This is a genomic window from Bradyrhizobium sp. SBR1B, from assembly GCF_014198205.1.
GTDB lineage: Bacteria > Pseudomonadota > Alphaproteobacteria > Rhizobiales > Xanthobacteraceae > Bradyrhizobium.
Map to the genome: position 1 here is coordinate 1 of NZ_JACIHC010000023.1, position 55,861 is coordinate 55,861.

Below are 55,861 nucleotides of genomic sequence, written 5' to 3' on the forward strand. Positions count from 1 at the left end.
GCCCATTGGGCATCAGTCAAAACGAATCGGTTCATTCCAAGCTTGAATCACAATCAAGCGGGAATGAGAATCCTGAATCCAAACAGACCCTAGGCAATTCACGCGCGTCAGCGATGCTGATATCCGTCTTTATCAAGCTGATCTCATTCGGCTCCGCTACCGATCGTCGAACCGTCACACATGTGCCCTCGTGTGTGAGGACTTCGAAGTAGAACACAAAATCGTTGAAACGATCCTTGTGTTTGGCAAGAAAGTGATCCGCTCCTGAGATGTCTTTGAGTAGGACGAAGTCGATCAGTGCGATCAAAGTCGTCTTGCCGAGGTTGTGCGAATCTCCGTCTCGGGCACGCTTTCTCGTTACCTCAGCAAACACGACGTTCAGAAACGAAGATGCTGGGCCAGCATTGAAGTGGATCGGGGTAAAGAGATGATCCAGATTCGAATATAGTCGGTTTAGTTGCATGGCCGTAACTTCATCACGCTCGATATTCGAATGTATCGTTTTTCGAGTGATATTCGAGTCGGCCTATGAGGAATAGAAAGCTTATCGCTGGAGCAATTACTGCTTCGCCATCGTCTCCTATGCGTCGCTTAATCAATCGCATTGCTGAATCGTAGTCCATGATTCGTCTTCGACGTAGTTCGGCTAGAAGCTCGCTAGCGACCCGAACGACAGCTCTGTCCAAATCAAGATGCTTCGAGGGGATTAGCATGTTGGCCGATATCGCAAGTGTAATACATGTAATGCAGAAAGAGTGAGGCGTATCGACGCCGTTTGTTTAAGCTGGGATTGTTGGTTGTGACCAAGTCTATGATGGACGTTAGGGCATCGTCGAAGCTTTCAAACGGAGGCGACTTGGTGATTAGTTTGCGTCTGATCTCGTCGGCCGTGTCTTCATACATCTCTCTAAAGTCAATGTTGCGCGGATTCTTGAGGAAGTCTTCTATCGTCCTGAAGTACGGCAGTGACCGAGTTCGAATTTCTTCCCAATAGGAATCGCTCAGTTTGTTGATCTTATTCTTTTTGGGTTTGGAGACGTACGTGAGATCTGTGCCGTCCCCAATTGGAGGCGTTCCGCTGACGGTCTGATGGAATGCAGTTATTACTGAGGTGAGATCATCGACCTGAATTCGCAGTGGTGCATCAAATCGATCAAATCCTAACTTTGACCAGATTTCTGGATGGAGAGTGAGCCAGAGCCGCAATTGTTCGGCCCCGAGAAGGTGTGCCGATGTGAGGCCCAGCGCCAGTAACGCCTGCTCCTTGGTGATGGCATCGTTCGCCGGCTTTTTGCGGTTTGTAAATACGAGATAGTGCTCCAGCTCTCCAGTTGCGATGAGTTTCGCAATCTTTGAGTGCTCGCCTACTAGTATCCTTCCGAAAATGGCATCGGCGCAGGAGCCGGCGGGATTCTGTGTGTGTTTCGCTTGAACGATGAACTTGCCCGCAAGTGGCGCCGCCGGACTAGGAAACTTGCTGGCTGTTCCAGTAAAGAGTCCGTCCCTTCCACCGTCCGGACCGGTGGCAAAAACGATGATGCCTGTGCCAAGGACATGGTAGCAAATTGCTGCGACGAGCGTCTCGAACTCGTCGTCTGAAAGATCGTGCGTTGGAAACGTTCGGTGCAATACGACTTTTCCCAAAGAGAAAGAAAGTGGCGGCGATTCTTCGGCTAAACTCTAGGCTGTAGCGCAGTGCACCATCAAGTCGGGTATCCACCGTTTCGTGACCTTTGGTGCTTTGGGGGCTCAAAACTCCACACAAACAAAAACGGCCGGATCATCCGATCCGGCCGCAACGCAAACTCTACTGGCTAAGCCTACGCCACGCGACGCAACCTAGCCCCCGCCCAATTCTGAAAAACTTAGCTGGCCTTCTTGGCCGGTGCCGCCGACGGGCCGACCTTCTTCTGGATGGCGCGCTTCAGCTCGAGGGCGCGCGGCGACAGCAGGTCGGCCTTGGCCTTGAGCAGGAAGGCATCGAGGCCGCCATTGTGGTCGACGCTCTTGACCGCGTTGGTGGAGACGCGCAGGCGCACGTTGCGCTCCAGGGCTTCGCTGATGAAGGTCACGTTGACTAGGTTCGGCAGGAAGCGGCGCTTGGTCTTGATGTTGGAGTGGCTGACCTTGTGGCCGACGAGGGGGCCCTTGGCCGTCAGTTCGCAGCGGCGAGACATGGCATAAATCCTTGAGTTCGATCCCCCAACGATTGCGGCCGCCATTCTGGGCGCCACGGGGGCTAATTCTTTTGTCCTTGCAGGGAGCGGGCGGACGTATAGGGGGGAAGGGGCGGGCAGTCAAGGTTTTGGGCGGGGATTTGCGCGCCACAACAGGTGTCATCGCCCGGCCTTGCGCGCAATTGCGCGCTGGGACCGGGCGATCCAGTACTCCGCGGCGGCGCGGCTGACCAGGGGGGGCCGCGGCGTACTGGATGCCCCGGTCAAGCCGGGGCATGACGGCGGAGTGGGTGGAGGTAGGTGAGCGCTCCCGGCTACCGTCGATCACCAAAACGGCAATGTTTGTCGCGCCTTACCATCACATAAAGGGCGTATTCGCGCCTGAAGACTCCGGTGGAGTTCCCGGCTCGATACGCCCGGACACATTGTTTGCCGCGGTTTTTGGCTTAAGTAACAACCGTCGCGCCCCGATTGGATTGTTTCGTGCTCACAACGTCCCCTTTTGCGCCAGAACAGCGCTCAGTCCGCCCGCGCTTTGCCGGCTGGCTGGCGGCGCTTTGCGGCCTGGTGGTGGCGTGGGGCGCGGTGCCCGCGGCGGCGCAGGGCAAGCTCGAGGCGCAATATGAGGCCTCGCTGGCCGGCATTCCCGTCGGCAAGGGCGCATGGAACATCGACATCCAGGACGACGTGTTCTCGGCGGCGGCCGCGGGCGGCACCTCGGGGCTGCTGAAGTCGTTCACCGGCGGGTCCGGCACCGGCGCTAGCCAAGGGCGCATCGTCAACGGCGCGCTGGTTGCGACCGGCTACCAGGCCTCCACCACCACCTCGAAGAAGACCGAAGAGATCCGCATCACGCTCGACAAGGGCAATGTGAAGGATTTTGCCATTCTGCCGGAGCCGCCGGTCGATCCGGACCGTATCGTCGTCACCGACGCGCACCGCCGCGGCGTCTGGGACCCCATGACGGCCTCGCTGCTGCGCGTGCCCGGCAATGGCGACCCGGTCTCGCCGGACGCCTGCCACAACTCGGCGCCCGTGTTCGACGGCCGCATGCGCTACGATCTGAAGCTCGATTTCAAGCGAATGGAGAGCGTGAAGGCGGAGAAGGGCTATCACGGCCCGGTGGTGGTCTGTTCGCTCTATTTCGTGCCCGTCGCCGGCTACATCCCGGACCGCCCCGTGATCAAATACCTCGCCGCCCAGCGCAACATCGAGATCGCCTTTGCCCCCGTCGCCGGCACGCGCGTCCTGGTCCCGTTCTGGCTGAAAGTGCCGACGCCGCTCGGCCCGGCCATGCTGGAAGCCACCAGCTTCATCACCACGGCCCAGCCGCCAAGGGTGGCGAAGACGCAGTAGGCGGCTGTTTCCGCGCCTGTCCTTTGTTAACTCGTCACCCTGAGGTGGCCGCCTCTTTGGCGGCCCTCGAAGGGCGACAGCCCGGCTCTCACCGCGAGGAAACCAGCGCCAGCCGCCGCAACCGGGCCGTCCATCCTTCGAGGCTCCCGGCGCGGTGCTGGGCACCGCGCCACTCGCACCTCAGGATGACGGAAGAAGTGTCGTGATTTTAATTACTTACCTACTGTGCATGGGGTTGTTTTCGCGAAAATGGGTTTGGGCGGCCTCGATCCGGGGAATCCATTTGACTCCTCCCCGATTCTGATTCGACTCCGCGTCGTCCCCAACTTAAGGCTTTGCGCCATCGAAACGTCACTTGTACGGCGGCCCAAAACTCCATCTAGTTGCAGCCAACAAGACTCCCGCGACATGTTGCGTGAACGGAACATGACTCCAGGGGGAGTCAGCGATTCGGCCGCGATTCGTTCTAGAGTCGTTCCGAAGCTTAAAGCCAACGGGAAAAGCGTCGCAAAGTGAGACAGTTGCGCGAGGTTTGGGGAGGCGCCGGATTCTCCGCCGCCACATCCCGTCACCCTGAGGTGGCCGCTTCTTCAGCGGCCCTCGAAGGGCGACGGGCCCGGCTGGCGCCGCGGACATTCGCTGGATTGGCACCCGGGCCGTTCATCCTTCGAGGCTCCCCATGCGGCGCGATGCGCCGCATGGCTCGCGCCTCAGGATGACGGGCTGATGGTGGGCGGATCAGCCCCCAAGCCCCGCCCCCGCCCCAGACAGCACTGACATTCGCCCAAATCGCCACTACCTAATCCCCCAGATGCCCTTTTCCTCCTCCCCCTTCGCTTCCGAGCGCGCGCCGTCCGATCGGGTGCCTGGCGCCGGCGTCACTGCGGTGCTCGGGCCGACCAACACCGGCAAGACCCATCTCGCCATCGAGCGGATGCTGGCGCATCCGTCGGGGATGATCGGCCTGCCGCTGCGCCTGCTCGCGCGCGAGGTCTACAACAAGATCGCTGGCCGGGTCGGCGCCGAGGCGGTCGCGCTCGTCACCGGCGAGGAGAAGATCAAGCCCAGGAATCCCCGCTATTGGGTCTCGACCGTCGAGGCGATGCCGCGCGACCTCGACCTTTCCTTCCTCGCCGTCGACGAGGTCCAGATCGCCAGCGATCTCGAACGCGGCCACGTCTTCACCGATCGCATCCTCAACCGCCGCGGCCGCGACGAGACGCTGCTGCTGGGCGCCGCCACGATGCGCCCGATCATCGAGCGGCTGCTGCCTGGCGTCTCCATGATCACGCGGCCGCGCCTGTCGCAGCTCGAATTCGCCGGCGACCGCAAGATCACGCGCCAGCCGCGCCGCACTGCCATCGTCGCGTTCTCGGCCGACGAGGTCTACGCCATCGCCGAGCTGATCCGCCGCCAGCATGGCGGCGCCGCCGTGGTGCTGGGCTCGCTCTCGCCCCGCACGCGGAACGCGCAGGTGGCGATGTTCCAGAACGGCGATGTCGATTATCTCGTCGCCACCGATGCCGTCGGCATGGGCCTCAATCTCGACGTCGACCACGTTGCGTTTGCCTCCGACCGCAAGTTCGACGGCTACCAGTTCCGTAGGCTGACGCCGTCCGAATTCGCGCAGATTGCGGGGCGCGCCGGCCGCGCCACGCGCAACGGCACTTTCGGCACCACCGGCCGCTGCGCGCCGTTCGAGCCCGAGCTCGTCAACGCGCTGCAGAACCACACTTTCGATCCCGTGAAGATGCTGCAATGGCGCAACGCCAGGCTGGATTTCTCCTCGCTCGGCGCGCTCCAGGTGTCCCTGAACCTCGCCCCCGGCCACGAGGCGCTGACGCGCGCCCCCGTCGCCGAGGACATGCGCGTGCTCGACCATGCCGCCCGCGACGTCGAGGTGCGCGATATCGCGCATGGCAAGGCGGCGGTGGAGCGGCTGTGGGAGGCCTGCCAGGTCCCCGATTACCGAAAATTGTCGCCGGCCGCCCATGCCGAGCTGGTGACCACGCTATACGGCTTCCTGATGCGGAAGGGCTGCATCCCCGACGCCTGGTTCGAGTCTCAGATCACCCAGGCCGACCGCGTCGACGGCGACATCGACACGCTGTCGGCCCGGATCGCGCAGATTCGCACCTGGACCTTCGTCGCCAACCGCCCGGACTGGCTGAAAGACCCCGAACGCTGGCAGGGGATCGCGCGGGAGGTCGAAAATAAATTATCGGATGCGCTCCATGAACGCTTGACTGAGCGTTTCGTTGATCGCCGGACCAGTGTATTGATGCGCCGCCTGCGGGAGAACACGAGCTTGAATACTGAAATCGGCAAGACCGGCGAAGTCATCGTCGAAGGCCATGTCATCGGCCGCCTCGACGGCTTCACCTTTGCACCGGATGCGGCGGAAGCCGGCTCGGATGCGAAAGCCTTGCAGGCTGCAGCGCAAGCGGTGCTCGCCGGCGAGATCAACACGCGCGCCGAAAAGCTCGGCAACGCGCCGGACGATCAGTTCGTGCTGACCTCCGAAGGCATCATCCGCTGGACCGGCGATGCCGTGGCGCGGCTGTCCGCCGCAGAGGACGCGCTGCATCCGCGCATCCGCATCATCTCCGACGAGCGCCTGACCGGCGGCCCCCGCGAGAAGGTGCAGGCCCGGCTCGAGCTCTGGCTCAAGACCCATGTCGAGAAGCTGCTCGGGCCGATGTTCGAGCTCTCCAAGGCCGAGGACGTCACCGGCATCGCCCGCGGCATCGCCTATCAGCTCGTCGAGGCGCTCGGCGTGCTCGAGCGTCCGAAGATCGCCAACGAGCTGAAGGATCTCGACCAGCCGTCGCGCGCGGTGTTGCGCAAATACGGCGTCCGTTTCGGCGCCTATCACATCTATTTCCCCGGCCTTTTGAAGCCGGCCGCGCGTGCGCTCGCGGCGCTGCTCTGGGCGCTGAAGCAGGACAATGTCGATCTGTCCTCGCTGTCGGGCGCGCAGCATCTGGCATCCTCGGGGCGCACCTCGTTCCCGGTCGACAAGGCCTTGCCGCGCGATGCCTATCGCGTGCTCGGCTACAAGCAGGCCGGCGAGCGCGCCGTGCGCGTCGACATTCTGGAGCGTCTTGCCGATCTGATCCGTCCGGCGCTGGCCTGGCGCGAGAACGCGTCCGGCGAAAAGCCGGCCGGCGCCTTCGACGGCCGCGGCTTCGTGGTGACGCAGGCGATGACGTCGCTCACGGGATCTGCCGGCGAAGATTTTGCGTCGGTCTTGCGCGCGCTCGGCTATCGCATGGAGAAGCGTCCGCCGCTGCCGCAAAAGCCGGCCGTGGTGGAAACGGTCGCGGCCGAGACGCCGCCGGCTGAAGGCAGCGCCGAATCCGCGACAGCGACCTCGACCGAGACCGCCGCAGAGGCCGTTGCCGGCCTGCCGGCGGAGGCTTCCACCGAAGCGGTCGCCGAGCCGGTCACGGTCGAAGATGCGCCCGGCATGGAGCTGCAGGACGAGCCGGCTCAGGAGGCCGAGCCCGCGCTCGAAGCCTCTCCCGAGGCCCCTGTCACGCCCGAAGACGCCCCCGGCATTGCGCCGCCGGCGGAAGAGCCTGCTGCGCCCACCGAGACTGCCGGCCTCGAAGCCGCTCCGGCCGAGACGGCTGCAACCGAAGCCGCCGCGTCACCCGACGCCGCCGCGCCTGTCGAAGCTGCGGCGACGCCCGCCGAGCCCGAGCTGATCGAGGTCTGGCGTCCCGGCGGCCGTCACGAGGACCGCAAGCCGCGCCACGAGCGCCATCGCCACCAGCGTCACCACCATCAGCGTCCGCAAGGAGGCGCAGAGGCAGGTGCCGCGCCCGCGGAAGGCGGGGCCGCACAAGCAGCCGACGGCGCCAAGCCGGGCCAGCGTCATGGCGGCCATCGCAGGGACGGCGGCAGAGACTTCCGCAAGCCGCGCGAAGGTGGCGAGGGCGCGCCGCGTCCCGAGGGGCGCGACGACAGGAACCGCCGCTTCGAGGGCAAGGATCGCGACAACAAGGGGCGCGATCGCGACAAGGGCAAATTCGGCGGAGACCGCGACAAGGGCCGTGACAACCGCGGCCGCGACCGCGACAAGGGCCGCGACCGCCAGGGCGGACCCTCGCTGCGTCCCTACGCCTCGAGCGCAAATCCGCGCGAGCGCGATCGCCCGGCCGATCCGAATTCGCCCTTCGCCAAGCTCGCGGCGCTGAAAGAGCAGCTGTCCGGGCGCAAGGAGTAGCATAGCGTTTTCAAGCGAAGTGCGGAGCGGTTCGCGTGAAGAAAACGCGTCAGAAGGAATAGAGCCACGACGACCGAGCGGCAGCGCCTCGACAAATGGCTGTGGCACGCGCGGGTGGTGAAGGCGCGCACCTCCGCGGCCGAGCTCGTCGGGTCGGGCCACGTTCGCGTCAACGGCGAGCGTGAAAAGTCGCCGGGGCATGCGATCAAGATCGGCGACGTCATCACCGTCGCGCTCGATCGCACCGTGCGGGTGTTGAAGGTCACCGGCTTCAGCGAACGCCGTGGCGATGCTGCCGCGGCGCGGGTGCTCTTTGAGGAGCTAAGCGAAGCGAAACGCAATTAATTGCGTTTCGAATTCAGTTCTTGGTCGATCAAACACACAAAGCCGTCATGATCGGGCCTTCCCGACCTTGCAGCGCAGGGCCATACGCGCTACGCAAGCCGCGACTTTTAAAAGAGCTTTTCGGAGCGTTGGATGACTTACGTCGTCACTGAAAACTGCATCAAGTGCAAGTACACCGACTGCGTCGAGGTCTGCCCGGTCGACTGCTTCTACGAGGGTGACAACATGCTCGTCATCCACCCGGACGAGTGCATCGATTGCGGCGTGTGCGAGCCGGAATGCCCCGCCGACGCCATCAAGCCGGACACGGAACCGGGCCTGGAAAAGTGGCTTTCGGTCAACGCCGACTACGCCAAGAGCTGGCCGAACATCACCCAGAAGAAAGAATCACCTGCCGACGCCAAGGAATTCGACGGCATGGAAGGCAAGTTCGAGAAATATTTTTCTCCGAACCCCGGCTCCGGCGACTGAATCGGGCTCAAACTTAACCCTAATAGCGGCGCTTCCGCCGAAAACCAGCCCTCAAGACCCCTAAATCATTGATTTTTGCGGGAAATGTGCTATATTGGGCACATTAAGCCGAACCCTGTCAGCCCCGTTGGCCCCGCTGGGTTCCCGTGAAACCAAATGTCGAACAGGGGCGTGGCAGTTTCCGCGCGCAGGCTGTGTCACAGAAAACGCGTAAAAAGAGTACTTCAGCGAGGGCTTCCCATAAGGAGGCCAAAAAAGTCGCCGCGGCCAGCCGTAGCGCATCCAAAGGTCGGACCGCGACGAAGGCGCCGGCTGCAAAGTCCTCGAAGAACAAAAGAAGCGCAATGCCTAACAAGACTGCCAAACCGGCCGCGAAAGCGACCGTTGCCAAGCCTGCTGTCAAGCCCGTTGCCGCCAAGGCTCCCGCTGCCAAGCCCGCCGCGTCGAAGGCTCCCGTTGCTGCTCCTGCCAAGGCTCCCGTTGCTGCCGCCAAGCCCGCTGTGAAGCCGGCGGCTGCTGCGCCGAAGGTCGAGGAAAAGAAGGTCGTGACCCAGCGTCAGGGCTTCAAGGCCAATGAATTCGTCGTCTATCCCGCTCACGGCGTCGGCCAGATCCTGGCCATCGAGGAGCAGGAGATCGCCGGCGCGAAGCTCGAGCTGTTCGTCATCAACTTCATCAAGGACAAGATGACGCTGCGCGTGCCGACCGCCAAGGTCGCCAATGTCGGCATGCGCAAGCTGTCCGAGCCGGCGCTGGTGAAGAAGGCGCTGGAGACGCTCAAGGGCCGCGCCCGCGTCAAGCGCACCATGTGGTCGCGCCGCGCCCAGGAATACGAAGCGAAGATCAATTCGGGCGACATCGTCGCGATCGCGGAAGTCGTGCGCGACCTCTACCGCTCGGAGTCGCAGCCGGAGCAGTCCTACAGCGAACGCCAGCTCTATGAAGCGGCGCTCGATCGTCTCTCCCGCGAGATCGCGGTGGTGCAGCACTCGACCGAGACCGAAGCGGTCAAGGAGATCGAAGCCCAGCTCGCCAAGAGCCCGCGCCGCACCAACGCCAAGGCGGAAGCCGCCGACGGCGAGGGCGATACGGATGCCGAGGGCGATACCGACGACACCGATGGCGACGACACCACCGTCGCCGACGAGGCCGCGTAAGCAGCTTCGCTCTGCGCAAGCAATCAAAAGCCCGGCCGAATGGCCGGGCTTTTTGTTTGGGGAATGTTTTCCAAGACGATGACTGAAGCTTCGTGCAAGAGCTCTCTCGACAAACTCGGTGTCGTCCCGGCGAACGCCGGGACCCATACCCCCAGGGGAGAAGTTTGACGAAGACTAGTCGTTCGGTACGCCTACCGATCGCAACGATAGATTCCGCGGTAGGGGTCCCGGCGTTCGCCGGGACGACGAGAGGAGAGAGTCTTCGTCAAACGACGCGTGGCGGGTCACTTCACCGGCCGCTTCTCGAGCTTCCTTGCCAGCGTGCGCCGGTGCATGCCGAGCCTTCTTGCCGCCTCCGAGATATTGAAATCGGTCTCGATCAGGGTCTGGTGGATGCGCTCCCATTCCAGCGTCTTGATCGAGGTCGGCCGTGCATCGAGCGCGACCTCGGCGTTGCCTTCGGCCTTGTTGAAGGCGGCTTCGATGTCGTCGGTGTTCGAGGGCTTTGCGAGATAGTGGCAGGCGCCCAGCTTGATCGCCTCGACGGCGGTCGAGATGCTGGCAAAGCCGGTGAGCACCACGATCAGCATGTCAGGGTCGTGCGTGTGCAGCAGCTCGACGCAGGCAAGGCCCGAGGCGCCGCCGAGCTTGAGGTCGACGACGGCGTGGCCGAAGGAGCGTTCCTCCAGCACGTTCCGCACGTCCTCGATCGAGGCGGCGAGCACGACATCATAGCCGCGGCGCTCGAACGAGCGCTTCAGCGTGCGCGCAAAGCCGGCATCGTCCTCGACGACGATGAGCGAACGGTCAGGCGTCAAAATTCCCTCCGATCGCCAGCGTTGCGAGCGGTAGCGTGAGGCGGACGGTGGCGCCGCGCTTCCTGTGGTTCTCGGCGGTCACGGTGCCTCCGAGCTTGCGCACCACGTTCACCACCAGGAACAGCCCGAGCCCGCCGCCGGCGCGGCCCTTGCTCGAGTGATAGGGTTTTCCGAGCTGCGCCAGCATCTCCGGCGCAAAGCCCGGGCCGCGATCGCTGATCGACAGCACGAGATTGTCGCCCTCGCGCTCGGCGACGAGCTCGACCCATTCCCGCGAGACTTCATAGGCGTTGTCGAGCACGTTGAAGATGACCTGCTTCAGCGCGATGTCGGAGACGATGGCGACGTCCGCTCCGAACGTATTGACGAAGTAGAGCGTCCGCGCCGAGCGCGCGTCGCGCCATTCGTCGACCAGGGCGGTCACGAAGGCCGTCACCGTCGTCGGCGATGAGCCTTCGCCGCGCGCTTCGCCGGCCGAGACCAGGATGCCCGTCACGATCGACTTGCAGCGCTGCAGCGAGGTTTCCATCTCCGCGAGGTCCTCGGCGAGCTCCTGATCGGCGGCAAGATCCGGCATGCGGCGCCAATCGCTGAGGATCACCGAGAGCGAGGCGAGCGGTGTGCCGAGCTCATGGGCCGCGCCGGAGGCGAGCAGGCCCATGCGGACGATGTGATCCTGCTCGGCGGCATGCTGGCGCAGCGCGGCCAGATTCGCGTCGCGCTCGCGCAAATTCCTGTTGATGCGGGTGACGAACACGACCAGCAGCACGGCGTTGAGAACGAAGCCCAGCAGCATGCCGGCGACCGTGAGCGTATAGGTCTCGCTCAGCGGGTTCGGCGGCAGGTCCAGCGGGCGGTATGCCAGCGTCAGCCAGACAAAACTCGCGCAGGTCAGCGCGACCAGCGACCAGGTCGAGCGGGCATCGAGCAGCACCGCGCCGAGCGTCACCTGGAGCAGGAACAGCGAGGTGAAGGGATTGGTGGCGCCGCCAGAGAGGTAGAGCTGCGCGGTTAGCGCGGCGACGTCCAGCATCAAGGCGACCAGCAGCTCGTTGTTGGTGATCGCGGCGCGATGGCGCACCCAGACCAGGCTGGAGACGTTGAGCAGCACCAGCGCGCCGATCACCGCGCCCATCCGCTCCAGCGGCAGGGGAATGCCGAGCCCAAGATGCACGCCGCCGATCGTCACGATCTGGCCGACCACCGCGGTCCAGCGCAGCTGGATCAGCAGCGCCATGTTCTTGCGGTTGGTCTCGTCGTCGGTCGGAGTCGTGCCGATCAGCTCGCTGCGCGCGTCCGCCTGCGATTGCAGCGTGACGGCCAGCCCGCCATGCGCAAGTGTGTGGGAAAGCGTCTTCCCGTCGTCAGGTCGGCTCGACGATCGTTCCAGCATCTGATCCCGTCCTGCGGGCGACGGCATCGGAGCCGCCTGCCTTTTCGTGGACGAAGCGTTTGCGGCGGAACAGCCCGCCGCCGAATGTGACGAAGAGTTTACCCGCCAGCATGAAAGCCAGGGCGAACCACGTCAGCGCGTAGATCAGGTGGTTATTGGGAAAGCTGACCACGGTCAATCCGCCGATTGGACCGCTGCCGGATTGTGATCCGGCATCGGCATCGACGAAGAACGGCGCGACATCGTGCAGACCGCGGGCGGTCGCAATCGCGGCGACATCCCGCGAATACCAGCGGTTGTGCTGGGGCACGTTGTTCCGGAGGAATCCGCCTTTCGGCTCTGTCATGCGGAGCAGGCCGGTGATCTCGACCTGGCCGTCCGGATTGCCGTCCCGGCGCGTCGATGCGTCGCGCCGCTCGGACGGCACGAAGCCGCGGTTGACCAGGACCTGTGTGCCGTCATCGCGCTGGAGCGGTGTCAGCACCCAATAGCCCGGGCCTTCCTCGGTGACCGCCTGGACCAGCGTCTCGCGGTCATGCAGGAAGCGGCCGGTGACGCTGACATGCCTGTATTCGTCATTTGCCCTGGAAACCGCAGGCCATGAATCGGGCGAGGGGATCGGCTGGGCCGGGGCATGGACACGCTGCTCGACGCGGTCGATCAGCGCCAGCTTCCAGGCGCGGCGCTCGATCTGCCAGATGCCGAGTGCGATCAGAACAACAAAGGCCGTCAGCGAGAGGACCGTGAGCCACAGGGACGGGGACCGCGCAGCCTCGCTGCGCGCCCCGCTCGTCTTGCTGGTCACGGTCCTGACTTCGCTCACTTCATTCCGCTCATCTGGTGGATCGGCATCATGTTGCTGTTGAGGTGGCTCATCACCCACAGCGAACCCGACAGCGCGATCACCACCATGACGATGGTGAAGATCAGCGCCATCATGCTCCAGCCGTTCTCGGACGTCGTGTTCATGTGCAGGAAGTAGATCATGTGCACGACGATCTGCACGACCGCGAAGGCCATGATCACGAGCGCGGTGATCTGCTTGCTCGGCAGTGCGCCGCTCATCACCAGCCAGAACGGGATCGCGGTCAGCACGACCGAGAGCACGAAGCCGAGCATGTAGCCCGAGAACGTGCTGTGGGCGTGGCCGTCGGCGTGGTGATGGTCGTGCGCGCCGGCTGCGTGGGTATCGGTGCTCATCGCAGAACTCCCAGGAGATAGACGAAGGTGAAGACGCCGATCCAGACCACGTCGAGGAAGTGCCAGAACATCGACAGGCACATCAGGCGGCGGCGGTTGGCTTCGATCAGGCCGAACTTCTGGACCTGCACCATCAGCGTCACCAGCCAGATCAGGCCGCAGGAAACGTGCAGGCCGTGGGTGCCGACCAGGGTGAAGAACGCCGACAGGAAGGCGCTGCGCTGGGGCGTGGCGCCTTCATGGATCATGTGAGCGAACTCGGTGAGCTCGATGCCGATGAAGGCGAGACCGAACAGGCCGGTGATCGCCAGCCAGATTTGCGTCTGTGCGACCTTGTTCTGCTGCATCGTCAGCATGGCAAAGCCATACGTGATCGACGACAGCAGCAGCATCGAAGTGTTCACCGCGACCAGGTTCAGGTCGAACAGGTCCTTCGGTGCGGGGCCTGCGGCGTAGTTGCCACCGAGCACGCCAAAGGTGGCGAACAGGATCGCGAAGATGAGACAGTCGCTCATCAGGTAGATCCAGAAGCCGAGCGAGGTGCTCCAGCCTTCCGGATGCGGGTGTTCGTCGGCGAGATAGAAGACCGGCTCGCCGGTCTGGGCGGGATTGACAGCGACAGTCATTTACTTGGCTCCGGCGAGCAGTTTGGTGCGCGCGTCCTCGGTCCGGATGACGTCTTCAGCCGGAATGTCGAAGTCGCGGTGATAGTTGAAGGTGTGGCCGATGCCGACGACGAGCAGCGCGGCGAAGCACACTGCGGCGAGCCACCAGATGTACCAGATCAGGCCGAATCCCATCGCGGTGGCGAGGCCGGCGAGGATGATGCCGGTGCCGGTGCTGCTGGGCATGTGGATCGGCCTGAACCCGGTGAGCGGACGCTGGTAGCCGTGCTTCTTCATGTCCCACCACGCGTCATTGTCGTGAACGACGGGGGTGAAGGCGAAGTTGTAGTCCGGCGGGGGCGAGGAGGTCGCCCATTCCAGCGTGCGCGCGTCCCAGGGATCGCCGGTGACGTCCTTGAGCTGCTCGCGCCTGAGGAAGCTGACCGCGAACTGCATCAGCATGCTGAGGATACCGAGCAGGACGAGGAAGGCCCCGATCGCGGCGATGACGAACCAGATCTGCAAGGACGGATCGTCGAACACGCGCAGGCGGCGGGTCACGCCCATCAGGCCGAGCACGTAGAGCGGCATGAAGGCGAGGTAGAAGCCGGTGACCCAGAACCAGAACGACATCTTGCCCCAGAATGGATCGAGCTTGAAGCCGAACGCTTTCGGGAACCAGTAGGAGATGCCGGCGAAGGCGCCGAACACCACGCCGCCGATGATCACGTTGTGGAAGTGCGCGATCAGGAACAGGCTGTTGTGCAGCACGAAGTCGGCCGGCGGCACCGCCAGCAGCACGCCGGTCATGCCGCCGATCACGAAGGTCAGCATGAAGGCGATCGTCCACATCATCGGCAGCTCGTAGCGGATGCGGCCGCGATACATCGTGAACAGCCAGTTGAACATCTTCGCGCCCGTCGGGATCGAGATGATCATCGTGGTGATGCCGAAGAACGAGTTGACGCTGGCGCCCGAGCCCATCGTGAAGAAGTGATGCAGCCAGACCAGGTACGACAGGATGGTGATGACGACCGTGGCGTAGACCATCGAGGTGTAGCCGAACAGCCGCTTGCCGGAGAAGGTCGAGGTCACTTCCGAGAAGATGCCGAACGCCGGGAGAACCAGGATGTAGACTTCGGGATGACCCCAGATCCAGATCAGGTTCACGTACATCATCGGGCTGCCGCCGAAATCGTTCGTGAAGAAGTTGGTGCCGACGTAGCGGTCGAGCGAGAGCAGCGCGAGCACCACTGTCAGAACCGGGAAGGAGGCGACGATCAGGACGTTGGTGCAGAGCGACGTCCAGGTGAAGACCGGCATCTTCATCATGGTCATGCCGGGACACCGCAGCTTGACGATGGTGCAGATCAGGTTGATGCCTGACAATGTCGTGCCGACGCCCGCGACCTGCAGCGCCCAGATGTAATAGTCGACGCCGACATCGGGGCTGTAGCCGATGTTCGACAGCGGCGGATAAGCCAGCCAGCCGGTGCGGGCGAATTCGCCGATGAACAGCGAAGCCATCACCAGCACTGCGCCGCCGACCGTCATCCAGAAGCTGAAATTGTTCAGGAACGGGAACGACACGTCGCGCGCGCCGATCTGGAGCGGCACGACATAGTTCATCAGGCCGGTCACCAGCGGCATCGCCACGAAGAAGATCATGATCACGCCGTGGGCGGTGAAGACCTGGTCGTAGTGATGGGCGTTGAGATAGCCTTCGGAGCCGCCAAAGGCCAGCATCTGCTGGCCGCGCATCATCAGCGCATCGGCAAAGCCGCGCAGCAGCATCACGATGCCGAGGATCATGTACATGATGCCGATGCGCTTGTGGTTCACGGTGGTGAACCATTCGCGCCAGAGATAACCCCAGAGGCGGAAATAGGTGAGGCCGCCGAGCAGTGCGGCGCCGCCGAGCGCGACCACCGCGAAGGTGCCGACGACGATCGGCTCGTGCAGCGGCAACGATTCGAAGCCGAGCCGGCCGAAGATGAGCTTGAGAAGATCAGGAGACATGCGGGGATCTCTTTAGGAGTCTGACTTCGGACGCAGTCCGAGGAAGAAGGACGAGGACTTGAGCGGCGCGAAGCTCGGCCGCTTCAGGCCGGCGCCGAGCAGCGGCGCGGTGTCGACAGGAGCCGTGATCGACGCCGTGGTCTTGCCCTGCGGCGCATCGGGCGTGCAGGTGCCGGCGACGAAAGTCGGCTCCGGCCCGAGCGGGGTGCCGCGGCGGGCGTACTTGTCGTAAGTGAGCGGCAGGGTGTTGTTCAGGCCCTGATGACCGTTGCCGCCCTTGGCGTCGATCGCCATCATCTCGCTTTGGCACATCTTGCCGGTCTCGACGCACATGTTGAGGATCAGGCGGTAGAGATCGGAGTCGATCGTGCCGTAGCGGCGTTCCGGCTCGTTCTGGCTGGGCTTTTCGAGCTGAAGATATTCGGCGCGGCCGAGCGAGCCGCCGGCGGATTTGGCGCTGGCGATCCAGGCGTCAAAGCCCTTGTCGTCGAGTCCTCTAAAGTTGAAGTGCATGCCTGAGAAGCCGGCGCCGCTGTAGTTCGCCGAGAAGCCCTTGTAGGTGCCGGCGTGGTTGACGACGGCGTGGAGCTTCGTCTCCATGCCCGGCATCGCGTAGATCTGGCCGGCAAGCGCGGGGATGTAGAACGAGTTCATCACCGAGGATGCGGTGATGCGGAAGTTGATCGGACGGTCGACCGGTGCTGCGAGCTCGTTGACGGTGGCGATGCCGTAATCCGGATAGATAAAGAGCCACTTCCAGTCGAGCGCGACGACGTCGACCTCGAGCGGGGCCTTGGACTGGTCCACGGCGCGGTCGGCATGGATGCGGCCGAGAGTGCGATAGGGGTCGAGCAGATGCGTGCCCATCCAGGTCAGTGCGCCCAGGCAGACGATGATCAGCAGCGGCGCCGACCAGATCACCAGCTCGAGCTTGGTCGAGTGGTCCCATTCCGGCTCATAGCGAGCGGCCGTGTTGGACTGGCGATAGCGCCAGGCGAACAGCACCGTCAGCGCCATCACGGGGACGACGATCAGGAGCATCAGGACGGTGGAGATGATGACGAGGTCGCGCTGCTGGGCAGCGATATCGCCGGCTGGCGCCAGCACGACGTAGTCGCAGCCGCTGAGCGCAGCAGCCAGAGGTAGTAGCGCCAGGATCTTGAGACGAGACACGGGCCGAGCCTTTGAGAATGAGTTTCTTTTGCGGGGCCAACGGGTAGCTGCGGCGCAACAATCCGGACATTGGACAATTTGTCCAATGTTGCAGTGCGGAATGTTGGGTCAGAGAGGGCCAGATTGCCCGGCGCCCGCCGGGCGGTCGGCTTTGGTTTTCAGGACGTTAAGGGCGCACGAATGGCGACGGCACAGACCCCCGCAATGGCAGACCTCCACACGGGCGAGCACGGCCACGACCAGGCCAGTCCCGGCGAGATCGCCATCGGCGTCATCATCGGCCGCACCTCGGAATTCTTCGACTTCTTCGTCTTCGCGATCGCCTCGGTGATCGTGTTCCCGCGCCTGGTGTTCCCGTTCGCGAGCGAGCTGACCGGCACGCTCTATTCCTTCATGATCTTCGCGCTGGCCTTCATGGCGCGGCCGATCGGCACCGTCATTTTCATGACGGTGGACCGTGCCTACGGCAAGACCGCCAAGCTGATCTCGGCGCTGTTCCTGCTCGGCACCGCCACGGTCGCGCTGGCGTTCCTGCCCGGCTATCACGACATCGGCGTTGCCGCGATCTGGCTGCTGGCGCTGGCGCGCATCGCGCAGGGTCTGGCCTGGGGCGGTGCCTGGGACGGCATGGCTTCGCTGCTGGCGCTGAACGCGCCGCCCTCCAAGCGCGGCTGGTACGCGATGGTGCCGCAGCTCGGCGCTCCGCTCGGGCTGATCGTGGCGAGCGCGCTGTTCGCCTATTTCGCCGGCAACCTCTCGGCCGACGATTTCTTCGACTGGGGCTGGCGCTATCCGTTCTTCGTCGCCTTTGCCATCAACGTCGTGGCGCTGTTCGCGCGCCTGCGCATGGTGACGACGGAGGAATATGCCTCGCTGTTCGAGACCCGCGAGTTGCAGCCCGCGCGCATCTCCGACACCGTCGCGAGCGAAGGCCAGAACATCATGCTGGGAGCGTTCGCACCGCTGGCGAGCTTCGCGCTGTTTCACATGGTTACGGTGTTTCCGCTGTCCTGGGTGTTCCTGTTCACCCGCGAAAGCCCGGTACGCTTCCTGATCATCGAGATCGTCGCCGCCGTGTTCGGCGTTGGCGCGATCGTGATGTCCGGCATCATCGCCGACCGCGTCGGCCGCAAGTCGCTGCTGATGGGATCGGCGATCGCGATCGCGATCTATAGCGGCTTTGCCCCGCAGCTGCTCGATGCCGGCGCGTTCGGCGAGACCATCTATATGGTGATCGGCTTCATCCTGCTCGGCCTGTCGTTCGGCCAGTCCTCGGGCGCGATCGCCTCGAACTTCAAGCAGGCGTACCGATACACGGCGTCCGCGCTGACCTCGGACATGGCCTGGCTGTTCGGTGCCGGCTTCGCGCCGCTGGTCGCCTTGCTGCTCGCGACCAATCTCGGCGTCATCGCCTCGGGCGCGTATCTGTTGTCCGGCGCGTTCTGGACCCTGCTGGCGCTCTGGCTCAGCGGCCAGCGCGAGAAGGGCGATATGGATACGGGGCGTTAAGCTCGAGCTGTAGCCACATCACAGGTGCGGTAGGGTGGGCAAAGGCGCCCTTGCGCCGTGCCCACCATCTCTCTCGATCGCAAAAGATGCGTGGGCACGCTTGCGCTTTGCCCACCCTACGGCACCACCCGTTTCGCTAATCCGCCACGATCTTCACGCGATCACGCACCTTCACCTGCGCGGTGCGATCGAGGCCGTTCAGCACGCGGAAGCGTTCGGCGGGATGGTCGACGCCGGCCATGCGGTGGGAGAGCGATTCCACGGTGTCGCCGGGCTGCACGGTGATGACTTTGATGCGGAGCGGGCGCGCGGCCTGGATCTCGTCGAGCGTCAGGCGGCGGAATGAATTGACGGTCTCGCGCGCGTTGCGCTCACTCTCGGTCGACTTCTGCCGTGCCGCGAAGATGAAGCGATAGACGTCGCTGCCGAAGCGCAGCGCGTAGACCTTGAACTGCCACTGGTCGCCTTTGGCGGTGGCCGACGCAGCCGGGAAACCGTTGATGGTGATGTCTTCGGTGGACGCCTTCTCGACGCCCTCCATCCAGCCGGAATTGAGGTAGTCGCCGAGCGACTGCTCGGCCGGCACGCGCACCACGTCGAAACGCATCGCCTGTGCGCCGCCCTCGCGCACGCCGATCACCGCCTGCGCGGTGTTGTCGAGCGTGAAATTGTCCGGCGCCTGGAAGGTGAAGCCCAGCTTCGGATGCAGGAAGCGGCGGCCGCGGACGAAACCTTCGCTGGGGTCTTCGCCGTAGACGAGGTTGTCGATCGCAGCGAGATAGCTCTCGCGGTCGCGCTCGGCGCCTTCAGGCGCCGTGTATTGCCGCGCGATGGTCTGCGCGTTCTGCACGCGCTCCGGGGTTGCCGGATGCGAGGAGGTGAAATCCTGCGCGCGCGGATCGAGCGAGCTCTTGCCGGCCTTCAGCTCGGCATTGCGCTCCATCGCGGAGAGGAAGCGCGCAGCACCGTAGGGATCGAAATGCGCCTTGGCGGAAATGCCGACGCCGATGCCGTCGGCCTCGAACTCCTGCTTGCGCGAAAAACTCGCCATGGTGAGCTTGGTCTTGGCCAGCGCGAGCGCGGTGAGATCGGGGTCGTTGCTCATGTCGGTGACGACGCGGGTGACGATCGCGGCCTGGCGCGCCTGGTCCTCGCGCATCGCGGCATGCTTGGACAGCACGTGCGCCATCTCGTGGCTGAGCACGGAGGACAATTCCGAGGTGTCGCTGGCGAGCGCGAGAAGTCCGCGGGTGACATAGAGCTGGCCGTTCGGCAGCGCGAAGGCGTTCACCGCGCCGGAATTGAGGATGGTGACCTTGTAGCCCTGGTCGGGACGGTCGGACGCTGCGACCAGCCGGTCGACGGTCTTGCTGACGAGCGATTCGAGCCTGGGATCGTCGTAAGTGCCGCCATAGCTCGCCAGGATGCGCTCGTGCTCCTTCTCGGTGGCGGGGGTCTGCGCGACGGCCGGCTTCGGCTTGGGCATCGCAACGGTCGGTGGGGTCGCGGCAGCCTGGAACCGGCCCATGTCGCCGCAGCCGGCGAGAAGCCCGCCCAGCGCAAGGCAAAGCGCGGCCGGCGCCGCCCGCAGGCGGCGGCAATCGCCCAGTCCGTGCCGTTCTAGCACCCCATTCACTTCAATTAACCCGTGCCCGGCCGTTAAGGCCTTACCCCAGTAGGCTCGTTTGCGCCCAGCAATTCAACCTGTCCCAAGAGACGCACATCGATGCGCGGCCCCGTACTTCCCTCGACCCAGCCTCGGACTCGAATACGCTTACTTTCCAATGACTTAAGGGTGATCCCGGCATTTTCGAACGCCGGTAGCGTGCGCTTTGAAATAGTCACGGCAAAGCCACGTGTCCAGTTCCGTTCGAAGTTGAGGTAGGTCATTGCCCCAGCTTGCCGGACCGACAGGACTTTGCCCTCGACCACCATAAAGCGCCCGATCCCCGCCAAAATATCGTCCGGACTTTCCGCGTTTTTTATGGCCGACGGGTCAGCCCAACTGCCCTTTTTTTGGCGCCGCGCCTCGGCCTCCGACGCCATCAGGGCCGCCGCGCAGTCCTTGTCCGTGATTTCGGCCGACACCAGGGCGTCGCCCTGGGCGAGCAGCATGGCCTGCACCGAGGTGTCGCTCTCGCCGATGAAGACCAGCGCGCCCTGGCGGCCGTAGCGGTCGGGCGTGTCGTCGTTGCCGCGGAGTGTCACGTCGCGGCTCGCGAGCAGTGAGGCCAGCGCCTGCTTCGTCGTCGCCGTCGTCTCGATGCCTGCGAGGCGGATCTCGCGGCCATCGTCGAGACGAACGCTGCGCGCATCGACGATCGCAGCGACACGGCCTTCGCTTTGCGACTCGAACTGGCACGGCATCGCGAGCGCGGTGTGACTCGCGAGGAGAAGGAATGCGACGATGAGGTGAAGCCGTTGCGCCACGTGACCCGTAGAGGTTGCGTTGTGCGTCGATCCTAACTCAAACGATGCCAATGACGAAGGGACTCTCGTAGGGTGGGCAAAGCGAAGCGTGCCCACGTCTTTGCCGATCGCGCCGACTCGTGGGCACGGCGCGAAGAGCGCGCCTTTGCCCACCCTACGGCAGCGAGTGCGGGGCTTCGATGTCATCTCACACGCTCGCAATGACGTGGAAACATGTTTCCGCATCTCACCATTCCGTTTTGCGGAAAACATGCCGCCACCGCAAGACTCGCATGGCGCCCTCGCGCTTGCTGCGCTCTTGCGCATGCGGCATGATTGCGGCAACAGCGATTGCCAAGAGCAATAACCAAGCCGCCATCAGAGTACGGCGCGATAAGGGAGATCGTTTTCCATGAAGACAATTTTGTCGGGCATTTTTGCCGCCGCGTTTGCCCTCAGTGCGAGCGCCGCCGCGCAGGCCCAGGACAAGCCACCTCTCAAGATCGGCGGCATCCTCGACATGTCGAGCCTCTATGCCGACATCACCGGACCCGGCAGCGAGACCGCGGCCAAGATGGCCGTTGAGGATTTCGGCGGCGAGGTGCTGGGGCGCAAGATCCAGGTGCTGGCGGCCGATCATCAAAACAAGGCCGATCTCTCCGCCAACATCGCCCGCGACATGCTCGACAACCAGGGCGTCGAGATGATTTACGACGTCGCGGCCTCCGCGACCGCGCTTGCGGCAGGCGAGATCGCCAAGGCGCGCAACAAGATCATCATCTTCAACGGTCCGGGCTCGATCCGTCTCACCAACGAGGCCTGCGGTCCCTATACCATCCACTACGTGTTCGACACCTACGGCCAGGCCAATGTGACCGGCCTTGCGGCCGTGAAGTCCGGCCTCGACAGCTGGTACTTCCTCACCGCCGATTACGCCTTCGGCCAGGATCTGGAGAAGGACACCAGTGCCGTCGTCACCAAGACCGGCGGCAAGGTGCTAGGCAGCGTGCGCCATCCGCTCAACACGTCGGATTTCTCGTCGTTCCTGCTTCAGGCGCAGGCTTCGAAGGCCAAGGTGATCGGGCTTGCGAACGCCGGCGGCGACACCGTCAACGCCATCAAGCAGGCGGCGGAGTTCGGGATCATGAAGGGCGGTCAGAAAGTCTCGCCGCTGCTCGTCTTCGTCACCGATATCGACTCGATCGGCCTGGAGACCGCGCAGGGGTTGCTACTGGCGGAAGCCTTCTATTGGGACATGAACGACGAGACGCGCGCCTTCTCCAAGCGCTTTCAGGAGCGCGTGAAGCGGCCGCCGACCTCGGCGCAGGCCGGCGTCTACTCCTCCGTCACGCACTACCTGAAGGCGGTGAAGGCGGCCGGCACGACCGATGCAGCGACTGTCATGAAGGTGATGAAGGAGACGCCGATCAACGACTTCTTCGCCAAGGGTGGCAAGATCCGCGAGGACGGCCGCATGATCCACGACATGTACCTGTTCGAGGTGAAGAAGCCGTCGGAGTCGAAGGGCCGCTGGGACGACTACAAGCTGCTCGCCACCGTGCCCGGCAGCGAAGCGTTCCAGTCGCTGGAGCAGTCGCGCTGCCCGCTGGTGAAGAAGTGACGCGAAGCGTCATCCCGGGGCGCGCGTAAGCGCGAACCTGGGATCCATCGGGCCGCAGTGATTATCGACAAATGGATTCCGGGTTCGGGCTTCGCGCGCCCCGGAATGACGGAGCAAAACAACAAGGGAGACGCCCTATGAGCAACGACATGGTCCTGCAAAAGCTCGAAGGCGGGCTGCTCACCATCACCATGAACCGTCCGGAGCGGAAGAACGCGCTCAACCCTGAGATGGTGGCCGGGCTGGTCGAAGCGGCACGCCGCGCCGCTGACGATCCGGAGGTGCGCGCGGTGCTGTTCAAGGGGGCCGGCGGATCGTTCTGCGTCGGCGGCGACGTCAAGTCGATGGCCGCGGGCCGCGCGCCGCTGCCGTTCGAGCAGAAGCTTGCGAATCTGCGCCGCGGCATGGAGGTCTCGCGCATCCTGCACCAGATGCCGAAGCCCGTGGTGGCGCAGCTCGACGGCGCCGCGGCTGGCGCCGGCCTGTCGATGGCGCTGTCCTGTGACCTGCGCATCGCCTCGGAATCCTGCAAGATCACGACAGCCTTCGCCAAGGTCGGCTTCTCCGGCGATTACGGCGGGACCTATTTCCTGACGCAGCTGCTCGGCAGCGCGCGGGCGCGCGAGCTCTATCTGATGTCGCCGGTGCTCACGGCCAAGGAAGCGCATGCGATCGGCATGGTGACCAAGGTCGTGCCCGACGCCGAGATCGATGCCGCCGCGCACGAGGTCGCGCTGTCGCTGGCGCAAGGGCCGTCGATCGCGCTCGGCTTCATCAAGCGCAACATCAACAATGCCGAGCATCTGGCGCTGGAAGACTGTTTTGACGGCGAGGCGATCCATCACACCCGCTGCGGCGACACCGAGGATCACAAGGAGGCCGCAAAGGCCTTCGTCGAGAAGCGCAAGCCGACCTTCAGGGGCGTATGACCATGGCGCCCTATATGCGGTTGCGGCAGATCTGCCTGGTCGCGCCGCAGCTCGCGCCCGTGATCTCCGACATCGCGGAGATCATGGGCCTCGCCGTGTGCTACCGCGACGGTAATGTCGCGAAATACGGCCTGGAGAATGCGCTGCTACCGGTCGACACGATTTTGCTGGAGGTGGTCGCACCCTTCAAGGGCGGTACCACGGCCGGCCGCTTCATCGAGAAGACCGGCGGCCGCGGCGGCTATATGGCGATCTTCTGCTGCAATGATCCCGACGAGCGCGGTCGCAACGCCAATGCGCTTGGCGTGCGCACCGCCAACGTGATCGACCATGCGCCCTATCACGGCGTCCAGCTTCACCCCCGCGACTGCCGTGCTGCCTTCATCGAGTTCAATCACACCGAAGGCAGCGATGATATTTTGGGGCCATATCCGCCGGCCGGACCGGACTGGCAGAAATTCATCCGCAAGGACGTGACGCAGACGCTGACCGGCGTGGAGATGCAGAGCCCGGATCCGAAGGGGCTGGCGGAGCATTGGGGGAAGATCATCGGCATTGTGCCTGAAGGTGCCGAGCTGAAACTGCCCAATGCGGCCTTCCGTTTCGTAAAAGGCGCCAGCGAGATCATGAGCGCGCTGGAGTTTCGGGTGGCCGACGTTGCGCAGGTGCTGCACGCCGCGAAGGCGAGGGGGCTTGCGGTGGCGGGGAACGAGTTTCTGCTGGGCGGCGTGACGTTCCGCGTCAGTTGATCCCTCCACCGTTATCCGTCACCCTGAGGTGCTCGCCCCTTCGGCGAGCCTCGAAGGGCGACGGCCACGGTGGGGCCGTTCATCCTTCGAGGCCTCCGCTGCGTTCCGGCGCCTCAGGATGACGGTGAGAGATGCGGTGCAGCCAACAATAAGAAGGACTCGTCCTATGCCGCATCCGCTCGACAGCTTCTTCGCGCCCGCCAGCATCGCGCTGATCGGCGCCTCGCGCGACCACGAGAAGATCCCGGGGCGGCTGTTGTCGATGCTGCGCAAGAACGAATATCCCGGGACGATCTACCCGGTGAACCCGAACTACGCCGATATCGACGGGCTCGCCTGTTACAAATCGATCGGCGAGATCGGCGCGCCGATCGACCTTGCCGTCATCATCATCCCCGCCCGCGCCGTGCTTCCCGCGCTCGAGCAATGCGCTGCCGCCGGCGTCAGGAACGCCGTGATCATCTCCTCCGGCTTTGCCGAGGAGGGCGGCGACAGCGCGGCGATGCAGGACGCGATCGCGGCGCTGGCGAAGCGCACCGGCATGCGGATATCCGGGCCGAACGCCGAGGGCTTCTTCAGTCAGGTGCAGCGCGTGGCGGCGACATTCAGTCCGGCCGTCGATGTCAAGCCAGGCGTGGTGCCGCTTGTTGCCAGCAAAAAACGGATCGGCATCGTCGCGCAGAGCGGCGGCATTGGCTTCGCCTATTATCATCGCGCGCGGGCCCTCGGAATCGCCGTCAGCTATGTCGTCAGCACCGGCAATGAATCCGATCTCGGCGCCGGCGAGTTCCTGGATTACATGGTGCAGGATTCCTCGACCGACGTGATCCTGCTGTTCATCGAGGGCATCCGCGACGTCGACAAATTTCTCGTCGCCGCCCGGCGCGCTGCGGAGATGAAAAAGCCGGTGATCGTGACAAAAGTCGGCCGCTCCGGCGCAGGCCAGCGCGCGGCTGCCTCGCATACCGCGAGCATGGCCGGCTGGTCGGCGGCCTATGACGCGGTGTTCGCAAAATACGGCTTCATCGTCTCCAACGATCTGGATGAAGCGCTGACGATCGCGGCGGTGCTTGCCAGCAATCCGCTGCCGAACGGCGATCGCGTTGCCGTCGTCACCGTCTCCGGCGGCGCCGGCATCTGGGGCGCCGATGCGGTGGCGCTGCAAGGCTTGCAGGTGCCGGAGCTGTCAGAAAAGGTCCAGGCGGGGATCAAGCAGTTGATGCCGTCCTATGGCACGGCGCGCAACCCGATCGACGTCACCGCGCAAGGCGTCACCTCTGGCGGCTTGCAGAAGAGCGTCGATGTGCTCACTGCCTCCGACGAGGTCGATGCGATCCTGGTCGTGCTGTCGCTGTCGAGCGAGGTGCGCAAGCCCTTCAAGGAGGAGGAGCTGACGCCGGTGCTGTCGGCGCAACGCAAGCCGGTGGTGTTCTATTCCTATACGGTGCCGTCCGACTTCGCCCGCCGCGAGCTCGCCAAATCCGGCGTCGTCGTGCTCTCGGGCCTCACCCATGTCGGCGTCGCGATGCGTCGGCTCGTCGACTACGCCAGTTTCAAGCTGCCGCTACCTGCGGACACAGCGCGGCTGCCGGCGCGCGATCTTTCTACGCATCTGAAATCGCCCGTTCTGTCCGAGGCCGACAGCAAGGCGTTGCTCCGCACCGCCGGCATCGCACTGCCGGATGAGGTGCTGGTGAGAGACAAGAACGAGCTCGACGGAGCCGTCACCCGCGTCGGCTTTCCCCTGGCGATGAAGATTCAGTCGCCTGATATCGCCCATAAGAGCGAAGTCGGTGGCGTGCGCGTCAACATCACCACCAAGGGCGAGGTGTTTCTGGCATTCGAGGCGCTGCTGGACAATGCGCGCCGGCACCGGCCGGAGGCGGATATCCAAGGCGTGCTGGTCGGCCCGATGGCGAAGAAGGGCGTCGAGATCATCGTCGGCACGATGACCGACGAGACGTTCGGTCCCATGGTGATGGTGGGTCTCGGCGGCATCACCACCGAGCTGTCCCGCGACGTCGTCTACCGCCCGGCGCCGGTGAGTGCGGAGGAGGCGGGTGCGATGCTGGCGGGCTTGAAGGCTGCGCCGCTCCTCAATGGGTTTCGTGGAGCGGTGAAGGCGGACGTTGCGGCTTTGTCGCGGTTGATCGCCGACGTTTCAGTGCTCGCCGCGCGGCATGCAAAGGAGATCGCCGAGATCGAGCTCAATCCGGTCCTGGTGCACACCGAGGGGCAGGGCGTGACGATCGTCGATGCGCTGGTGGTGGGGAGGAAGTAGCGAGGCCACAAACACCATTGTCGTCCCGGGGCGCGAAGCGAACCCGGGACCCATAACTACAGGGAGGAGTTTGGCGAAGATTCGTGGTGACGGTCTGCGCCCTATAGCTTCTTCCTGTGGTTATGGGGCCCCGCTTTCGCGGGGACGACAGGAGAAATTGCCGAAGCGCCGGCGCGATACGTCGACTATCGCCCCTTGAAATTCGCCGCGCGCCGTTCTTCCGTGGCCTTCACGCCTTCCTTGAAATCCTCCGTCGCGCGCAGCCGGGTCTGCTCGGCGAGTTCGTGGTTGGTCGCGGCCATGACGCGGTCGGCGAGGCCATTGCGCATCGTGGCGCGGGTTGAGAGCAGGCCGAGCGGGGAGCATTCGGCGATCTCGCCGGCGAGCTTCATCGCGGCCGCCTTGACCTGGTCCTGTGGCACCAGCTCGTTGGCGAGGCCCCACTTCACGGCTTCTTCGCCGGTGACGCGGCGGCTGGTGTAGAACATCAGCTCGGCGTTGTTCTTGCCGATCAGCTCAGGAAGAGTCGTCGTCAGGCCGAAGCCGGGATGGAAGCCAAGCTTGGTGAAGTTGGCTGAGAAGCGCGCTTCGGGGCAGGTGACGCGGAAGTCCGCCGAAACCGCGAGACCCAATCCGCCGCCGATGGCGGCGCCCTGCACGGCGGCGACGATCGGCTTCTTGGCGCGGAAGATGCGCACGGCCTGGATGTAGAGATGGTTGATCGGCCCGAGATTGTCGGCGGGGTCGCCCTTCTTCTCGGCCTCGCGCGCCTCCTGCGCCTGCCGCGCCGGGTCGCCAAAGTTCGCGCCGGCGCAGAACGCCTTGCCCTGCGCCGAGAGAACGGAGGCGCGGATCTCGATGTCGCGGTCGAATTCGTCGAGCGCATCGGCGATCTGGTTGATCAGCGAGATGTCGAAGAAGTTCAGCGGCGGGCGGCGGATCTCGATGGTGCCGACGTGTCCGACTTTTTCGACGCCGATGTCTTTGTAGGTGGTCATGATGATCCTCGAATGATTAGCGCAGGCCCAATCCGCGGGCGATGATGCCGCGCAGCACCTCGGTGGTGCCGCCCTGGATGGTGAGTTTCGGTGCGGTCTTGATGGCGAAGTCGAGCTGCCGCTCCAAGGTCTCGCGGTTGGTCGCGGTCTCCTCGACGAAAGCAGCAAGGTCGCGGACACGGTGCGGGAGCTGCTGCTCCCACACCGTGCCGATGTCCTTGACGATGGACGCCTCGACCACAGGCTCCTTGCCGGCCTGCAGCATGCCGGCGACCGAGACCGACATGCGCCGCATGGTATGGAGCTGCGCCACCAGGCGCCCGATGCCTTCGGCGCTGCGCGTATCCGGGTTGGGGCCGACCGCACGGACCAGCTCGGTCAGCACGTAATAGGTTTCGAGGAAACGCTCGGGGCCCGAACGCTCATAGGCGAGTTCGCTCGTCGCCTGCTTCCAGGCGCCGTCGACCTCGCCGAGCACGTGATCGTCGGGGACGAAGAAATCGGTGAAGACGACCTCGTTGAACTCGTACTGGCCGGTGATCTGGCCGATCGGGTTCACCTTGATGCCCGGCTGCTTCATCTTGACCAGGAATTGCGTCAGGCCGTGACGGCGGTTTTCCTTGGTCGGCTGTGAGGTCCGGAAGATCGCGATCATGTAGTCGGCGATGTGGGCCGACGAGGTCCAGATCTTGGTGCCGTTGATCAGATAGCCGCCGTCGGTCTTGGTCGCGCGCGTCTTTGCCGCGAACAGGTCGGAGCCGGAATTCGGCTCGCTCATGCCGATCGCAAAGCAGATCTCGCCGCGACAGATCCGCGGCAGGATGTCCATCTTGATATGTTCAGGCGCGTATTTCAGCAGCACCGGTCCGCTCTGGCGGTCGGCCACGAAGAAGCGCCGCGTGGGCGCATTCGCGACGCGCATCTCCTCGGTCACCACGTAACGTTCGAGGAAGGAGCGCTCCTGGCCGCCGTATTTCTTCGGCCAGGTCATCCCGAGCCAGCCCTTGGCGCCGACCCGACGGGAAAATTCCGGCGCGTCGGTGTCTTCGCGATTGGGCGTGTGCGGATCGAAGGTGCCGGCGGCGATTTCTTCGGCGAGGAAGGCGCGCACTTCCTTACGCAATTGCTCGCACTTCTCGGGCAGGCGGATCGGATCGAAACGGAGGGCAGCGGTCATGTGTTTCTCTCCCTGATCAGCGCGACGCCACGAGCGGCCACAATTCGTCGGCGCCGCGGTTTGCGACCAGCTTGCCGAGCTCGACGGCCCAGTGGCTCTCCGAGCCGAAATCGTCGCGCCAGGCCAACGCCCGCAGCGAATAGCGGTGCAGGATGTGCTCGAGGGTGAAGCCGATCGCGCCGTGCACCTGATGTGCGATGGCGCCGCCCTTTTCCGCGGCTTCCGCGCAGCGGATCTTTGCCGAGGCGGCTTCGAGATAAACTTCGTCGTCGAAACGCGACGCATTCGCGATGGCGTCGGCGGCCGAGGTCGCAGCCGCAAGAGCGGCGGCGGATTCGCCGGCGAGGCGGGCGAGATTGTGCTGCACGGCCTGGAATTTCGAGATCTTCTTCTCGAAGGCGACGCGCTCGTTGGAATAGCGCACGGAGATGTCGAGCATCGATTCCAGCGCGCCGGCGATCTGCAGGCTGCGCGCAACGCCGCCCATCAGCATCATCGTGGTCTGGTCAAAGCCCTTCGGCGCGGCCTTGCGCGTGACGGGCTGGACCTTGTCGAGCGTCACGGTGTCGCTGTGGTCGTAGCCGACATTGAGGCCGGACTCGATCCGGACCTTGCCGGCATCGACCAGCGCGATCGAGACGCCATCCTTGCCGTGCGCCAGCACCGCAAAATGCTTTGCCGCTTTCGCAAAGGGCACGCCGCGGGCGCGGCCGGAAAGCGAGCCATCGGCATCGAGGGTGATGCGGTCCTTCGGCGATGCCGGCAGCACCGTCATCTCGCCCTCGGGCGATGCGATCTTCGCTTGCGCCAGCAGCCAGCCCGCCAGCATGGTCTCGGCCAGCGGAACCGCGACGGCGAAACGGCCGGCGGCGTTCAGAAGCGCAAAGCCGTCGGCAAGGCTCGCGCCGGAGCCGCCGAGATCGTCGGGCACCCAGGACAATGGCAGGCCGGCTTCGCTCAGCGCCCGCCACAGCGGCGCCTGCCAGGCATCCTTCTTGTCATTGTTGATGGTTTGCGGATCGGCGAGATCGGCGAAGATCTTCTCCGCAGTCTCGACGACGATGTTGTCACTCTCCGCCACAGCGTTCCCCGTTTTTTGCCGTTGGCGCGGCCCGCCTGGTGGAGCGAACCGCGCAAGTCTTCTTGCGCCCGATGATCCGAAAAAGCCATGGCCCTGACAAGCGTTGATCGCAGGTCAACCTGCGGCGCGGGCATGGGGCCAGGATCATAGGAGGCTAATTCCGCTTAGCGGAGTTTGCTTGATTTGCAGGGCGCCGCAAACTCGCTAAACAAGGCCAGCGACCTAAGGCTTGCATTAGAACCAGGGGAAGGAAATCCGGATGGCCAAAGACAGTCTGTGCGCAATCGTGACGGGGTCCGCCTCCGGGCTTGGCGCAGCAACCGCGGAAATCCTCGCGCGAAGCGGGGCGCGGCTCGTCATCAACTATTCCTCTAGCCAGAAAGAAGCCGAGGCCACGGCGGAGCTTTGCCGCAAAGCAGGCTCTCCGGAAGTCCTGGTTGCGCAGGGCGACGTTTCAAAGGACGACGATTGCCGCAAGATCGTTGCGGCGGCCAGCGCCTGGGGCCGGCTCGACATCCTCGTCAACAATGCCGGCACCACCAAGCATGTCGCCCATGCCGATCTCGACGGATTGTCGGCTGAAGATTTCCAGCGCGTGTATGGCGTCAACACCATCGGCCCGTTCCAGATGGTGCGTGCCGCGCGCAGCCTGCTCGAAGCCGGCGCTAAGGCCTCGGAGCGGCCCTCCGCCGTGGTCAACGTGTCCTCGGTCGCCGGCATCAGCGGCGTCGGCTCGTCGATCGCCTACGCCGCGAGCAAGGGCGCGCTCAACACCATGACGCTGTCGCTGTCGCGCGCGCTGGCGCCGCTGATCCGCGTCAACACGGTCTGCCCCGGCTATATCGACACGCCCTGGTTCACCAAGGGCCGCGGCGAAGCCGGCGCCAAGCAGGTGCGCGATAGCGTGGTCGCGAAGGTGCCGCTCAGGGTCGCATCATCAGCCGAGGACATCGCGCAACTCGTCTGCTTCCTGGCGATGCCGGCCTCCAGCAACATGACCGGCGAGGTCGTGCGCATGGATGCGGGGATGCATCTGATTACGTGAGATCGCGTTCCAATCTCCGCTGTCATCCCCGCCTAGTGCGCAATTGCGCACGGGGCGCGAGGATCCATAACCACAGGGAGAAGTTTGGCGCGACTCCGATCACTCCGAGACTTCGCCAAACTCCTCCCTGTGGTTGGGTCCCGGATCGGCGCGCGCTTAGGGCGCGCTTGTCCGGGACGACACCGAGTTGGATGATAGGTCGCGCCACAACGCGACAGTGACTACCCCTTGATCACACCGCTCGCGACCAGCCGGTGCCAGATGAACAGCACCACCACCGCGCCGAGTGTGGCCATGATAAAGCCGGCGCCCTGGTCTGGGCTGTAATGGCCGATCGCCTGGCCGACGAAGGTCGCGAGAAACGCGCCGGCGATGCCGAGGATGGTGGTGAGGATGAAGCCGCTCGGGTTGTTCGGTCCCGGCGCCAGCCAGCGCGCGATGAGGCCGGCGACGAAGCCGACGACGATGATCCACAACAGGCCGCCCATGCTCATGAGTGTGCTCCCCTTCCCGAAAGCGCGTCGATCAACGTCCGATTAAAGTCTGCCCGAGATCTCGTTCTCGGTCGGCAGCCGTCCGTCCGGGGTCAAATGGTCGACCACCTGCGGCAGATACTGGCTGAGGCCGTTGAGCAGCTCCTCGCGCGACAGGCCGCTCTGGGCGGACAGGCTGTCGATCTGGTCGGCGCCGAGTGCGCTCGCAAGATCGCCCGGCGCGATCGGCTTGTTCTGACCCTTGCCGACCCAGGAATTCGCAGCGTCGCCGTGGCCGCCCTGCTGAAGCTGGTTGAGGAGATCGCCGAGGCCGCCGCTGAGCACGGTGCCGGCCGCGCCGCCCGCAAGCAGGCCGCCGAGGCCGCCTTTGAGCAGGCCTCCGAGACCGCCAAGACCGCCGCTGTCGGCGGTGTTCGCGTTCACCGGCGGAGGGGCCGGCGTCGGCGACGGCTGCGGCGCCGTACCGGACTGGTTTGCCGTCATGTGCTTGAACGCCTTCCAGGCAAGCAGGCCGAGCAGCGCCATGGTCATCGGCGACATGCCGCCGGAGGATTTCTCGGAGCTGGGTGTAGAGGGGCCGCGCGGGCCGTTCTGCATGCCGTTGAGGACGTCGAGTAGACCCATGGTGCTCTCCCTTGGCGTGTCGTTCGGCGAGCGCTCGCCGCTGACTGCCCCGGGCCGAAAACATATGGGGCTCTCATGACGGTTACAAGGCGGCTGCGCAGCGATGGGCAGCCGGCCTCGCCTCTGCTATCGAGGGGCGATCGTTCAGGGAGCAAGGCGAGGTGATGACGGATCGACCGATCGTGGTGGCCGGCGCGGGCGCCATCGGCTGTTTCGTCGGCGGCATGCTGGCCGCCAGTGGCCGCCGTGTCGCGCTGCTGGTGCGGCCGCGGGTGAAGACCGAGATCGAGCGGTTCGGCCTGCGATTGACGGATTTCGACGGCTCGGAGACGAAGCTCGGCGCAGGGCAGCTCGCGCTGTCGGAGGACCCCGCGATCTTCCACAGCGCCGGCATCGTGCTGGTCACGGTGAAGAGCGCCGACACCGCCGATGTCGCGGATCAGATCGCGCAGCATGCGCCTGAGGATGCCGTCATCGTTTCGCTGCAGAACGGCATCGGCAATATCGCGGTGCTGCGCGAGCGTCTCGGTGGCCGCCGCGTGCTCGCGGGCATGGTGCCGTTCAACGTGATCGCGATGGGCGAGGGCCGTTTCCACCGCTCGACCTCCGGCGACATCCATGTCGGAGAGGACGCTGGGAACACGGCCGCGGCATTGTCGGTATCCGGCCTCGCCATGCGCGCGAGCCGCGACATCACCGGCGTGCAATGGGGCAAGCTGATCATCAATCTGAACAACGCGCTCAGCGCATTGTCCGACATGCCGCTCGCCGCGCAACTGGCAAACCGCGACTGGCGCAGGCTGTTCGCCGACCAGATGGCCGAAGGGCTGGCCGCGCTGAAGGCCGCCGGCATCGCGCCGGTCTCGGCGACGCCGATCCCGATGAACTGGACGCCGGCCTTGCTGCGGCTGCCCGACATGATCTTCAATGCGATCCTGGGACCGACCATGAAGATCGATCCCGAGGCGCGCTCTTCGATGTGGCAGGATTTGAAACAGGGACGCAAGACCGAGATCGACTATCTCCAGGGTGCCGTCATCGCGCTCGCCGAGCAAAACCATGTCGGGGTGCCGCTGATGCGCCGCATTGTTGCGCTGATCAAGGAGGCCGAAGCCGCCGGCAACGGTCCGCCGCGGCTGACGCCGCAGCAGATTCGCGCGGTGGTTTGAGTGCAAGGAGGGACCGATGAAACGTAGCTTGATGATCGGGCTCGCGCTTGCCGCGCTTTGCGGCGCGTCGACGCTCGCTCTTGCGAGACCGCCGACGGTCGTGAACTCGCCCGGCTATGATAGGCGGTTGCAGGAGAGCAGGTCGCAGTTGGGCAGCTCGCCGACGACTGCGCCGGTGGATGTGCCAACGGTCAAATCGAAGCGCGGCAAGAAGAAGCAACCGAACTGACGTTCCACACCCCGCTGTCGTAGGGTGGGCAAAGCGGAGCGTGCCCACCAACCTCTTTGTCTTGCTTCTTTGTCTTGCCAGGGTGGTGGGCACGGCGCTTGCGCGCCTTTGCCCATCCTACAAGTCAGTGCGAGGAGCTTAACCCTTCTTCGCCGGCTTGCTCGGGGTCGGATTGAACAGCTTTTTCAAATCGTTCAAGCTCTCCGACAGCCGCGGCCATTCGCAGGAGAATGAGCCTTTGGTGCACGCGCCCTTCGGGCGCTGACCGACGGTCTGCTGCACCTTTGGCCGCTCGACCGGGACGGGCACGCGCGCGACGTCGGTTCGCAGCGCGACCTGCTGGAGTTGCCGCGCCTGCAGTTCCTGCTGCTCGCGCTGTTGACGGGCGGCGGCCTCGGCCGCTTCGTTGCTGCGGCGCTCTTTGGCGAGATAGGCGGTGTAAGCTGCGTCGATTTTCTTTTGCTCCTCCGGCGTCGGATTGGGGCCGGCGATGTCGAAGGTGCGATCCTGCAGGAAGTCGTAATAGGAATAACCCCCGCCTGCCTTGCGGCGGCCGGCGAACTTGGCGTTGCAATCGGCAAGCGCGGATGTCTTCTCGGACTTGGTCGCAGCCTTCTCGGCCGCGTCGGCGCATTCCTCGAAATCGACCGGCGCGCGTTTCCACCATTGCGCCTGGGCATGCGCGAGCGTCAGCAGGAAAAATCCTGCCGCGGCAACAAGAACCAGCGCCGCACGACGCAATGCTATCACGGACGACATTCTACGAGAGCATTCCTTGCAAAACTCAACCCGAACTGAGTCGAGCCAGATTTTTGCCTCTTTATCGCCGGCTTGTCACCCATGGAACCCGGGAATTTCATGGCCGGGATGCTGACATTTTGTGCTTGACGTGGCGCGTGAGTCACAGCACCGCCCCGGCGGGCTGCTACACTTCGCCTTGCGAGCGCCTCACCTGAGGCGGCGCCAAGAAAGACCCCAAGAAACGAAATGGAAACGCCCGATGCTGCTGCCCCTGTCTGACGTGCCGCGCTGGTACGCTGAACGCAAACCACATGGCACGATTGCAATCCGTCACGGGCAGGACACGCTGACATGGGACGAGCTCGAGCGCGGCGCCAACCGGCGCGCGCGGGCGTTCATGGCCAAAGGCGTCAAGCCCGGCGACTTCGTCGCGATCGGATTGCCCAACGGCAACGCGTTTTTCGAGACCTCCTTTGCGGTCTGGAAGTGCGGTGCGACACCGACCTCGCTGTCATGGCGACTGCCGCGCGGCGAGGCCGCCGCCGTGCTCGACATTCTCAAGCCGGCGCTGGTGGTCGGCGGCGAGGCCGACTGGAACGCGCCGAACCGCCTCCCGGCGGATTTCGTGCCGGAAGGATTCTCCGATGAGCCGCTCAATCCGCCGGTGGCGCGCTACTGGAAGGCCATGACCTCTGGCGGCTCGACCGGCCGGCCGAAGGTGATCCTCGATCATCAGCCGGCCGTGACCGACACGGTCGCCGCGCCGCCGCTCAATATCCCCTTCGGAGTCTCGCTGCTCAATCCCGGTCCGCTCTACCACAACGCGCCGTTCATCGTGTCGCACTACGCCCTGTTCACCGGCGGCCAGCTCACCGGTCTCGTCAAGTTCGACGCCGAGGAGACATTGCGGCAGATCGAACGCGAGCGCGTGCAATGGGTCAATTTCGTGCCGACCATGATGCACCGGATCTGGGCGCTGCCGGAGCAGGTGCGCAACGCCTACGATCTGTCGAGCCTTCAGACCGTCTTCCACATGGCGGCGCCGATGCCGCCCTGGCTGAAGGAGAACTGGATCGCCTGGCTCGGCCCCGAGCGGATCTGGGAGCTCTATGGCGGCACCGAGCGGCAAGGCTCCTGCATCATATCAGGCACGGAATGGCTGACGCACAAGGGCTCGGTCGGCAAGATCGGCGAGATGGCGCGCTTACGCATTATCGGCGAGGACGGCAACGACGTCGCGCCCGGCGAGACCGGCGAGATCTATTTCCTCAACAATGACGGCAGGGACGCCACCTATCATTATCTCGGCGCCGAGCCGAAGCGCCGCAGCGATGGTTGGGAATCACTCGGTGATATCGGCAGGCTGGATGCGGAAGGCTATCTCTATCTCGGCGACCGCCTCGCCGACATGGTGCTGCGCGGCGGCGCCAACATCTATCCGGCCGAGGTCGAGGCTGCCGTCTCCGAGTCTCCCGGTGTGCGATCCTGCGTCGTGGTGGGATTGCCCGATCCGGAATTGGGCCAGCGCGTGCACGCCATCATCGAGCCGGAGGGCGATGCCGACGGCCAGGCGATCGCCGACGGCATGGCGGAGTTCTTGAAGGACAGGCTCAGCCGCTACAAGCATCCGGAAAGCTTCGAGATCGTCGGCGCCCCGCCGCGCGATGATTCAGGCAAGGTTCGCAGAACACTGTTGCGCGACGAGCGCGCGGCGTGGATGAAGGAAGGGCGCGCCTTCCGGATCATGCCGGCGAAGGCGCGGGCGCACGCCGATTAAGAAGGAAGGATTTTTGGACATGACCATCACGATCGCAGCCAACAGCGTGCCGAAACCGCCGGCCGAGATCATCGAGGGTTTTCGCGGTGCGCCGACCTCGGTCATCTCAGACAATCTCGCCCGGCTGCCCGGCGCGGTCGGGCTAAAGCCCTATCATCGCGGGGCTAAGCTGGTGGGCACTGCCTTCACGGTGCGCACGCGCCCCGGCGACAATCTCGCCATCCACCGCGCGCTCGAGCTGGTCGGCCCCGGGGACGTCATCGTGGTCGATGGCGGTGGTGACGAGACGCGCGCGCTGGTGGGCGAGATCATGAAGAACATCGCGCAATGGCGCAAAGCGGAAGGCTATGTGATCGACGGTGCGATCCGCGATGTCGCGGCCTTCGCGGCCGACGACTTCCCCTGCTACGCCCGTGCGGTGATCCACCGCGGTCCCTACAAGAACGGCCCCGGCGAGATCAACGTGCCGGTCACGATCGGCGGCAGCGTGATTGCGCCCGGCGACATCGTGGTTGGTGACGAGGATGGTGTCGTGTCGTTTCCCGCCGCCGGCGCCGCGGCGCTGCTCGAAGCGGTCCGCGCCCAGGTCGCGCGCGAGGAGGAGACCCTGAAGGCGATCCGCGAGGGCCGCTATCAGGGCTCCTATGGCAAGACTTGATCGAACGAGAATGAAGGAGAGGGCGACGTGAGTCAGAAGGAAGAATTCCACAATATCGATGATCCCAGCGACGGGCTGTTCCGCGAGCTCGCTTCAGGGGTGACCACGCGCATCTTCTCCGGCGAGCAGGCGATGCTGTCGGTGGTGACGCTGGCGCCGCATGCGCAAGGCACGCTGCACCATCATCCCGAGGAGCAATGGGGCGTGCTGCTCGATGGCTCCGCCATCCGCGTCCAGGGCGATGAGGAAATTGCCGTGACGAAGGGCGATTTCTGGCGCACCCCGGGCAATGTGCCGCACACCATGCGCGCCGGCCCCAATGGGGCCCGGGTGCTGGACATCTTCAGTCCGCCTCGGCCAGAATACAAGAAAGCTGGGTCGGGCTTCGGGACGACTTAAGCGCTTCGCGCTTAGGGTATTTTCTTGAGCATGGTCTTATCGGGACACCGCTGCACACTTTTCCGGATCATGCTGTAGCGCCAAAGAGCAAAAGCCGGGCGCCGAAACCAAAAAGGGAGGGGACCATGACGATCACACGACGCACGCTGCTGGCTGCACCGGCCATTCTCGCATTGACGCCGGCGATGGCGCAGGCCGGCAAGATCACGCTGGTGGTGCCGTTTCCGCCGGGCGGCTCGACCGATGCGATGGCGCGGCTGCTGCAGGCCAGCCTGCAAACCAAGCTCGGTCGCATCGTCGTGGTCGAGAACAAGTCGGGCGCCGCGGGCGCGCTCGGCGCGGCGCAAGTCGCCAAGAGCCCGGCGGACGGCACCTCGTTCCTGGTGACGTTCGATTCCCATGCTGTGATTCCGTCGATCCTCGACAAGCCGCCGGTCGACGTCGAGCGCGAGCTGATGCCGGTGCTGCTGATCGGCACTGCGCCCTATGTGATCGCCGCCGGCGCCGGCCGCCCCTACAAGAGCTTTGCCGATGTGGTAGCCGCCTGCAAGGCGACTCCGGGCGCGGTGAAATATGCGTCCGTCGGCATCGGCACGCTCGGCCATCTCGCCATGACCGTGCTCGGCAGCAAGGCTGGGGTCGAGATCATGCACGTGCCTTATCGCGGCGGCGGGCCGGCCATGAACGACGTGCTCGGCGGCCATGTCGATCTCATCGCGGGATCGGCCGCGCTGGTCGCCGCCCAGCTTGGCACCAACATGCTGCGTCCGATCCTGCAGCTCGGCCGCGAGCGGCTGCCGGCCTTGGGGGATACGCAGACCGCGATCGAGGCGGGCTTTCCCGATTTCGAGACGCTGGCCTGGTGGGGCATCTTCGCGCCCGCAGGCACGCCGCCCGATATCGTCGCAGCCTTCGCGGCGGCGTCCAAGGAGATACTGAGCGAGCCCGCGACCGCCGCCCAGCTCAAGGACACCCAGCACATGACGCTGCTGCTCCAGGACGGCGCCGCCTTCAAGACCTTCTTCGACAAGCAGGTCGCCACTTGGGGCAAGGTGGTCAAGGACAACAATATCAGGGCGTGAGAGGCCTCTGCCCGGGATTGCCATCCCGGGTCCGGTGCGCTCGCGCGGGCCTGAGCGTCAGAGCATCTTGCCGACGATCTTTGTCATATCCGCTGCCGAAAACGCGCGCAGCGTTTCGGTGCGGACGTTGCCGAGTGCGCTGAGACTCAGGCTGAGCGACATCGCGGCAGCCTCATCTGGAGCCTCGATAACGGTCACAACGTCATATCGTCCCTGCGTCCAGACGATCTCTTTCACAGTCACGCCGAACGTTTTGGCCATCTCCTTGAAGGCGTCTGCCCGCTTCGGCGAGTCCTTGACGTTGCGGACTCCCTGATCCGTGAAGTTCGACAGCACAACATAGGTTACCATGGTCGTCCTCCCTGGTTAGAACTTGAGGAAACCGCGCTGAGCTTGCCACGGCGGCTGAGACAGCGCTACTTGCGCGTTGGAACGTCAGCAGATGCGACTTATTCGGTCAGGACAACGGCCGTGCGAAACTGAGCTCATGGCCGTCGGGGTCGGTGAGATGGAAGTAGCGCTCACCCCATTCCGCATCGCGCGGCGTCGTCGACGGCTGCCACCCGGCAGCGCGCGCCTGTGCGTAGGTCTCGTCGACATCGGCCACGTAGAAGATGACGCGGCCCCACCAGAACCAGCGCTTGTCTTCCGGTTGCGCAGTCAGATTGAGATAGCCGCTGCCGGCGGGGAAGCTCGTGAATGCGGCGGCTTCGCCACCATACAGGAGCTCGAACCCCAGCGATCGGTAGAAGTGCACGGCGAGCTCCATGTCATGCGTGCCGAGCGTGATGGCGCTGATGCTTTCGATCATGTGAGCTGCTCCGCTGAGGGGGGCCTGGCAGCGATTGTATAGCCACCCCGTTCAGGTTGACGATGGTCTGGCCCGCCTGACGGCTGGCGAACCGCATTTTGCTCTGCTATGACGGGATCGAACCCGTACCCACGGGTTCCGCGGTCCCGTAGCTCAGCCGGATAGAGCGACGGTTTCCTAAACCGTAGGTCGGAAGTTCGAGTCTTCCCGGGATCGCCAATATCTCAGACACTTGACGTGATTGCGGGCCGCCCCCCGGGGGCTTGCGTGCGCCTTCCCCAATCCTTCGGCTTCGCCCTCGTGTTCGCCCGTCATCCCGCCGCTGACGATGGCGAGGTCATGTCGTCCCGGCTAGCGGAAGGGTAGCGGCGGGGGTATCCTGCTCGCTTTGTAATTGAAGATCTGGATGCCCCGCGCAGCAGCTCGCTGCAATCATTTCCACAGGGCTCGCTCATCATCACTCGCTTCAGGAAGCTCTGGCCGTGATCAAGCAAACGTCAAACAGAAGCGGCGGGATCGAGCCGCGTTCATTTCTGGACGACAACAAGGCGTTCGAGCGCTGGCTGCGTTCCCAATGCACGGTCGTCGAGCCCGACCTCGACGAAAAGCACAAGAAGATGAAAGATGACCCGTTCGTCTTCCTTCGTGCAACTTTCTTCCGCTGGGCCAGGTGTATCGAAGCGCTCTGCCCGGAGTTGAAGGACGCGCCGCGGGTGCCGTCCGTGGGCGACACTCATATCGAGAATTTCGGCACCTGGCGCGACGCGGAGGGACGTCTCGTCTGGGGCGTCAACGATTTCGACGAGGCCGCGAGCATCGCCTATCCCTTCGATCTCGTGCGCCTGGCGACGAGCGCGCGGCTGGCGCCAAAGGCCAGGAAAAAGAAGGCGAGAGCCATGACCCATGTCGGCAATGGCGACGCCGCCATGGCGATTCTCGATGGTTACAAGAAGGGTCTCAAGAAGCCGCTGCCCTCGCTACTGGATGAGCAGGCGAGCTGGATGCGCGCTTATGTGGCATGCACCGACGACGAACGTCAGGAGTTCTGGGACGATGTGAAGAACTACCCGCGGGCGAAGCCACCGTCCCTCGTTGCCGCAGCCCTCCGCAAGAAACTACCGCCCGGCGCCTCATCCGGTCGCTTCGCGACGCGCGTGGCAGGAGTCGGCAGCCTGGGCCGGCCCCGTTTTCTCGTCATCGCCGACTGGTGCGGCGGCCAGATCGTCAGGGAAGCCAAGGCGCTGGTGCCGTCGGCCTGGGATTGGGCGCACGACCAGCAGGGCAAGCTGCGCTTCCTTGACCTCGCCAAAGCTCCGTATCGAGCTCCCGATCCACACCTCGCGCTCGAACGTCGGAGCGGCTTCGTGATCCGGCGCCTTGCGCCCGACTCCCGCAAGATCAATCTCGGGGATCACGCGAACATGAGCCTGGAGCTCGATCTGCTCAACGTCATGGGCTTCGACATCGGCGCCATTCATGCCGCCAAGGGTGCATCGGAGAGGATCGCTGCAGATCTGAGCAAGCGCGACAATGATTGGCTCCATGCCGCTGCAAAGGCCGCCGCCGCATTCGTCGAGGACGATTTCAGGGCGTGGCGCAGGCACGGTTGACCGGCGAGCGCCGGCCCCGTTCTCGATTGTCCCTGTGCTTTGCTCGATTGGTGCAAGATTTGCTATAGGCCATTGAAAGAGGCAGGAAGCGGCTTGGCCCGCGCCCGCCATGCCACGTCCGGAGACAAAAATGACTTTCGACTTGATCCTGCGCGGGGGCCGAGTGATCGACCCCTCCCAGAAGCTCGATGCCGTGATGGACGTCGCCTTTGCCGGCGGCAAGGTGGCGGCAGTCGGCACCGGGCTCAAGGCGGATCCGGGCACCGAGGTGCGCGACGTCTCGCGCTATATCGTGACGCCCGGACTGATCGATCTGCACACCCATGTCTATTGGGGCGGCACCTCGCTCGGCATCGATGCCGAGGAATTCTGCCGCCTCTCCGGTGTCACCACGGCGGTCGACACCGGCAGCGCCGGGCCCGGCAATTTCGCCGGCTTCCGCAAGCATGTGATCGAGCCGAGCCAGGTCCGCATCCTCGCTTATTTGCACGTGTCCCATGCCGGCATCTTCGGCTTCTCGCACCGGATCATGGTCGGTGAAAGCGAAGAGTTGCGGCTGATGAACCCGATCGAGGCGGCCAAGGTGGCCGATGCCAACCGCGATCTCATCGTCGGCATCAAGGTCCGCGTGGGCCTGCATTCCTCGGGTACCTCGGGCGCGGTACCGCTCGACATCGCGCTCGAGGTTGCCAACGAGGTCGGCATGCCCTTGATGGCGCATATCGACCATCCGCCGCCGAGCTATGAGGAGGTGCTGGCACGCCTCCGTCCCGGGGACGTGCTGACCCATGCGTTCCGCCCGTTCCCGAATACGCCGGCAACGGCGCAGGGCACGGTGAAGAAGGCGGTGCTGGACGCGCGCGAGCGCGGCGTGCTGTTCGACATCGGCCACGGCAAGGGCTCGTTCGCGTTCAAGACCGCGCGCGCGATGCTCGCCAACGGCTTCTACCCCGACACCATCTCCTCCGACATCCATCAGCTTTGCATCGATGGCCCGGCCTATGACCAGGTCACGACCATGTCGAAATTCCTGTGCATGGGCATGGAGCTATCCGACGTGATCGCGGCCTCGACGGTGAATGCGGCGATGGCCTTGCGCCGCCCCGAGCTCGGCGGCCTCAAGCCCGGCTGCGTCGGCGACGCCACGCTTGTTACGGTCAGGCAGGGCCAGTTCGACTACGAGGACGTCGTCGGCGAGCATTTGATCGGCGACCGCAAGATCGTCTCCGAAGGCGTCGTCATCGGCGGCCGCTGGTGGCATCCGAACTGAGCGCTAAACGTGGGGAATCGGGAGCGTACCTCGCTGCTGCCGTCGCGCCATTCGGCGCGACGAGCTTGCCAAGACGGAAGCGCGACCGAACGTGTTCTTCGATGCCCCCGGAACGCGTTATTTGAGCTTATTCGCAATGCTGTCGAACGTTGCGAATACGGGTTCGATGGCGTACCCGGCGAGAAACGACAGAGCAAAGGCAGACACCGAACTCTGCGACAAGACACCGCCGAAGCCGATGGCGACGCCTGCTAGAGCTCCTAGTGTTACGCGGACTAAATTGCGAATTCCGGACGTGCTAGAATATGAGCTGCTTCTAATCTGCTCTGATAGCATCCGGACAACGTAGGCACAGGAGCCAGTCAATCCCAATAAAATGGGCAAGATGGTTGCCCTGATCATGCTTCCAACATCTTGCGCGCGCTGAGTTATGGGCTGGGCGCGACGCGACAATAAGCGATAGTTGTCGACCGTATCTTGCACGACGTTCAGTCTTGTCGGAATGCCGCCATCACCTTTTTCGTAACAGAATGACGATTTCGAGAATTCCTTGTCTCTTTCGCAAGTGGGAAAACGCTTCCAGTTTAGGTAAACGACTGAATCGGTTTTCGCATAAAGTGTATCTGCGTTGGCATACAATGTCGGCAGTGCACTCGCTAGTTTTCCAGCAGCAGTTCGGTACTCGGCATCCTTCTGCAGTTCCGCTTTTCCAGGAGCAACAAAGTCGTCGTCTTTGGTGAGACCTTTATCCCTCAAAATTGAAATCTGCTTCACGATATCGTCTGCTATCGGATCTGTCGCCTTCACTAGGTTTTTCACGTCGTCGTTTATGGTTGTGGTATTTGACGTGAGAAACATTAGCGTTGCCGAAACGATCAACAACACGAACAGAAGCGACATGTACCAAAATGCAGCGCGCTGTGGGGCGGTCGTCATCGCCCCCGCCGGCGCAAGCCAGAATCTGGATGGGATTTGGTCCGTGCTCGTAATGAGCGTGTCGGTGTTGACTGGACTTATGAGCGAACAAAGCGAATTGAAGCTGATCCAGAACTTTGAAGCTATTGCCGGCGTCCAACCGTTAGCTGAGTGTGCATCCAGACTTTCTTGAACAGTCGTTATAACTTCGGCCAGGGCTTTTTTCTTTTCGTTGTCCGTTATCGTTTGGGCGGCAAACTTTATCAATGGACCGCATTGTTTGAAGGTTGAAATCTCTAGATCACTTGCAGTAGCCATGGATGAAATCCTTTGGTGTTAATGATCAGCTCATCGAAAAAATGCTGTTTGGAATCAAGAATTGATATTTGCGAGCAATTTTATGAAAAGTAACCTTGAGATGCAAGCGCGATTGGGCCCCAGACGTTCGCAGAGGCCGCACCGACTTAGTCTGAGAGCAGCCCAGCTGTCATGGCCTGGTCGAGCACCCGATCGCGGCCGCAGGTCGCCCGGAGCGAGGCGCCATTGGGCGGCTGCTGGTGGCATCCGATTGAGCATCGCGCGTGCAAGAAGAACGTTGATGCCTGGGACCAGGCCGGGCATGACGACTTATCGTTGCTCTTGCTCATTCTGCTCGGAGTTGCCGAGATACCTATAGCGACCTCGCGATCAGCAGCTTCATGATCTCGTTGGTGCCGCCATAGATCTTCTGGATGCGGGAATCGATGAAGATGCGCGAGATCGGGTATTCCTGCATGTAGCCGTAGCCGCCGAACAGCTGGAGGCATTCGTCGGCGGTCTCGACCTGCTTCTCCGAGCACCAGTATTTCGCCATCGACGCCGTGACGGTGTCGAGATCCCCGGCGACCAGGCGCTCGATGCACCAGTCGACGAAGACGCGCGCTATCATTGCTTCGGTCTTGCGCTCGGCGAGCTTGAAGGCGGTGTTCTGGAAATCCATCAACGGCTTGCCGAACGCTTTCCGCTCCTTGGTGTAGTCGGTGGTGAGCTTGACCGCGCGCTCCATCGAGGCGACGGCACCGACCGCGAGCGCAAGGCGCTCCTGCGGCAATTGCTGCATCAGCTGGACGAAGCCCTGGCCTTCCTCCTTGCCGAGCAGGTTCTCGGGCGGCACGGTGACGTTGTCGAAGAACAGTTCCGAGGTGTCGGAGGCATGCAGGCCGATCTTGTCGAGGTTGCGCCCGCGCTTATAGCCGTCCGCGCATGCGGTCTCGACCACGATCAGCGAGATGCCCTTGGCGCCGGCGTCGCCGGTGCGCGCGACCACGATGACGAGATCGGCGGCCTGGCCGTTGGTGATGAACGTCTTCTGGCCGTTGATGACGTAGGAATTGCCCTGCTTCTTCGCTGTGGTCTTGACGGCCTGCAGGTCCGAACCAGTGCCGGGCTCCGTCATGGCGATGGCGCCGACCATCTCGCCCGAGGCCATCTTCGGCAGCCAGCGCTTCTTCTGCTCCTCCGAGCCGTAATTGAGGATGTAATGCGCGACGATGGCGCTGTGCACGGAGACGCCGGTCGTCATCTCCGGCACCGTGCTTTCGAGATCGTCCAGCACCGCCGCGTCATAGGCGAAGGTGGCGCCCAGGCCGCCATATTCCTCCGGGACGCTCGCCAGCAGCGCGCCCATCTCGCCGAGGCCGCGCCAGGCGAAGCGGTCGACCATCTTCTGCTCGCGCCATTTTTCGGCATGCGGCGCCAGGTCCTTGGCGAGGTATTTCCGGAACTGGTCGCGGAAGACGTCGAGCTCTTCGGTCATCCAGGAGGAGCGGTAGGACATGGTTACCTCGGTTGATGCGCAGTTCCGGCTTGGTAGGCCAGCCGGGCGCGGCAATTATTGTGTTTTCAGGCTGCGCCGGTGACGCTACCAAGGCGGCCGGAAACGCGTCTGTCGGGATGATCGATTGTGGCTGTCAAAACTCAAGAGCTCAAGCTCGACATCGAAAACATCGGCACGGTGTCAGCGATCCTGACGCAGCCTGACGGCGCGAGGGCCTGTTACGTGCTGGCACATGGTGCGGGCGCCGACATGCGGCATGCCTTCATGGCGAAGACCGCAGAAGGACTCGCGGATCGTGGCATCGCGGCGCTCCGCTTCAATTTCCTCTACATGGAAGAGAAGAAGGGGCGCCCCGACCAGCCGGCGGTCGCGCACTCCGCCATCCGCGCGGCGGTGGAGGAGGCGGCACGGCAGTGTCCCGGGGTGCCGCTTGTCGCCGGCGGAAAATCGTTCGGCGGGCGCATGACCTCGCAGGCGCAGTCGAAGGCGCCCCTGCAAGGCGTCAAAGGGCTCGCCTTCCTCGGCTTCCCCCTGCATGCCGCCAAGAAGCCGTCGTCCGAGCGTGCCGAGCACCTCGCGGGGGTCACGATCCCCATGCTGTTCCTGCAGGGCACGCGGGACGGGCTTGCCGATCTCGGCCATCTCAGGCCCGTCGTCACGGCGCTCGGCGCGAAGGCGACGCTGCACGAGGTCGAAGGCGGCGATCATTCCTTCGCGGTGCTGAAGAAGTCCGGCCGGACGAATGAAGAGGCGCTCACAGAAGTGCTCGACACGCTCGCGGCCTGGATTGACCAACTCGCCTGAGCTTCACGCCGCATAAAGCCCCTTGTCGCGCGCCTTCTGGATTGCCAGCGCGGCGATCAGGTCGAGCGTCGGTGTCGACAGGCCGGCGGTGCGCGCGAAGGCGGCGGGCGCCCTCACCAGCACGTCGATCTCCATGGCGCGGCCAAGCTCGTAGTCCTGCAGCAGCGAGGGCTTGTGATTGGGGGCGGGCCCGCTGCGCGTTACGCGCTTGACCTCGGGAATGAAGTGCTGGGCGATGTCGTTGGCCTCGTTCAGCATGCGCGGGATGACCTCCGCAAAGGCGGCGTCGTCGCGCACGCCGCGTGCGGTCTGGCCTGTCAGCAGGCACAGCACCGACAGCGACATGTTGGTCAGCAACTTTGACCAGATCGCCTCGCGGATTTCGGCGACCGGCGGTGATTCCAGCCGCGCGTCGTTGAAGACGCCGCGAAGCCTGGTGATGCGCTCGCAATTGCGGTCGTCGCATTCGCCGATCAAGAGGCGGTTTCGGTCCGGGGTGAGGTTGTGCACCACGCCTGGCGCCGTCACCTCGTTGGAGGAGAAGACGACGCCGCCGATGATCCGCTCCTTCGGGATGCAGCTGCGCAAGCGCCCGCCGGGATCGAGGAAGGAAATGTCCGGCGGTGTCGGATGCCGCGGCGGCAGGCCGATCCCGTACCACCAGGGAATACCGTTCTGGGCAAAGACGATGGCGGTGTCGTCCTGAAGCAGCGGCTTGATGCTGGCGACCAGCCCCGGGAGCGCGGTGGCCTTCAACGTCGAGATCACGACGTCCTGCGGCCCGAGCTGGGCCGGATCGCCCGAGGCGTTCACCTTGGCGGAGACCTCGGAATCACCGACGCGCAGTTTGAGGCCACCTGCCCGGACCGCCTCCAGATGCGCCCCCCGCATCACGCACGAAACGTCATGACCGGCGCGCGCCAGCCGGACCGCGATGTGGCTGCCGACGGCGCCCGCGCCGAAAATGCAGATGCGCATGATGATTCCGTCCTGTCCCTTGGTGCCACCGGGCGGCAGCATGACACAAGCCGCCATGCGATGGACGCGGCCGCCCCACGCTGGAAAGATATGGATCGGCATGCGTTGCCTCGGCCATAGTGCAGGGCAAACAATGACCGGAGGGATCGCCGATGACTGCCAGCCCCGTGCTGTGGACCCTTGATGAGCGTGGGGTTGCGACCGTCACGTTGAACCGGCCGGAGGTCAACAACGCCTATGACGGCGCGTTGATCGCGGGCGTGCTCGCGGCGATGAACGATCTCGGCAAAAAGCCGAATCTCCGCGTCGTCGTGCTCAGGGGCAACGGCAAGCATTTCCAGGCCGGCGCCGACCTGAAATGGATCAACGGCGTGCGGCCGCAATCGGCAGAGGCGAACGAGGCGGCCTCGCGCGCGACCTTCGAAGCCGTGCAGCGGCTCAACACGCTGCCGATCCCGACGGTCGCTTTGGTGCAAGGCGGCTGCTTCGGCGGCGGCACTGGCGTGATCGCGGCCTGCGACGTCGTGATCGCCGCGGACAATGCCCTGTTCTCGATCACCGAGGTGCGCTGGGGCCTGACCGCCGCGATCATCATCCCGCAGCTTTGCGACGCCATCGGCGTCCGGCAAGTGCGGCGTTACGCGCTGACCGGCGAGCGTTTCGGCGCTGAGGACGCCCGCCGCATCGGCCTCGTCCACGAGGTGGTGCCGCTCGCCGATCTCGAAGCCGCAGGCGCGAAGGTCGTCGAGCAGTTGCTCGCCAACGGGCCGGAGGCGATGGCCGAGACCAAGAAGCTCGCGCTGGAAAGCTCGTTCGGCGGCATGGCGGTGGACGATGCCGCCTACACGCGGCTCGTGCAGCTGCATTCAGTCAAGCGCCAGAGCGCGGAGGCTGCAGAAGGGCTGGCCTCGTTCGCCGAGAAGCGGGCGGGAAATTGGAGTGGGGGGAAGGGCTGAGCGTCAGCAGCCGCGGCAGATGTTGTTGATGCTGCGATAGACGGCGTCGTCGTCCTGCCGCATCTGACGCAGCGTTTCGAGTGTTTGGCCGTCATTGGCAGGCGTAACGGGCTTGCGCTTCGCCGCGAGTTCGTCCTCCTGCCGCTTGTAGCAGGCCTCGCGATCGGCCTTGGCCTGGATGAAGCGGCAGTTCTGCTCCAGGGCCGAGGCAGCGGTGGTTGAGATCGCGAGAGCGGTCAGGGCGGGCAAGGCGAATTTCAAGAGTAGCGAATCCATGCGGCACTTCTGTCAGGTCCGTCATTCCCGGGCAACCGTCTTTTGGCGGGCGTGTAGCCCGGATGAAGCGAAGCGTAATCCGGGGCCGGTGTCCCCGCATTCCGCTGCGCTCCATGCGGGCTACGGCCCTCTCACAAATGATCCGGCCTACAGCGATGGCGCCAGTGACGTTTTCAGCAGTGTCAGCAGCGCCTGCACTGCCGCTGCGTTGCGGCGCCGCTCGGGGATCGCGGCCTTCACCCACAATTCCGGAATCGGAAAGTCGCGCAGCACCGGCTTGAGCGTGCCGTCGCGCAAGGCATCGGCCACGAGATAATGCGAGAGCAGCGCGATGCCGTTGCCGGCGATGGCGCTGCGCGCCAGCACGTGTCCCTCGTTGGAGGAGAGCAGCGGACTGACCTGGATGCTGATGCGGCCGCGCGGTCCGTCGAAGATCCATTCCGGGCCGGTCGGCAGAAAGCTGAGGCAGCGATGCTCGACGAGATCGCGCGGATGCTTTGGCGTGCCGTGCTTCTTCAAATATGCGGGCGATGCGCAGAGCAGCCGCTTCAGCGCGCAGAGCGGCTCGTCGACCACGCCGCCGAACGAATGCGGGAAGGCGCCGATGGCGATGTCGAATCCTTCGGTGACGGGATCGACCGGGCGATCGATCAGCACGATGTCGAGCTTCAGCTTCGGGTTCTGGGTCTGAAACGCGCTGAAGGCGTCGGCGAGCCGGGCGACGGTCAGCGAGGTCGGTGCCTTGATGCGCAGATGATCGACGAGATCGTGGCCCTTCTCGCCCATGCGTGAGAGCAGATCGGTGGCATCGGTCACCACGCCGCGTGCGCGATGCACATAGCGCTGTCCAGCCTCGGTCAGCCGCAACTGCCGGGTCGAGCGGTGAAACAGCGCCGTGCCGATCCGCGCCTCGAGCTGCGTGACGCGTTTGGCGACGACGGAGGTCGAGACGCCGAGCTTTCGCGCGGCGGCGGAGAAGCCGGCGGCATCGGCTGTGGCAAGGAAGGCCTGCAGGTTCACGAGGATGTCCATGTCGACCTTTCTCGATTCGCGAAAGCTGATCGCGTATTCTGGTGGATTGTAGCTCGCTGCGCGCTAATTCATAGTCGTTGCCAAGCAAAGGAATTTGGGAAGGGACGCGCCATGCGGGCCACAGTGATCGAAGAACCGGCACGCCAGGTGCCGCTCTATGGCGAATATGAAGTCGTCGTGCTCGGCGGCGGCCCGGCCGGCATCGTGGCTGCGGCTTCAGCGGCGCGCGCGGGGCGAAAGACGCTGCTGGTCGAACGCTACGGCTTTCTCGGTGGCATGGGCACCGCGGCCGGTGTCACAAATTTTTGCGGTCTGCATGGCAATGTCTACGGCCAGGCCCATCGCCTCGTGCAGGGCATGGCGTCCGAGCTGCTGGCGCGGATCGATCGGCTGAACGGCCTCAACACCCCGCATCTGATTCTCGGCAAGGTTTTTGCGCAGGCCTATGACACCGCGGCCTACAAGATCGCGGCCGATCAACTTCTCGCAAGCCACAGGGTGCACATCCTCTTCCACGCGCTCGGCGCCGGCGTCGTGATGGATGACGATCGCCGCATCGACGCGCTGATGGTCGAGACCAAGGCCGGCCGGCAGGCGGTGCGATCGGAGATTTTCATCGACTGCTCCGGCGACGGTGACCTCGCGGTCTGGGCCGGCGCACCGTTCGAGATCGGCGACGCGCACGGCCATCCCATGTACCCCTCGATGATGCTCCGTCTCAACGGCATCGACCCCGACAAGGCCGGCGATGCCTGGCGCACCATCCCGCAATTGATGGAGAAGGCGCTCGCGGCCGGCACGCACACATTCCCGCGGAAAAGCGCGATCGTGCGGCCGCAGAAATCCGGCATCGAATGGCGGGTGAACTTTACGCAAGTGGCGCGCGAGGATGGCCATGCCATCAACGGCGTCGAGCCTGACGATCTCACCCGCGGCGAGATCGAGGGCCGCAAGCAGGCGCTCGCCGCGTACGAGTTCCTGCGCACCGTGCCGGGCTTTGAAAAATCCTACATCGTCGATTTGCCGCCGCAGCTCGGCATCCGCGAGACCCGTCGCATCAAGGGCGGCTACCAGCTCAGCGGCGAGGACGTGCTCGGCTGTGCCTCCTTCGAGGATTCCATCGGCGTCAATGGCTGGCCGATCGAGGCCCATGTTCCCGGCGACGTCGTCTTCACCTTCCCGCCGATCCCGGAATCGCGTGGCTATAACGAGCTGCCCTACCGCATGCTGGTGCCCGAAGGCGTCGACAATCTCCTCGTCGCCGGCCGCTGCGCCTCCATGACCCATGAGGGCCAGTCCGCGGCGCGGGTCTCCGGTGCCTGTTTCGTGATGGGCGAGGCGGCCGGTTCCGCCGCCGCGCTGGCGCTCTCCGGAAACCGGATCCCGCGCGAAATCCCCATTGAAAAGTTGCAGGAAACGTTGAAACAACAGGGCGCCTTCATCGGACGGGACCAGCCGGTGCCCGAGGGCCTGTAACGGACTGCAAGATAAACGACGGCGGAGGAAACGGGATGATCGGAATTGCGCGGCTCGCGGCAGCCAGTCTTTTGGCGATCATGGCAATGGGCACAGCCCATGCCGAGGATGCGCTGAAGGCCAGGATCGGCGTGCTCCGTCTGTCGTCCTCCGCGCCTGTCTTCATCGCGCAGGACAAGGGCTATTTCCGCGAGGCCGGCCTCGAGGTGGAGCTGAAATTCTTCGACGCGGCGCAGCCGATCGCGGTCGCGACGACCTCGGGCGACGTCGATTTCGGCATCACCGCCTTCACCGCCGGCCTGTACAATCTCGCCGGCAAGGGCGTGCTGAAGGTGATCGGTGGCATGAGCCGCGAGAAGCCCGGCTACCCCCTGATCGGCTATTTCGCCAGCAACAACGCTTACGCGGCCGGATTGAAGACGCCGAAGGACCTCGCGGGTAAACGCGTGGCGATGACGCAGGTCGGCTCCTCCTTCCACTATTCGCTCGGCCTGCTCGCCGACAAATACGGTTTCAAACTTGCGGACGTGAAGATCGTGCCGCTGCAATCGCTGTCGAATGCGGCGGCCGCGCTGAAAGGCGAGACCGTCGATGCGGCGCTGCTGCCGATCTCGACCGCGCGAAAGCTCACGGACGAAGGCGGCGCGAAATTCCTGGGGTGGGTCGGCGACGAGACGCCGTGGCAGCTGGGTGCGGTGTTCGCCTCGCCGAAGACGCTGACCAACAAGGCGCTGGTGACAAAGCTGCTCGGCGCACTCGCCAAGGCCGACCGCGAATATCACGACGTCATCCTCGCCGCGATGAAGGACGGCGTCGCCCCGATCAACGACAAGACCAAGCCGCTGCTGGAGATCATCGCGAAGTACACCAATCTGCCGGTCGAGCAGGTGGTCGGCAATTGCGCCTATATCGATCCCGACGGCAAGCTCGACGTGAAGAACGTCGACAACCAGATCAAATGGCTGCAGGAGCAGGGCTTTGCCGACAAGGGTTTTGACGCGAATGCGATCATCGCGAAGGACTATGTGAAGGCGGATTGATGCCCCGTACTCCCAACTATCCCCGTCACCCTGAGGTGCCCACCTTGCGGCGTGCCGCAAGGTGGGCCTCGAAGGGCGTACGGCCCGAATGCGCCTCGGCCGTTCATCCTTCGAGGCTCTCATCGCGATGCATACGCATCGCAATGCTCGCACCTCAGGATGACGGGTTGAGAGTTGAAGGTTCCCCATGGACCTGATCGCCAACCACATCTCCCACCGCTTCGGCGACCTCGCCGTGCTCGACGACGTCTCCTTCACGGTGAGCGCCGGCGAGGTGGTGGCGATCGTCGGGCCCTCCGGTTGCGGCAAGAGCACGCTGCTGTCCATACTAGGTGGCCTGCTGCAGCCGACCTCCGGCGCGCCCGAGCTGCGCGGCGCGCCGCCGGCGGACAGCCTCAATCCGCTCACCTTCGTGTTCCAGGATTTTGCGCTGCTGCCCTGGGCGAGCGTGGAGGAGAACGTCGAATTCCCTTTGCTGCACACCCAGCTCTCGGCCACGCAGCGCCGCGCGCTGGTCGACGATGCCTTGCGCCGGACGGGCCTGACCGATTTCCGCAAAACCTATCCAAAGCAGCTTTCCGGCGGCATGCGCCAGCGTGTCGGCATCTCGCGCGCGCTGGCGGTGAAGCCCGCCATTCTGCTGATGGATGAGCCGCTGTCGGCGCTGGATTCGCAGACCCGCGAACTCCTGATGGAGGATTTCGTCCGCCTGCTCGCCGATGGCGGCATGGGCGCGGTCTATGTCACCCATAATCTCGAAGAGGCCGCGCGGCTGGCCGATCGCATCGTGGTGCTGTCGCGACGACCGGGGCGCATCCGCGAGGTCGTGACGGTGCCGATGACGCGCAGCGAGCGCGGCGAAGCTGCGGCGCGCGAAAAACTGCTGGCGCTGCAGAACCAGATCTGGTCGCTGATCCGCAACGAAGCCATCGATGCCGAGCGCGAGGTCCAGCATGCTTGATCGCGCGGCGGCTGACACTGCGAAGGATAGCGCGACGCGGCGCGTTCGCTTTCGTGGCGCAGGCTTCGTGCCCGCGTCGAGCCGTTTCGGCGGCTGGATCGCGCTCGCTTTCGTCATCGCGATCTGGCAGGCGGCGGGCAGCACCGGCCTCGTCAATGCACTGTTTCTGCCGACGCCCGCTGCAATTGTCCGCGCGATCTATCAGCTCGCGATCTCAGGCGCGCTCTGGCAGCATCTGTCGGCATCGCTGCTGCGCATCGGCGTCGGCTGGCTGCTGGGGACGGCGGCCGGCGTCGCCGTCGGCTTTGCCATCGGCCTGTCGCGGCTGGCGCGCAGCGTCGGCATCACCTTCATCTCGGCGCTGTTCCCGATCCCGAAGATCGCGCTGCTGCCGCTGTTGATCCTGTGGCTCGGCATCGGCGAAGAGCCGAAGATCGCGACGATCGCGCTCGGCGTGTTCTTCTCGACCGCGATCTCGGTCTATAGCGGCGTCGATGCGGTGCCGCGCAACCTCATCCGCATGGCGCAGAGTTTCAACGTTCCCTTCGCCACCATCGTGCGCAAGGTGGTCTGGCCCGGCGCGCTGCCCGCGATCCTCGCCGGCTTCCGCATCACCGCCTCCGTCGCGCTGCTCCTCGTCGTCAGCGCCGAGATGATCGGCGCCCAATACGGCATCGGCGCCTTCGTGCTCCAGGCCGGCAATCTGATGCAGACAGATCAGCTGCTCGCGGGCGTGGTGATTTTGTCGGTGTTCGGGCTGGCGGTCGGGAAGGTGATCGGCTGGCTGGAGCTTAGGCTGTTGCACTGGCGGTAGCCACATTCACGGCACCCGTAGGGTGGGCAAAGCGGAAGCGTGCCCACGATCTCTTGATGAGTCGCGAAGGCGCGTGGGCACGGCGCAAGTGCGCCTTCGCCCACCCTACGAGACCGGCGTGCCTCACGCGTTACCGCGATCCTCCCTGAACAGATCCAGCTTCTGCTGCACCGGACGATCCGAGAAGCTGAACAGCACGGCATCCTCATCCGCTTCGTGCGTGACCCATTGCCAGCTCGGCACCACGAACAGATCGCGCGGGCCCCATTCGAACACGGCATCGCCGATGCGGCTGCGGCCACGGCCTTCGATCGGACAGAACACGGTGGCATCGGTCGCACGATAGCGCGCGGTGTTAAAACCTTTGGGCAGCAGCTGGATGAAGGTGCCGATGGTCGGCATGGCGAAATCGCCGGTCTCGGGGTTGCTGAACTTCAGCTTCAACCCGTGGCAGGCGTCCCACTCCTGGCTCGTCCTGGCTTTCTCCAGCGCCTCGCGGGTGTAGGCGTAGGGATAGCTGAAGATCGGCGAGGTCTTCGAGCTCCGCTTCACGTCGACCGGCAGCAGGTTGTGGCCATAGCGGGCAAAGCTGTCGCCGGCCGGTCTCGTAATCTTCTGCTGGTCTTCCTTGGAGCCTTCGGCAAAGGAGCAGTCGAAGAACTGCACCAGCGGAATGTCGAGGCCATCCAGCCAGAACATCGGCTGATCGGTCTCGTTGGAATGGTCGTGCCAGGTCATCGACGGCGTGATGATGAAGTCGCCGGGCTCCATCGCGGTGCGCTCGCCGTCAACCGCGGTATGCGCACCCTTGCCTTCGAGCACGAAGCGCAGCGCCGACTGGCTATGCCGGTGCGCCGGCGCGACGTCGCCGGGCACCACCATCTGCACGCCTGCATAGAGCGAGGTCGTGATCTTGGACTGGCCGCGCAGGCCGGGATTCTCCAGCACCAGCACGCGCCGCTCGGCTTCCTTGGCGGTGATCAGCTTGCCGGCCTCCGTCATGTAGTCGCGGATGACGTCGAACTTCCAGAGGTGCGGCCGGCAGGCGCTTTTCGGCTCCGGCGTGATCAGATCGCTCATCACCGTCCACAGCGCGGTGAGATTCTCGCCGTCGATCTTCTTGTAGAACGCCTCGCGTTCCGGCGTCTTGGTCACGGCTTCCATGCGCGCCTCCTGTTCGTTTCTAAATTGACAGTATACTGCCAATCTGGCTAGCGTCAACGTGACGAACGACGTACAAGCAACGAGAAAACGGGAGGGTTCCGATGAAGCTGCACGGCTATTTCCGCTCCAGCGCTGCCTATCGGGTGCGGATCGCGCTGAACCTCAAGGGCCTTGGAGCCGAGCATCTGCCGCATCATTTGCGCAAGGGCGAGCAATGCGCGCCCGCTTATCTCGCCATCAATCCGCAAGGTCTCGTGCCGGCGCTGGAGAACGACGGCGGCGCGGTGCTGACGCAATCGGTCGCCATCATCGAATGGCTCGACGAGACCCATCCCAATCCGCCGCTGCTGCCGAAGGATCCGCTGCGGCGTGCCAAGGTGAGGGCGTTCGCGCTGGCGATCGCCTGCGACACCCATCCGGTGCAGAACCTGAAAGTGCTGGGGCGGTTGCGCGAGCTTGGCTTGCCCGAAGAAAAGGTCCAGGACTGGGCCGCCTGGGTCAACCGCGAAGGGCTGTCGGCTTGCGAGACGCTGATCAAGGACGAGCCCGGCCCGTTCTGCTTCGGCGATGTGCCGACGCTCGCCGATCTCTGCCTGGTGCCGCAGCTCGCCAATGCCCGCCGTTTCGGCGTCGACGTGTCGGCCTATCCGCGCCTGCTCGCGGCAGAGGCGGCCGCAAAGGCGCTCGCCGCGTTTGCCAATGCCGCACCGGAGAAGCAGCCCGATGCCGAGTAAGCCGCCTCCGCCGATCACGATCGACGCGGTCTATGCCGCGCCGGGCTATCTGTTCCGGCGCATGCAGCAGATCGCGGTCTCGATCTTCATGGAGGAGTGCAAGGCGTTCGACCTGACCCCGGTGCAGTATGCGGCGCTGATCGCGATCCACACCCATCCCGGCATCGACGCGACGCGGCTATCGGCGGTGATCGCCTTTGACCGCTCCACGCTTGGCAGCGTGATCGAGCGTCTCCAGGCCAAGGACTATGTCGAGCGCAAGCCGGCCCCCGAGGACAAGCGGATCAAGCTGCTCTATCTGACCAAATCGGGCGCCGCGATCCTGCGCGAGATCATCCCCGCCGTCGAACGCGCCCAGGCGCGGATGCTGGAGCCGCTGAAGCCCGCCGACCGCAAGGAGTTGATGGGGCTTTTGGTGCAGCTCGTCGATCTCAACAACGAGGCCTCACGCGTGCCGCTGCGGGCCGAGGATGCGCTGGAGCATCTCGGGAAGGCGGGGTGAGGAGGAGGTGTGAGGCGATGTTCGCGCCGCACACTCAGATCTCGTAGGGTGGGCAAAGGCGCTCTTGCGCCGTGCCCACGATCTCTCTCCAACGATCAGAAGACGTGGGCACGCTCCGCTTTGCCCACCCTACGATTGCTGTGGTATGGGCCCCGCGTTTGCGGGGACGACAGCGAGAGTGTGGCGGCGCTGTCGCCCTGATCTGCGCTGTCATTCCCCGCGAAGGCGGGGAATCCAGTACGCCGCGGCTTCTCGGTTCAATCACAAACGCCTCTGGAATACTGGATCGCCCGGTCAAGCCGGGCGATGACAGTGGTGGTCACATCCGCAGCAGCGCCTGCCGATCGATCTTCCCCGTGCCCGTCTTCGGCAGCTCGTCGGTGAAAATCACCTCTCGCGGATATTTGTAAGGAAGCAGCTTGCCCTTCACATAGTCCTGCAGCCGCCGCGTCGTCTCGCCCGGGTTGGCTGCGCGGTTGTTCATCACCACCACCGCCTTCAGCGTCATGCGACGGTCCGGCAGCTCGGTGGCGAACACGGCGCATTCGCGAATATCGGGATGGTCGGCGAGGCACAGCTCGACCTCGAGCGGGTAAACCCATTGGCCCGAGATCTTGATCAGATCATCGGCGCGGCCGCGGAAGAAGTGGAAGCCGTCGGCGTCGCGGATGAAGCGGTCGCCGGTGTAGATCCACCCCGCCTCGCGGATGGTTTCGGCGGATTTGTCCGGCCGGTTCCAGTACAGCGGCGTGTTGGAATCGCCACGCACCCACAAGATGCCTTCC

At 64.3% G+C, this 55,861-nt stretch carries 54 protein-coding genes, 1 tRNA gene and 1 pseudogene (1 of these 56 cut by a window edge); 28 read left to right on the forward strand and 28 right to left on the reverse strand.

The window, feature by feature from the left end:
- Positions 1–31: 31 nt before the first annotated feature.
- The 4 genes from GGD61_RS35210 to rpmB all read right to left on the reverse strand — a co-directional run bounded on the left by GGD61_RS35210 (position 32) and on the right by rpmB (position 2,177).
- Complete coding sequence (locus tag GGD61_RS35210) at positions 32–463, reverse strand: hypothetical protein (RefSeq protein WP_183232058.1); 432 nt, start codon at positions 461–463, stop codon at positions 32–34.
- Positions 464–476: 13 nt separating this feature from the next.
- A complete protein-coding gene (locus GGD61_RS41715) occupies positions 477–713 on the reverse strand; it encodes an ABC-three component system middle component 8 (RefSeq protein ID WP_409362483.1) in 237 nt (78 codons plus the stop codon).
- Positions 688–1,629 (reverse strand): ABC-three component system protein, encoded by a 942-nt coding sequence (locus tag GGD61_RS35215; RefSeq protein ID WP_183232059.1) that lies wholly within the window; start codon positions 1,627–1,629, stop codon positions 688–690. Before GGD61_RS35215 ends, GGD61_RS41715 begins: the two co-directional genes overlap by 26 nt.
- A 236-nt stretch (positions 1,630–1,865) precedes the next feature.
- On the reverse strand, positions 1,866–2,177 hold the full coding sequence (rpmB, locus tag GGD61_RS35220) for a 50S ribosomal protein L28 (RefSeq protein WP_183232060.1): 312 nt from the start codon (positions 2,175–2,177) through the stop codon (positions 1,866–1,868).
- Between the two features lie 546 nt (positions 2,178–2,723).
- On the opposite strand from rpmB, the gene GGD61_RS35225 reads away from it, so the two are divergent.
- From GGD61_RS35225 to GGD61_RS35245, 5 genes and pseudogenes are all read left to right on the forward strand, one after another.
- Complete coding sequence (locus GGD61_RS35225) at positions 2,724–3,533, forward strand: DUF3108 domain-containing protein (RefSeq protein ID WP_183232090.1); 810 nt, start codon at positions 2,724–2,726, stop codon at positions 3,531–3,533.
- 811 nt (positions 3,534–4,344) lie between these two features.
- Positions 4,345–7,764: a helicase-related protein gene (locus tag GGD61_RS35230; protein WP_183232061.1), complete on the forward strand. Its 3,420-nt coding sequence runs from the start codon at positions 4,345–4,347 to the stop codon at positions 7,762–7,764.
- Positions 7,765–7,839: 75 nt separating this feature from the next.
- Positions 7,840–8,109 (forward strand): annotated as a pseudogene (locus GGD61_RS35235) (RNA-binding S4 domain-containing protein); the annotation flags it as partial.
- A 132-nt stretch (positions 8,110–8,241) separates the two neighbouring features.
- Entirely contained in the window at positions 8,242–8,580 is a 339-nt protein-coding gene (gene fdxA, locus GGD61_RS35240; protein ID WP_011082989.1) for a ferredoxin FdxA, read from the forward strand.
- A 344-nt stretch (positions 8,581–8,924) separates the two neighbouring features.
- A complete protein-coding gene (locus GGD61_RS35245; protein WP_084674786.1) occupies positions 8,925–9,737 on the forward strand; it encodes a CarD family transcriptional regulator in 813 nt (270 codons plus the stop codon).
- Between the two features lie 284 nt (positions 9,738–10,021).
- Here GGD61_RS35245 and GGD61_RS35250 read toward each other — a convergent pair whose 3' ends face one another.
- From GGD61_RS35250 to cyoA, 7 genes are read right to left on the reverse strand one after another with little or no spacing between them, the layout of a single operon-like run.
- Positions 10,022–10,555 (reverse strand): response regulator transcription factor, encoded by a 534-nt coding sequence (locus tag GGD61_RS35250; protein ID WP_018316482.1) that lies wholly within the window; start codon positions 10,553–10,555, stop codon positions 10,022–10,024.
- Positions 10,545–11,948, reverse strand: coding sequence for an ATP-binding protein (locus GGD61_RS35255; RefSeq protein ID WP_183232062.1), 1,404 nt, complete (start codon positions 11,946–11,948; stop codon positions 10,545–10,547). Before GGD61_RS35255 ends, GGD61_RS35250 begins: the two co-directional genes overlap by 11 nt.
- Positions 11,920–12,771: an SURF1 family protein gene (locus tag GGD61_RS35260; RefSeq protein ID WP_183232063.1), complete on the reverse strand. Its 852-nt coding sequence runs from the start codon at positions 12,769–12,771 to the stop codon at positions 11,920–11,922. The genes GGD61_RS35255 and GGD61_RS35260 overlap by 29 nt, the downstream gene beginning before the upstream one ends.
- Complete coding sequence (gene cyoD / locus GGD61_RS35265) at positions 12,768–13,148, reverse strand: cytochrome o ubiquinol oxidase subunit IV (RefSeq protein WP_092261292.1); 381 nt, start codon at positions 13,146–13,148, stop codon at positions 12,768–12,770. The genes GGD61_RS35260 and cyoD overlap by 4 nt, the downstream gene beginning before the upstream one ends.
- Positions 13,145–13,774, reverse strand: coding sequence for a cytochrome o ubiquinol oxidase subunit III (cyoC, locus tag GGD61_RS35270; RefSeq protein WP_018316478.1), 630 nt, complete (start codon positions 13,772–13,774; stop codon positions 13,145–13,147). The genes cyoD and cyoC overlap by 4 nt, the downstream gene beginning before the upstream one ends.
- A complete protein-coding gene (gene cyoB, locus GGD61_RS35275; RefSeq protein WP_183232064.1) occupies positions 13,775–15,772 on the reverse strand; it encodes a cytochrome o ubiquinol oxidase subunit I in 1,998 nt (665 codons plus the stop codon).
- Positions 15,773–15,784: 12 nt separating this feature from the next.
- On the reverse strand, positions 15,785–16,945 hold the full coding sequence (gene cyoA / locus GGD61_RS35280) for a ubiquinol oxidase subunit II (RefSeq protein ID WP_092261290.1): 1,161 nt from the start codon (positions 16,943–16,945) through the stop codon (positions 15,785–15,787).
- 180 nt (positions 16,946–17,125) lie between these two features.
- Here cyoA and GGD61_RS35285 point away from each other — a divergent pair, with 180 nt between their 5' ends.
- Positions 17,126–18,454: an MFS transporter gene (locus tag GGD61_RS35285; protein ID WP_018316475.1), complete on the forward strand. Its 1,329-nt coding sequence runs from the start codon at positions 17,126–17,128 to the stop codon at positions 18,452–18,454.
- A 136-nt stretch (positions 18,455–18,590) separates the two neighbouring features.
- Here GGD61_RS35285 and GGD61_RS35290 read toward each other — a convergent pair whose 3' ends face one another.
- Positions 18,591–19,982, reverse strand: coding sequence for a M48 family metalloprotease (locus GGD61_RS35290; protein ID WP_244550774.1), 1,392 nt, complete (start codon positions 19,980–19,982; stop codon positions 18,591–18,593).
- A 131-nt stretch (positions 19,983–20,113) separates the two neighbouring features.
- Positions 20,114–20,884, reverse strand: a complete 771-nt coding sequence (locus tag GGD61_RS35295) for a thermonuclease family protein (protein ID WP_312012781.1) — start codon at positions 20,882–20,884, stop codon at positions 20,114–20,116.
- 391 nt (positions 20,885–21,275) lie between these two features.
- Here GGD61_RS35295 and GGD61_RS35300 point away from each other — a divergent pair, with 391 nt between their 5' ends.
- From GGD61_RS35300 to GGD61_RS35315, 4 genes are all read left to right on the forward strand, one after another.
- Complete coding sequence (locus GGD61_RS35300; protein WP_018316471.1) at positions 21,276–22,484, forward strand: ABC transporter substrate-binding protein; 1,209 nt, start codon at positions 21,276–21,278, stop codon at positions 22,482–22,484.
- A gap of 137 nt (positions 22,485–22,621) precedes the next feature.
- Positions 22,622–23,413 carry an enoyl-CoA hydratase gene (locus tag GGD61_RS35305; protein WP_092261288.1) on the forward strand — a complete coding sequence of 264 codons (792 nt, stop codon included), beginning with the start codon at positions 22,622–22,624 and terminating at the stop codon, positions 23,411–23,413.
- Positions 23,414–23,415: 2 nt separating this feature from the next.
- Complete coding sequence (locus GGD61_RS35310) at positions 23,416–24,162, forward strand: hypothetical protein (RefSeq protein ID WP_177237370.1); 747 nt, start codon at positions 23,416–23,418, stop codon at positions 24,160–24,162.
- Positions 24,163–24,328: 166 nt separating this feature from the next.
- Positions 24,329–26,443 (forward strand): acetate--CoA ligase family protein, encoded by a 2,115-nt coding sequence (locus GGD61_RS35315; protein WP_092261286.1) that lies wholly within the window; start codon positions 24,329–24,331, stop codon positions 26,441–26,443.
- A 185-nt stretch (positions 26,444–26,628) separates the two neighbouring features.
- Here the strand turns inward: GGD61_RS35315 and GGD61_RS35320 are convergent, their stop codons facing one another.
- The 3 genes from GGD61_RS35320 to GGD61_RS35330 are packed head-to-tail and all read right to left on the reverse strand — an operon-like array spanning position 26,629 to position 29,699.
- Complete coding sequence (locus GGD61_RS35320) at positions 26,629–27,441, reverse strand: enoyl-CoA hydratase/isomerase family protein (protein WP_183232066.1); 813 nt, start codon at positions 27,439–27,441, stop codon at positions 26,629–26,631.
- A 16-nt stretch (positions 27,442–27,457) separates the two neighbouring features.
- Positions 27,458–28,618 (reverse strand): acyl-CoA dehydrogenase family protein, encoded by a 1,161-nt coding sequence (locus tag GGD61_RS35325; RefSeq protein ID WP_092261284.1) that lies wholly within the window; start codon positions 28,616–28,618, stop codon positions 27,458–27,460.
- 16 nt (positions 28,619–28,634) lie between these two features.
- Positions 28,635–29,699, reverse strand: coding sequence for an acyl-CoA dehydrogenase family protein (locus GGD61_RS35330; protein WP_092261283.1), 1,065 nt, complete (start codon positions 29,697–29,699; stop codon positions 28,635–28,637).
- A gap of 259 nt (positions 29,700–29,958) precedes the next feature.
- Between GGD61_RS35330 and GGD61_RS35335 the strand changes: the two genes are divergently transcribed.
- Complete coding sequence (locus GGD61_RS35335; RefSeq protein WP_092261282.1) at positions 29,959–30,744, forward strand: SDR family NAD(P)-dependent oxidoreductase; 786 nt, start codon at positions 29,959–29,961, stop codon at positions 30,742–30,744.
- A gap of 221 nt (positions 30,745–30,965) precedes the next feature.
- On the opposite strand, the gene GGD61_RS35340 is transcribed toward GGD61_RS35335, so the two are convergent.
- Both GGD61_RS35340 and GGD61_RS35345 read right to left on the reverse strand, forming a co-directional pair.
- On the reverse strand, positions 30,966–31,238 hold the full coding sequence (locus tag GGD61_RS35340) for a GlsB/YeaQ/YmgE family stress response membrane protein (RefSeq protein WP_177237369.1): 273 nt from the start codon (positions 31,236–31,238) through the stop codon (positions 30,966–30,968).
- A gap of 42 nt (positions 31,239–31,280) precedes the next feature.
- Complete coding sequence (locus tag GGD61_RS35345; RefSeq protein WP_092261281.1) at positions 31,281–31,862, reverse strand: YidB family protein; 582 nt, start codon at positions 31,860–31,862, stop codon at positions 31,281–31,283.
- A gap of 161 nt (positions 31,863–32,023) precedes the next feature.
- Between GGD61_RS35345 and GGD61_RS35350 the strand changes: the two genes are divergently transcribed.
- Positions 32,024–33,031 (forward strand): 2-dehydropantoate 2-reductase, encoded by a 1,008-nt coding sequence (locus tag GGD61_RS35350; protein ID WP_183232067.1) that lies wholly within the window; start codon positions 32,024–32,026, stop codon positions 33,029–33,031.
- Positions 33,032–33,047: 16 nt separating this feature from the next.
- Entirely contained in the window at positions 33,048–33,260 is a 213-nt protein-coding gene (locus GGD61_RS35355; protein ID WP_038947385.1) for a hypothetical protein, read from the forward strand.
- 138 nt (positions 33,261–33,398) lie between these two features.
- Here the strand turns inward: GGD61_RS35355 and GGD61_RS35360 are convergent, their stop codons facing one another.
- Positions 33,399–34,019 (reverse strand): hypothetical protein, encoded by a 621-nt coding sequence (locus GGD61_RS35360; protein ID WP_092261279.1) that lies wholly within the window; start codon positions 34,017–34,019, stop codon positions 33,399–33,401.
- Positions 34,020–34,260: 241 nt separating this feature from the next.
- Between GGD61_RS35360 and GGD61_RS35365 the strand changes: the two genes are divergently transcribed.
- The 4 genes from GGD61_RS35365 to GGD61_RS35380 all read left to right on the forward strand — a co-directional run bounded on the left by GGD61_RS35365 (position 34,261) and on the right by GGD61_RS35380 (position 37,917).
- Entirely contained in the window at positions 34,261–35,778 is a 1,518-nt protein-coding gene (locus GGD61_RS35365; protein ID WP_092261278.1) for an AMP-binding protein, read from the forward strand.
- Positions 35,779–35,797: 19 nt separating this feature from the next.
- Positions 35,798–36,436 carry an RraA family protein gene (locus GGD61_RS35370; protein ID WP_092261277.1) on the forward strand — a complete coding sequence of 213 codons (639 nt, stop codon included), beginning with the start codon at positions 35,798–35,800 and terminating at the stop codon, positions 36,434–36,436.
- A gap of 27 nt (positions 36,437–36,463) precedes the next feature.
- Positions 36,464–36,835 (forward strand): dimethylsulfonioproprionate lyase family protein, encoded by a 372-nt coding sequence (locus GGD61_RS35375; protein ID WP_092261276.1) that lies wholly within the window; start codon positions 36,464–36,466, stop codon positions 36,833–36,835.
- 125 nt (positions 36,836–36,960) lie between these two features.
- The gene (locus tag GGD61_RS35380) at positions 36,961–37,917 is read left to right on the forward strand and encodes a tripartite tricarboxylate transporter substrate-binding protein (protein WP_018316454.1); all 957 of its coding nucleotides are present in this window, start codon (positions 36,961–36,963) and stop codon (positions 37,915–37,917) included.
- 57 nt (positions 37,918–37,974) lie between these two features.
- Here the strand turns inward: GGD61_RS35380 and GGD61_RS35385 are convergent, their stop codons facing one another.
- Positions 37,975–38,268 (reverse strand): GYD domain-containing protein, encoded by a 294-nt coding sequence (locus GGD61_RS35385; RefSeq protein ID WP_092261275.1) that lies wholly within the window; start codon positions 38,266–38,268, stop codon positions 37,975–37,977.
- A gap of 106 nt (positions 38,269–38,374) precedes the next feature.
- Positions 38,375–38,728, reverse strand: coding sequence for a VOC family protein (locus GGD61_RS35390; RefSeq protein WP_092261274.1), 354 nt, complete (start codon positions 38,726–38,728; stop codon positions 38,375–38,377).
- 142 nt (positions 38,729–38,870) lie between these two features.
- On the opposite strand from GGD61_RS35390, the gene GGD61_RS35395 reads away from it, so the two are divergent.
- From GGD61_RS35395 to GGD61_RS35405, 3 genes are all read left to right on the forward strand, one after another.
- Positions 38,871–38,947 (forward strand) — tRNA-Arg (locus GGD61_RS35395).
- Positions 38,948–39,210: 263 nt separating this feature from the next.
- The gene (locus tag GGD61_RS35400) at positions 39,211–40,338 is read left to right on the forward strand and encodes a DUF2252 family protein (protein ID WP_183232068.1); all 1,128 of its coding nucleotides are present in this window, start codon (positions 39,211–39,213) and stop codon (positions 40,336–40,338) included.
- Between the two features lie 130 nt (positions 40,339–40,468).
- Positions 40,469–41,608, forward strand: a complete 1,140-nt coding sequence (locus GGD61_RS35405; protein WP_183232069.1) for an amidohydrolase/deacetylase family metallohydrolase — start codon at positions 40,469–40,471, stop codon at positions 41,606–41,608.
- Positions 41,609–41,725: 117 nt separating this feature from the next.
- Here the strand turns inward: GGD61_RS35405 and GGD61_RS35410 are convergent, their stop codons facing one another.
- Positions 41,726–42,841: a hypothetical protein gene (locus GGD61_RS35410; RefSeq protein WP_183232070.1), complete on the reverse strand. Its 1,116-nt coding sequence runs from the start codon at positions 42,839–42,841 to the stop codon at positions 41,726–41,728.
- A gap of 352 nt (positions 42,842–43,193) precedes the next feature.
- Positions 43,194–44,339, reverse strand: a complete 1,146-nt coding sequence (locus GGD61_RS35415; RefSeq protein WP_183232071.1) for an acyl-CoA dehydrogenase family protein — start codon at positions 44,337–44,339, stop codon at positions 43,194–43,196.
- Positions 44,340–44,465: 126 nt separating this feature from the next.
- Between GGD61_RS35415 and GGD61_RS35420 the strand changes: the two genes are divergently transcribed.
- Positions 44,466–45,143: an alpha/beta family hydrolase gene (locus GGD61_RS35420; protein WP_183232072.1), complete on the forward strand. Its 678-nt coding sequence runs from the start codon at positions 44,466–44,468 to the stop codon at positions 45,141–45,143.
- 3 nt (positions 45,144–45,146) lie between these two features.
- Here GGD61_RS35420 and GGD61_RS35425 read toward each other — a convergent pair whose 3' ends face one another.
- Positions 45,147–46,121 carry a ketopantoate reductase family protein gene (locus GGD61_RS35425; protein WP_183232091.1) on the reverse strand — a complete coding sequence of 325 codons (975 nt, stop codon included), beginning with the start codon at positions 46,119–46,121 and terminating at the stop codon, positions 45,147–45,149.
- 152 nt (positions 46,122–46,273) lie between these two features.
- Between GGD61_RS35425 and GGD61_RS35430 the strand changes: the two genes are divergently transcribed.
- Positions 46,274–47,077, forward strand: coding sequence for an enoyl-CoA hydratase-related protein (locus GGD61_RS35430; RefSeq protein WP_183232073.1), 804 nt, complete (start codon positions 46,274–46,276; stop codon positions 47,075–47,077).
- Positions 47,078–47,080: 3 nt separating this feature from the next.
- Here GGD61_RS35430 and GGD61_RS35435 read toward each other — a convergent pair whose 3' ends face one another.
- Both GGD61_RS35435 and GGD61_RS35440 read right to left on the reverse strand, forming a co-directional pair.
- Positions 47,081–47,353: a hypothetical protein gene (locus GGD61_RS35435; RefSeq protein ID WP_183232074.1), complete on the reverse strand. Its 273-nt coding sequence runs from the start codon at positions 47,351–47,353 to the stop codon at positions 47,081–47,083.
- A 147-nt stretch (positions 47,354–47,500) separates the two neighbouring features.
- The gene (locus GGD61_RS35440) at positions 47,501–48,385 is read right to left on the reverse strand and encodes a LysR family transcriptional regulator (protein ID WP_183232075.1); all 885 of its coding nucleotides are present in this window, start codon (positions 48,383–48,385) and stop codon (positions 47,501–47,503) included.
- Between the two features lie 111 nt (positions 48,386–48,496).
- Here GGD61_RS35440 and GGD61_RS35445 point away from each other — a divergent pair, with 111 nt between their 5' ends.
- The 4 genes from GGD61_RS35445 (at position 48,497) to GGD61_RS35460 (ending at position 52,676) form a co-directional block, all read left to right on the forward strand.
- The gene (locus GGD61_RS35445) at positions 48,497–49,861 is read left to right on the forward strand and encodes an FAD-dependent oxidoreductase (RefSeq protein ID WP_183232076.1); all 1,365 of its coding nucleotides are present in this window, start codon (positions 48,497–48,499) and stop codon (positions 49,859–49,861) included.
- 35 nt (positions 49,862–49,896) lie between these two features.
- Entirely contained in the window at positions 49,897–50,901 is a 1,005-nt protein-coding gene (locus GGD61_RS35450; RefSeq protein WP_183232077.1) for an ABC transporter substrate-binding protein, read from the forward strand.
- Positions 50,902–51,088: 187 nt separating this feature from the next.
- Positions 51,089–51,862, forward strand: a complete 774-nt coding sequence (locus tag GGD61_RS35455; protein ID WP_018316439.1) for an ABC transporter ATP-binding protein — start codon at positions 51,089–51,091, stop codon at positions 51,860–51,862.
- Positions 51,855–52,676 carry an ABC transporter permease gene (locus GGD61_RS35460; protein ID WP_183232078.1) on the forward strand — a complete coding sequence of 274 codons (822 nt, stop codon included), beginning with the start codon at positions 51,855–51,857 and terminating at the stop codon, positions 52,674–52,676. Before GGD61_RS35455 ends, GGD61_RS35460 begins: the two co-directional genes overlap by 8 nt.
- A 123-nt stretch (positions 52,677–52,799) precedes the next feature.
- Here GGD61_RS35460 and gtdA read toward each other — a convergent pair whose 3' ends face one another.
- Complete coding sequence (gene gtdA, locus GGD61_RS35465; protein ID WP_092261263.1) at positions 52,800–53,840, reverse strand: gentisate 1,2-dioxygenase; 1,041 nt, start codon at positions 53,838–53,840, stop codon at positions 52,800–52,802.
- 101 nt (positions 53,841–53,941) lie between these two features.
- Here gtdA and maiA point away from each other — a divergent pair, with 101 nt between their 5' ends.
- The gene (maiA, locus tag GGD61_RS35470; protein WP_092261262.1) at positions 53,942–54,574 is read left to right on the forward strand and encodes a maleylacetoacetate isomerase; all 633 of its coding nucleotides are present in this window, start codon (positions 53,942–53,944) and stop codon (positions 54,572–54,574) included.
- Entirely contained in the window at positions 54,564–55,076 is a 513-nt protein-coding gene (locus GGD61_RS35475; RefSeq protein ID WP_177237367.1) for a MarR family winged helix-turn-helix transcriptional regulator, read from the forward strand. The genes maiA and GGD61_RS35475 overlap by 11 nt, the downstream gene beginning before the upstream one ends.
- Before the next feature lie 319 nt (positions 55,077–55,395).
- On the opposite strand, the gene GGD61_RS35480 is transcribed toward GGD61_RS35475, so the two are convergent.
- A protein-coding gene (locus GGD61_RS35480) for a benzoate-CoA ligase family protein (protein WP_092261260.1) crosses the window boundary here: on the reverse strand, positions 55,396–55,861 show its final stretch. 1,148 nt of this gene lie beyond the right edge of the window; only the last 466 of its 1,614 coding nucleotides appear in the window; its start codon lies off the right edge, out of view — the gene reads right to left on this strand; its stop codon occupies positions 55,396–55,398.

Excerpts from the sequence above, each read along its gene's own strand:
- GGD61_RS35450 (WP_183232077.1), top strand. The coding sequence starts at position 49,897 with ATGATCGGAATTGCGCGGCTCGCGGCAGCCAGTCTTTTGGCGATCATG.
- GGD61_RS35435 (WP_183232074.1), bottom strand. The coding sequence starts at position 47,353 with ATGGATTCGCTACTCTTGAAATTCGCCTTGCCCGCCCTGACCGCTCTC.
- GGD61_RS35320 (WP_183232066.1), bottom strand. The coding sequence starts at position 27,441 with ATGACCACCTACAAAGACATCGGCGTCGAAAAAGTCGGACACGTCGGC.
- GGD61_RS35370 (WP_092261277.1), top strand. The coding sequence starts at position 35,798 with ATGACCATCACGATCGCAGCCAACAGCGTGCCGAAACCGCCGGCCGAG.
- GGD61_RS35300 (WP_018316471.1), top strand. The coding sequence starts at position 21,276 with ATGAAGACAATTTTGTCGGGCATTTTTGCCGCCGCGTTTGCCCTCAGT.
- GGD61_RS35445 (WP_183232076.1), top strand. The coding sequence starts at position 48,497 with ATGCGGGCCACAGTGATCGAAGAACCGGCACGCCAGGTGCCGCTCTAT.
- GGD61_RS35345 (WP_092261281.1), bottom strand. The coding sequence starts at position 31,862 with ATGGGTCTACTCGACGTCCTCAACGGCATGCAGAACGGCCCGCGCGGC.
- cyoB (WP_183232064.1), bottom strand. The coding sequence starts at position 15,772 with ATGTCTCCTGATCTTCTCAAGCTCATCTTCGGCCGGCTCGGCTTCGAA.
- GGD61_RS41715 (WP_409362483.1), bottom strand. The coding sequence starts at position 713 with ATGCTAATCCCCTCGAAGCATCTTGATTTGGACAGAGCTGTCGTTCGG.
- gtdA (WP_092261263.1), bottom strand. The coding sequence starts at position 53,840 with ATGGAAGCCGTGACCAAGACGCCGGAACGCGAGGCGTTCTACAAGAAG.
- cyoC (WP_018316478.1), bottom strand. The coding sequence starts at position 13,774 with ATGACTGTCGCTGTCAATCCCGCCCAGACCGGCGAGCCGGTCTTCTAT.
- GGD61_RS35360 (WP_092261279.1), bottom strand. The coding sequence starts at position 34,019 with ATGTCGTCCGTGATAGCATTGCGTCGTGCGGCGCTGGTTCTTGTTGCC.
- GGD61_RS35385 (WP_092261275.1), bottom strand. The coding sequence starts at position 38,268 with ATGGTAACCTATGTTGTGCTGTCGAACTTCACGGATCAGGGAGTCCGC.
- GGD61_RS35460 (WP_183232078.1), top strand. The coding sequence starts at position 51,855 with ATGCTTGATCGCGCGGCGGCTGACACTGCGAAGGATAGCGCGACGCGG.
- GGD61_RS35315 (WP_092261286.1), top strand. The coding sequence starts at position 24,329 with ATGCCGCATCCGCTCGACAGCTTCTTCGCGCCCGCCAGCATCGCGCTG.
- GGD61_RS35285 (WP_018316475.1), top strand. The coding sequence starts at position 17,126 with ATGGCGACGGCACAGACCCCCGCAATGGCAGACCTCCACACGGGCGAG.
- GGD61_RS35210 (WP_183232058.1), bottom strand. The coding sequence starts at position 463 with ATGCAACTAAACCGACTATATTCGAATCTGGATCATCTCTTTACCCCG.
- GGD61_RS35415 (WP_183232071.1), bottom strand. The coding sequence starts at position 44,339 with ATGTCCTACCGCTCCTCCTGGATGACCGAAGAGCTCGACGTCTTCCGC.
- maiA (WP_092261262.1), top strand. The coding sequence starts at position 53,942 with ATGAAGCTGCACGGCTATTTCCGCTCCAGCGCTGCCTATCGGGTGCGG.
- GGD61_RS35440 (WP_183232075.1), bottom strand. The coding sequence starts at position 48,385 with ATGGACATCCTCGTGAACCTGCAGGCCTTCCTTGCCACAGCCGATGCC.
- GGD61_RS35390 (WP_092261274.1), bottom strand. The coding sequence starts at position 38,728 with ATGATCGAAAGCATCAGCGCCATCACGCTCGGCACGCATGACATGGAG.
- GGD61_RS35255 (WP_183232062.1), bottom strand. The coding sequence starts at position 11,948 with ATGCTGGAACGATCGTCGAGCCGACCTGACGACGGGAAGACGCTTTCC.
- GGD61_RS35380 (WP_018316454.1), top strand. The coding sequence starts at position 36,961 with ATGACGATCACACGACGCACGCTGCTGGCTGCACCGGCCATTCTCGCA.
- GGD61_RS35430 (WP_183232073.1), top strand. The coding sequence starts at position 46,274 with ATGACTGCCAGCCCCGTGCTGTGGACCCTTGATGAGCGTGGGGTTGCG.
- GGD61_RS35355 (WP_038947385.1), top strand. The coding sequence starts at position 33,048 with ATGAAACGTAGCTTGATGATCGGGCTCGCGCTTGCCGCGCTTTGCGGC.
- GGD61_RS35405 (WP_183232069.1), top strand. The coding sequence starts at position 40,469 with ATGACTTTCGACTTGATCCTGCGCGGGGGCCGAGTGATCGACCCCTCC.
- GGD61_RS35340 (WP_177237369.1), bottom strand. The coding sequence starts at position 31,238 with ATGAGCATGGGCGGCCTGTTGTGGATCATCGTCGTCGGCTTCGTCGCC.
- GGD61_RS35230 (WP_183232061.1), top strand. The coding sequence starts at position 4,345 with ATGCCCTTTTCCTCCTCCCCCTTCGCTTCCGAGCGCGCGCCGTCCGAT.
- GGD61_RS35425 (WP_183232091.1), bottom strand. The coding sequence starts at position 46,121 with ATGCGCATCTGCATTTTCGGCGCGGGCGCCGTCGGCAGCCACATCGCG.
- rpmB (WP_183232060.1), bottom strand. The coding sequence starts at position 2,177 with ATGTCTCGCCGCTGCGAACTGACGGCCAAGGGCCCCCTCGTCGGCCAC.
- GGD61_RS35245 (WP_084674786.1), top strand. The coding sequence starts at position 8,925 with ATGCCTAACAAGACTGCCAAACCGGCCGCGAAAGCGACCGTTGCCAAG.
- GGD61_RS35290 (WP_244550774.1), bottom strand. The coding sequence starts at position 19,982 with ATGGGCCGGTTCCAGGCTGCCGCGACCCCACCGACCGTTGCGATGCCC.
- GGD61_RS35335 (WP_092261282.1), top strand. The coding sequence starts at position 29,959 with ATGGCCAAAGACAGTCTGTGCGCAATCGTGACGGGGTCCGCCTCCGGG.
- cyoD (WP_092261292.1), bottom strand. The coding sequence starts at position 13,148 with ATGAGCACCGATACCCACGCAGCCGGCGCGCACGACCATCACCACGCC.
- GGD61_RS35410 (WP_183232070.1), bottom strand. The coding sequence starts at position 42,841 with ATGGCTACTGCAAGTGATCTAGAGATTTCAACCTTCAAACAATGCGGT.
- GGD61_RS35310 (WP_177237370.1), top strand. The coding sequence starts at position 23,416 with ATGGCGCCCTATATGCGGTTGCGGCAGATCTGCCTGGTCGCGCCGCAG.
- GGD61_RS35365 (WP_092261278.1), top strand. The coding sequence starts at position 34,261 with ATGCTGCTGCCCCTGTCTGACGTGCCGCGCTGGTACGCTGAACGCAAA.
- GGD61_RS35455 (WP_018316439.1), top strand. The coding sequence starts at position 51,089 with ATGGACCTGATCGCCAACCACATCTCCCACCGCTTCGGCGACCTCGCC.
- GGD61_RS35305 (WP_092261288.1), top strand. The coding sequence starts at position 22,622 with ATGAGCAACGACATGGTCCTGCAAAAGCTCGAAGGCGGGCTGCTCACC.
- GGD61_RS35475 (WP_177237367.1), top strand. The coding sequence starts at position 54,564 with ATGCCGAGTAAGCCGCCTCCGCCGATCACGATCGACGCGGTCTATGCC.
- GGD61_RS35325 (WP_092261284.1), bottom strand. The coding sequence starts at position 28,618 with ATGACCGCTGCCCTCCGTTTCGATCCGATCCGCCTGCCCGAGAAGTGC.
- fdxA (WP_011082989.1), top strand. The coding sequence starts at position 8,242 with ATGACTTACGTCGTCACTGAAAACTGCATCAAGTGCAAGTACACCGAC.